Origin of the sequence: Kribbella sp. NBC_01510, assembly GCF_045040325.1 — a bacterium.
Lineage (GTDB): Bacteria > Actinomycetota > Actinomycetes > Propionibacteriales > Kribbellaceae > Kribbella.
Genome location: NZ_CP109418.1, coordinates 1,930,812 through 1,986,620, shown reverse-complemented (window position 1 = coordinate 1,986,620; position 55,809 = coordinate 1,930,812). Strand labels below are relative to the sequence as shown.

Below are 55,809 nucleotides of genomic sequence, written 5' to 3'. Positions count from 1 at the left end.
CGGCCCGGGCGGGTCAAGACGCACAGATAGTGCGGGGTCAGGCCGTCGACGAGGAGGATCTGTTCTTCGATCTGGGTGGGGAAGACGTTGACGCCGCGGACGATCATCATGTCGTCGGTGCGGCCGGTGATCTTCTCCATGCGGCGCATGCCGGGGCGGGCGGTGCCGGGGAGGAGGCGGGTCAGGTCGCGGGTGCGGTAGCGGATGACCGGGAAGGCTTCCTTGGTCAGCGTGGTGAAGACGAGCTCGCCCTCGGAGCCTTCGGGCAGGACCTCGCCGGTGACCGGGTCGATGATCTCCGGGTAGAAGTGGTCCTCCCAGATGTGCAGCCCGTCTTTCGTCTCGACGCATTCCTGCGCGACGCCCGGACCCATCACCTCGGACAGCCCGTAGATGTCGACCGCGTGGATGCCGGTCCGCTGCTCCACCTCGGTGCGCATCTGCTCGGTCCACGGCTCGGCGCCGAAGATGCCGATCCGCAACGACGTGTCCTGTGGATCGAGCCCACGCGCCTCCATCTCGTCCACGATGGCCAGGAAGTACGACGGGGTGACCATGATGATCCGGGCCCCGAAGTCCCGGATCAGGTCGACCTGCCGCTCGGTCATCCCGCCGGACACCGGTACGACGGTGCACCCGAGCCGCTCGGCTCCGTAATGCGCGCCGAGTCCGCCGGTGAACAGACCGTAGCCATAGGCAACATGACACACATCGCCCGCACGCCCGCCGGCCGCCCGGATCGACCGGGCCATCAGGTCGGCCCAGTTGTCCAGATCCCGCTTCGTGTACCCGACCACGGTCGGCCGTCCCGTCGTACCCGACGACGCATGCACCCGCGCCACCTCGGACTGCGGTACGGCGAACATCCCGAACGGATAGTTGTCCCGCAGATCATTCTTCGCGGTGAACGGCAACCGGCTCAGGTCCTCGAGCGATTTGAAGTCATCCGGCGCGAATCCCACGCCGTCCAACGCGGCCCGGTAGTGCGGGACCCGCGAGTACGCCGTCCTGATCGTTGACTGCAGCAACGACAGCTGACGGGACCGGAGCTCGTCGACGGACAGCCGCTCGCCGGCGTCACGCAGTTCCTCGGGCAACGCATCACCGAGCATTGGAACTCTCCTAGGGACGGGCGAGCAGGGTCGCGATGCCCTGGCCTACGCCGATGCACATGGTGGCGAGCGCGTACCCGGCGTCGCGGTGGCGAAGCTCCAGGGCGGCGGTGAGAGCGAGGCGGGCGCCGGACATCCCCAGTGGGTGGCCGAGGGCGATGGCGCCGCCGTTCGGGTTGACGTGGTCGGCGTCGTCGGGCAGCCCGAGCTCGCGCAGTACGGCGAGGGACTGCGAGGCGAACGCCTCGTTCAGTTCGATCACGCCGATGTCGGACAGTGCGACACCGGTGCGGTCGAGGAGCTTGCGGGTGGCGGGCGCCGGGCCGATGCCCATGATCCGCGGCGGCACACCGGCGGCCGCCGTACCGACGATCCGGGCCAGCGGTGTCATACCGTGCTGCTCGACCGCGTCGCCGCTCATCACGAGCAGCGCGGCCGCGCCGTCGTTCACCCCGGACGCGTTGCCGGCAGTGACTGTCCCGGGAGAGCGGAACGGAGTCTTCAACGCCGCCAGAGCCTCCAAGGACGTCTCGCGCGGATGCTCGTCGGTGTCGACGACGGTGATCGCGCCACGCTTGCCCGGCACGTCGACCGCCACGATCTCTTCGGACAGTCGCCCGTTCGCCTGCGCCTTGGCCGCCCGCTGCTGACTCCGCAGCGCGAACAGATCCTGGTCCGCACGGGAGATTCCAAAGTCCTCAGCGACGTTCTCAGCTGTCTCCGGCATCGAGTCGATCCCGTACTGCGCCTTGAGCGCCGGATTCACGAACCGCCAGCCGATCGTGGTGTCGAAGATCTCGGCCTGCCGCGAGAACGCGGTCGTTGCCTTCGGCATCACAAAAGGTGCCCTCGACATCGACTCGACCCCGCCCGCGATGACGATGTCGTTGTCCCCGGCAATGATCGACCGGGCCGCCGAGGCGACCGCGTCCAGACCCGATCCACACAGCCGGTTGATCGTCGTACCGGGCACCGAGACAGGCAATCCTGACAGCAGCACCGCCATCCGGCCCACGTTCCGGTTGTCTTCGCCGGCCTGGTTCGCGCAGCCGAGGATCACGTCGTCGATGAGGTCGGGGTCGACGGCCTGCCGGTTCAGCAACGACGAGACGACGTGCGCCGCCAGGTCGTCGGGGCGCACCGCGGACAGCGCACCGCCGTACCGGCCGATCGGCGTACGGACGCCGTCCACCAGAAACGCCTCACGGCTCATGATTCCTCCGGGGGGATGATCGTGCCGGACAACTGGCGGCTGCGGCCGCGGAACTCGGCGATCACGTCGTCGCCGCGGCGGACCGTCACGTCGTAGATCGCGTTCCGGCCGAACGACGTCCGCTCCTGAGCCTCGGCGACGAGCAGGTCCCCGCGCTGGGCCGGGGCGACGAAGACGATGTCGCAGGCCTGCGCGACGGTGACGTGGTTGCGCGAGTTGCAGGCGAACGCGAACGCCGAGTCGGCGAGACTGAACACGAACCCACCATGCGCGATCCCGTGGCCGTTGACCATGTCCTCGCGAACCGGCATCTCGACCCGCGCCGTACCCTCACCGACATCCACCAGCCGCATGCCCAGGCCGGCGCTGGCGGTGTCCTCCGCCCACATCGCCGCGGCCACCCGGCCGGCGAGCTCATCACCCATAGATCTGCCCGATCGTGAAGTTGGCTTGTGACACCCTACCGACGATTGCGTCAACGACTGTAACATCACTGGTGAGACCCCGAGGCTTGGAGCGCATCTCATGACCACGACCGGCACCGACCTGCTCGCCACCCACCGCGAGCGACTCGACGATGCCCTGAAAGCGATCCACGGGCGCGGCTACTTCTCCGCCTTCCCCGAGTCGCCCAGCCCCCGGGTGTACGGCGAGACCGCGGCCGCCGACGGCAAGACCGCGTTCGAGGCTCATCTGGGTACGACGTACGCGGTCGAGACACCGGGTTCGCGGGGCACGGTCGTCACCGAGCAGTCGCCGTACGGGATCACCATGGACGTCTCCTACCCGCGGACCGTCGAGGACGGGCTGGACGACCTGCTCGCGGCGGCCCAGCAGGGTCTGGCGGACTGGCGCCGGGCCGGCATCGACGCCCGCACCGGGGTCACGCTGGAGATCCTCGACCGGCTGCACAAGCGGGTCTTCGAGCTGGCCAACGCGGTCCAGCACACCAGTGGTCAAGCGTTTGTGATGGCGTTCCAGGCCGGCGGCGCGCACGCGCTGGACCGCGCCCTCGAGGCGGTCGCGTACGCGTACGAGGAGATGAACCGCTACCCGGCCGAGGCCGTCTGGGAGAAGCCGGCCAAGGGTGACCCGATCCGGATGGAGAAGACGTTCACGGTCACCGGCCGCGGCGTCGCGCTGGTCATCGGCTGCAACACCTTCCCGACCTGGAACTCCTGGCCCGGCCTGTTCGCCTCCCTCGTCACCGGCAACGCCGTGGTGGTCAAGCCGCATCCGCTCGCGGTCCTGCCGCTGGCGATCACGGTCGACGTCTGCCGCGAGGTGCTCGCCGAGGCCGGCTTCGACCCGAACCTGGCCACCCTGGCCGTCGAGCGGGCCGGCGACGGCCTGGCCAAGCCGCTGGCGACCCGGCCCGAGGTGAAGCTGATCGACTTCACCGGCGGGACCGAGTTCGGCGAGTGGCTGGAGCAGAACGCGACCCAGGCAACCGTGTTCACCGAGAAGGCTGGCGTCAACGCGGTCATCATCGACTCCACCGACGCCTTCAAAGCGTTGACAGGGAACCTGGCCTTCACTCTGTCCCTCTACTCGGGCCAGATGTGCACCACCACCCAGAACCTCTTCGTCCCGGCCGGCGGGATCGAGACCGACGAGGGACACAAGTCCTTCGAGGAGGTCGGCGCCGGGATCGCCACAGCGATGAGCAAGCTGCTCGGCGACGACGCGCGCGCGGTCGAGATCCTCGGCGGCATCGTGAACCAGGCAGTGATCAGCCGGCTCGAGCTCGCTCCCGAGTACGGCGATGTCGTCCTGGAGTCGCGGGCGATCCAGCACCCCGCCTTCCCGGACGCCGTGGTCCGTACGCCGCTGCTGGTCGCGATCGACGCCAAGGACGCGGAGGTGTACGGGCGCGAGTGCTTCGGGCCGGTCTCATTCCTGGTCAAGACGGCCGACACCAACGAGTCGATCGAGCTGTTCCGGACCACGGTCACCGAGGGCGGCGCGATGACGGCCGGGATCTACTCGACCGACGCGAAGGTGCTCGACGAGGCCCGCGAGGCCGCACTCGACGCCGGCGTAGCCCTGTCGGAGAACCTGACCGGTCAGGTGTTCGTCAATCAATCGGCTGCTTTCAGCGATTTCCACGGTACTGGCGCGAATCCGGCCGCCAATGCGACATACACCGACGGCGCTTACGTTGCGAGCCGCTTCCGCGTCATTCAATCTAGGCGTCATGTCTGAGGCCATGGATCCGGAGAACCTGCGCGAAGCGCTCACCTACTACGACAGCTGGCTGGCGTTCAACCAGCGCTATCAGCGGATCCCCGGGATCCAGGTCGCTGTGTACGCCGGAGAGGGCATCGCGTTCTCCGGCGCCTACGGTCTCGCCGACGTCGAGAACGCCGTGCCGCTGACCGAGCAGCACCTGTTCCGGATCGCGTCCCACTCGAAGACATTCACGGCGACGGCCGTGTTCCAACTGGTCGAGCGGGGCCGGTTGCGGCTGGACGACAAGGCGGAGCAGCACGTCACCGAGATCGTCGGTACGCCGCTCGGCGAGCGGACCATCCGTGAGCTGCTGGCCCACGCCGGCGGTGTCACCCGGGACGGCCTCGAAGCCGACTGGTGGCAGCTGGCGACGAGCTTCCCGGACCGGGACCAGTTGCTCGAGGTACTGCGGCACGAGACCTCGGCCGTGATCGCGGAGAACGACCGCTTCAAGTACTCGAACATCGGCTACGGCCTGCTCGGTCTCGTCGTCGAGGCGGCGGCCGGCACGTCGTACAACGCGTATGTCCAGACCGCGATCGTGGACAAGCTCGGGCTCTCGGGCCTCGGCCCGGAGCTGGATCCGGACCGGCTGGACGAGTACGCCGCCGGCTACAGCGCCCTGACGTACGCCGACACCCGCGTGCCGATCGAGCACGTCGACACGCACGCACTGGCCTCGGCGACCGGGTTCTTCGGCAACGCCCGTGACCTCGTGGCGTACTTCTCCGCGCATCTGCCGGGTGACGACCGACTGCTGTCGGACCGGTCGAAGCGGGAGATGCGGCACCCGCTGTGGACGACAAGCGAGGACGGCAAGGCGCGGTACGGGCTCGGTCTGTCCGTGACGAAGGTCGGCGACCGGGATGTGTTCGGTCACGGCGGCGGGTACCCGGGCCACGCGACCAGGACGCTCGTCGACGGTGAGCGCCGGCTGGTCGTGTCTGCGCTGACCAACGCGATCGACGGTCAGCCGAGCCAGCTGGCCGAGGCCGTGCTGAAGCTCATCGACCTGGCCGAGTCGAAGGACCGGGGTGAGTCCGAGGGTCTCGAGCGGTTCGCCGGCCGGTACGCGAACCTGTGGGGTGTCGCGGACATCGCGCTGCTCGGCGGCCGCCTGTACGTGCTCGACCCGGCCGGTGGGGACCCGGCGGCCGAGCCCACCCCGCTCGAGGCCGACGGCGACGAACTCCGCGTCGCGGGCGGCTCCGGCTACGGGTCGTACGGCGAGACCTACCGCTTCACGTTCGGCCCAGCCGGCCGGGTCGAGTCCGTCCGCGGCTCCAGCGGTCTCCTGTCCCACCCTCTCGACCGCTTCACCCTCCCGGATCGCGTCACGGTCACCTAAGTACGGTGCGGGTATGACGATCCACGGCGATCACCCGTTCTTGCCGCCCGAGTCCGAGCGGAGTCCGGTACGGCGGTTCCGCGGGCGACTGCCGTCACCGGTCAGCCTGTGGACGACGGCGTACGACGGGGAGCGCGCCGGGCTCACCGTGTCGTCGATGCTGGTCGCCGACGGCGAGCCGGGGTTCGTGATCGGGCTGATCGACGCGGAGTCGGACCTGTGGGAAACGTTGCGTCAGGCAAGGACCGCGGTCGTGTCCTTGCTCGGCGCGCCACATCAACGGCTCGCCGACGCGTTCGGGTACGTCGCTCCCGCGCCGGGTGGACCGTTCCGCCTGATCGACTGGACCGACACCGCGTGGGGTCCCGCGCCGGTCGGTGTCAGCACCTGGGCCGGCTGCACGCTGGTCACACCTGATCCGCCCGAAGTCGGCTGGGCGCTCCAGGTCCAACTGGAGATCGCCCACGTCGAACTCAGCCCCGACGAGATCCCACCCCTGGTCCACCGCCGAGGCCGCTACACCACCCTCTCCTGACCCGTTACGTCCGCAGTATCGAGGCCTGTAGCCCACGCTTCTTCGGACGCAACGGATGCGTATGGTTGGCGACATGCGTGCCACCACGATTCATGCGCCGTACGACATCCGGCTGGAAGACGTCCCGGATCCGAAGATCGACGGGCCGACCGACGCACTGGTGAAAGTCGTTGCCTCGTGCATCTGTGGGTCCGACCTGTGGCCGTACCGCGGGGAGAACAAGGTCACCCCGGGCCGGCGGATCGGGCACGAGTTCGTCGGCATCGTCGAGGAGATCGGCGCCGACGTGCGCACGGTCGAACCCGGCGACTTCGTCATCGCGCCGTTCGTGGTGAGCGACGGCACCTGCCCGCACTGCCTGGCCGGCTACCAGACCGCCTGCCAGAACATGGTCGGCTACGGCAGCGACCAGGCCGACGGCGGCCAGGGTGAGTACGTCAAGCTTCCGTGCGCCGATGGCACGCTGGTGGCAACGCCCGAGGTGCCGGACGATTCGCTCGTCCCGTCTTTGCTCACACTCTCCGACGTGATGGGCACCGGCTGGCACGCCGCCCGGGCTGCTCGCGTGAAGGCGGGCGACACGGTCGTCGTCGTCGGCGACGGTGCGGTCGGGCTGTGCGGCGTACTCGCGGCTGCGCGGATGGGTGCCGAGCGGGTCGTCGCGATGTCGCGGCACGAACCACGTCAGAAGCTTGCGGTGGAATTCGGTGCCACGGACATCATTTCCGAACGCGGCGACGCTGCGCGGGACGCCGTACTGGAACTGACCGGTGGGGTCGGGGCGGACGCCGTACTGGAGTGTGTCGGGACCGGACAGGCGATGACGACCGCGTTCGACGTCGCCCGGGCCGGGGCCACGGTCGGCTTCGTGGGAGTGCCGCACGGGGTCGAGGCGCCGATCCCGACGATGTTCCGGCGCAATGTCGGACTGGCCGGTGGAGCGGCGCCGGTACGGGCCTATCTGCCGGATCTGATGGCCGACGTGCTGGCCGGTGAGATCAACCCCGGACGGGTCTTCGACTCGGAGTTGCCGCTGGCAGAAGTGGCCGAGGGCTACAAAGCCATGCACGAACGGCGGGCCATCAAGGTTCTGCTGCGTCCCTGAATGAACAGCGCGACTGCGCGGTGTGCTCGATCGCGCGCGAATGTGCGCGCTCTCACACCATTGAAGGGCTCGGGGTCACGTCTGCGCAACGCGCCTGCGCGGAGCGTTGACACTCGGCGCGCGGCGTGCCCAGAGTTGCACCGTCAAGGGGGCATCGTTGTCACAGGCGGCTCCATCCAATGATCGGAGAGTGAATCATGCGTGGTGGTCTGAGTAAGACCTTGGCGCTGGTGGGTGCTGCGGGTCTTCTCGCGGTGAGCGCCTGCGGGAACAGCGACAACAGCGGCAGCGGCGGCGGGAACTCGTCGGCGAACAAGGACGTCACTGTCTTCACCTGGTGGGCCGACGGTGGTGAGAAGGCCGGTCTGGACGGCCTCGTGTCGGTGTTCGGCACCGACTGCAAGGACTTCAAGTTCGTCAACTCCGCGGTCGCCGGTGGCGCCGGCTCGAACGCGAAGCAGGTGCTGGCCAACGACCTGCAGGCGGGCAAGCCGCCGTCGACGTTCCAGGCGCACGCCGGTGCGGAGCTGAAGGACTACATCAACGCCGGGCAGGTCGACGACGTCAGTCAGCTGTACAAGGACTACGGGTTGGACAAAGCCTTCCCGCAGAACCTGGTCGACAACCTGACCGTCGACGGCAAGATCTACTCGATCCCGGCCAACATCCACCGGGCGAACGTGGTCTGGGCCAACCCCGCGGTGCTGAAGAAGGCCAACATCGACGGTGCCACCGCGCCGGCCAGCGTGGACGCGTGGATCGCGGACATGGAAAAGCTCAAGGCCGCCGGTGTGAAGGCGCCGCTGGCCATCTCCAAGGGCTTCGCCCAGGAGATGCTGGTCGAGGCCGTGCTGCTGGCCGACCTGGGCGCGGACAAGTTCAAGGGTCTGTGGGACGGCAAGACCGACTGGTCCGGTGCGGACGTGACTGCCGCGCTGAACAAGTACAAGACGCTGCTGACCTACACCAACGCCGACCGCGAGGCGATCGACTGGCCGGACGCGCTGGGGTACGTGAACAAGGGCCAGGCCGGCTACACGCTGATGGGTGACTGGGTCGCCGCGCAGCAGCTGGCCGACAAGGTGCCGGACTCGGCGTACACCTACTGGCCGGCGCCGGGTACCGCGGGCAACTTCCAGTTCCTGGCGGACTCGTTCACGCTGCCGACCAACGGCGCGGACCCCGACGGTGCGAAGTGCTGGCTGAAGACCGTCGGTTCGGCCGAGGGCCAGAAGGCGTTCAACACCAAGAAGGGCTCGATCCCGGCCCGTTCGGACGCCGACCCGGCGGACTACCCGAAGTACCAGCAGGGCGCGATGGCGGACTGGAAGAAGGACACGATTGTCCCGTCCTGCGCTCACGGTGCCGCGTGCACGCTGGGCCAGAACAACGACATCCTGTCCGCGATCAGCCAGTTCAGCGGTAGCCCGGATGTCGCGAAGCTGCAAACAGCGCTCGGTAACGCGATGAAGACGAGCTGATGCGCTGCGAGTTGAGGACCGGTCACGTGGTTGTCGTCGTGGTGGAGGGCTGAGCATGCACGGAAGAATCCGCACCTGGGGACCCGGTGCCCTGGTGCTGCTGCCGACGGTGCTGCTGCTCGGGTACTTCGTGTACGGGCTGATCGCCTGGACGTTCAGCACGTCTCTGACCGATCGGCACACCGCCCGCAGGGGCTCGGCGAACTACGTCGGGTTCGAGAACTACACGAACCTGTTCCATGAGGACCGGTTCCTCAACTCGCTGAAGAACCTCGGCGTGCTCACGGTGCTGTTCATCGTGGGCACGCTGATCTTCGGCTTGGTCTGGGCGCTGCTGCTGGAGAAGGGCGTCACCGGCGAGGGCGTGTTCCGGTCGATCTTCCTCTTCCCGATGGCGATCTCGATGATCGCCTCGGGTGTCGTCTGGGGCTGGTTGCTGAACCCGTCCCAGGGTGACGACGCGCGCGGGCTGAACCGGCTGTTCGAGATTACCCAACTGCACTTCCTGGAGAATCCGTGGTGGACCGCCGGGAGCAGATGGACGACGATGGCGGCCATCGCCCTGCCGGCGGTCTGGCAGCTGTCCGGGTACATCATGGCGCTGTTCCTGGCCGGTTTCCGGGGCATCCCGCCGGAGCTGCGCGAGGCGGCGCGGGTCGATGGTGCGTCGGAGTTCAAGCTGTACCGGCACGTGCTGTTCCCGCAGTTGTCGCCGATCGCGCTGTCGGCGCTGATCATCCTCGGCCACATGTCGCTGAAGCTGTTCGACCTGATCTACGCGATCACCGGGCCGAACCAGTTCCGCACCGAGGTGCCCTCGATCCTGATGTGGAACACCTTGCTGCGCGGCGACCAGGCCAAGGCGGCCGCGATCGCGATCGTGATGCTCGCGGTCGTCGCCGTACTCGTCATCCCGTACGTCGCGTACACCGTCCGGCAGGAGACCAACGAATGACCGCTGTCGAGGCCGCCACCGGCACCACCGCGGCAGCGATTCGCCGGAAGCCACGCACCGGCGCCGATGGGACGACCCGGCTGAGCCGGTCGATCAAGTATCTCCTGCTGCTGCTCTTCCTGCTGTTCGTCCTCATCCCGGTGTACGTCGTGGTGGTCGGCAGCTTCAAGACGTCCAGTGACACCACTGCCGCCGCGCAGTGGAACTTGCCGCAGGTCTGGACGGTGGAGCCGTGGCGCAAGGCCTGGGACGTGCTGCAGCCGTACCTCGTCCGGTCGCTGTCGCTGGCGATCCCGGCCGCGATCATCTCGTCGATGATCGGGTCCATCAACGGGTTCGTGCTGGCGCGCTGGCGGTTCCCGGGCGCGAACATCGTGTTCGCGTTCATCCTGTTCGGGATGTTCATCCCCTACCAGGCGGTGATGCTGCCGCTGCGGGTGACCTTCACCGACCTGAACGTCACCCGGGGTATTCCGACGCTGATCATCGCGCACTGCATCTACGGCATCCCGATCTGCACGCTGATCTTCCGGAACTACTACGCGACCATCGTGCCGAACGAGATCATCGAGTCGGCCCGGGTGGACGGCGCGGGGCTGGTCCAGACCTATGCCCGGATCATCCTGCCGATCTCGATCTCCGGGTTCGTGGTGACGCTGATCTGGCAGTTCACCTCGGTCTGGAACGACTTCCTGTTCGCCCTGTTCCTCACCACGCAGCAGAACGGCCCGGTCACGCTGGGCCTGGCCGCACTGGCAGGCGGGCAGAAGGTCGACTACGCGGCCAGCATGGCGGGTGCGCTGATCTCGTCGTTCCCGACCCTGCTGGTCTACATCCTGCTGGGCCGCTGGTTCATCGGCGGCCTGATGGCGGGCGCCCTCAAGGGCTGATGGTTCGTCGTGCGGCCCGTGCTACTCGACGCACGGGCCGCAGTCCGTCGGTGACGGCGTGTCGATCGACTTGTCCACAGGACGCGCGCAGGGGCCTGCGGGGGACTGTCGGCGGACGGTAACCTCACGAACGTGACCAAGTCTCCCCGCGGCCGGGACGGACGACGCAGCCATCTGCGGCTGGTCGGCTCGACGCCCGGCTCACCCCACGGACCGACGGCAGGTGTCGATGTCGACATCACGCCCAGCGTCGCCGTGCTGGAGACCCTGCAGGAAACGCTCTCCCTCGATCTCGCCGCCGCGCCCCGCGCGCTGCACCCGGTGATCGCCGAGGCCTCGGTCGCGCGTTCGGCCGCGATGCTCGCGGACCAGCTGTGGCCGGCCGGGCGTCCGGACGAGATCGGCGAGGTGGAGCGGTTCTTCTGGGCCGACGCCGCCCGGGTGCTCGGCGAGCGCCGCGATGTGGACTCCTTCGTGTTGTTGACGAGCCTGGCCCGCACGGTCGGTCCGGCCGGGCGGCTGCCGCTGCAGCGGGCCCATCTGTCCCGCCTGCGCACACAGGCCGAGGTGCCGGAGTGGGTGACCCGGATCGCCGGGTTCCGGCTGACCAGCGCGATCGTGTCGGAGGACATCACCGGCGACGGACTGAGCGTGGTGCTCGACTACGACGACGCGCAGCATCCGCACACCGTGGTGGTCTTCATCGACAACAACCTCGGCGCGATCGTGAAGGACGTGTTCGTCGGGCCGCCGGTGGATCGGGTGCTGGAGGCGTATCAGCGCGGCGGCCGGGTGACGATCCGGACCGTGCGCCCGTCGACCGCGGCCGGGATCATCCTGCAGGCGCTCGGCGAAACCGACGACTACGACGATCCGCCGGTGAGCGAGGACTTCGAGTTCTTCTCCGGACTGCTGGTGAACCGGCTGACCCAGCTGCCCGAGCGCCCGATCAGGCCGCCGATCCGGCCGTTGCTGTCACCTCGGCAGCGGGACCAGCTGGTCGACGAGTTCCTCGAGTCGCGGCACGCCATGGGGCTGTCGGAGGACGCCGCGGACATCATCCGGTTGTGGATCGACCACGCGGTGGATCACACCGTCGGCGGTCCGTTGCGGGTGAGCGCCGTACTGGTGGAGCTCTTCCTGGCGCACTGGTTGCCGCGCAAGGTGCTCGCCGATAGCACCTATTTCGAAGCGGTTCCGGTGGCGGTGAAGGCGTGGCTGGAGTTCGCCGGGGAGCGGACCCACCTGCCGCTGGACGCCATCGACGAGGCGGTCGACGCGGTGGACGTGTGGACGCCGGCGCTGGAGGCTGCCGCGATGATCGACCCGGTTGGCTCCAAGCCGGGCGAGCGGGTCTTCCTCGACGACACCACCAACGACCTGGAAGACGCCTACCGAGCACTCTCCGGCCTGGGTTCACCACCGCAGCCGGACCTGCACGGCCTGGACAAGTCCCAGGCCGCCACCCTCTCCGTCCTGGCCCCACACGCCTGGCTGATGGCCGGTGAGACGTTGGGCAACGCCTACGCCCCCGACGCCTTCGACATCGCCGAACGCCTGGTCCGCGACGCCCCCGACCTCCTCACCAAGGCCCGCCTCTCGACCTGGCCCCGCGCCATCGTCTGGCTCCTGGCCCACCGCCACCGCCTGGTCGGCCCCGGCGAGACCCTGACCCCCTACGCCCTGGCCGCCGACCTCTCCTCGTCCCCCGCCACCCTCCGCAAAACCGCCAAACTCCTCACCGACACCCTCATCCTCCCCCGCTAGCCCCACGCCCCCGCACGCCGGCCGCCCCCGCACGCCGGGCCGCCCCGCACTCCGGCCCGCCCCCTCGTACGCCGGCCGCCCGCACACTGGCCCGCACCCTCGTACGCGGGCCTCCCGCACGCTGGCCCTCCCTCCCGCAGCTGGGTCCCCGTACGCCCGCCCCCCGCAGTCCCACCGGCGGCTGTCGGTTGTGGGGAGGGCGGACACCCACTTGGGGGTGAGGACAGGGAATAGCCTGTTCAAGCCCACCGGTTCCTGTCCGAGGCCCCGGGATCAGGGTGGATGCGACCCGCGTCCTCCCGCGTGACCCGGCTGACGGCTGCCGGCTGCCGGGTTGCGGGGCTGCGGACACCCACTTGGGGGTGAGGACAGGACATAACCTGTTCAAGCCCACGGGTTCCTGTCCGAGGCGCCGGGATCAGGGTGGACGCGACCCGCGTCCTCCCGCGTGACTCGGCTGACGGCTGACGGCTGACGGCTGACGGCTGACGGCTGACGGCTGACGGCTGCCGGGTTGCGGGGCTGCGGACACACACTTGGGGGTGAGGACAGGACATAACCTGTTCAAGCCCACCGGTTCCTGTCCCAGGCCACGGGATCAGGGTGGACGCGATCCGTGTCCTCCCGCGTGACCCGGCCGACGGCTGCCGGCTGCCGGGTTGCGGAGCTGGGGACACCCACTTGGGGGTGAGGACAGGGAATAGCCTGTTCGAGGCCACCGGATGCTGTCCCGGGGCCCCGGGGGTTGGGTGGTTGGGGGGCTGCGGACAATGGGGGCATGCATGTGCGTGCGCCGGAGCTCAAGGGTCGTGGGTGGTTGAACACCGGGGGACGGGAGCTGAAGCTCTCGGACTTCCGGGGCCGCTTTCTGTTGCTGGATTTCTGGGCGTTCTGCTGCATCAACTGTCTGCATGTGCTGGACGAGTTGCGGCCGCTGGAGGAGAAGTACGGCGATGCGCTGGTGATCGTCGGCGTACATTCGCCGAAGTTCGCGCATGAGGGGGAGGAAGCCGCGGTCCGGGCTGCCGTGGAGCGGTACGAGGTGGGTCACCCGGTGCTGGACGATCCGGAGCTGATCACCTGGCAGAACTACACGGCCCGCGCCTGGCCGACGCTCGTACTGGTGGATCCGAACGGCTACATCGTCGCGCAGTACTCGGGCGAGGGCCACGCGCACGCCCTGGACGCACTGCTGACCGAGCTGATCGCCGAGCACGAGCGGGCCGGCACGCTGACCCGAGGCAACTCGCCGTACGTCGCGCCCACCCCGGAGCCCACGGATCTCCGCTTCCCGGCGAAGATCGTTGCGCTGGACAACGGATTCCTGGTCGCGGACGCCGGGAACCACAGCCTCGTCGAGCTGGCTGCTGACGCGGAGACCGTCGTACGGCGGATCGGCACCGGTGAGCGTGGGTTCGTCGACGGCGGCGCGTCCGAGGCGCGATTCTCCGAGCCGAATGGGTTGACCCTGCTGCCGGACGAGGTGGCGGCGAGGGTCGGGTACGACGTGGTGGTCGCGGACACGGTGAACCACGCGCTGCGCGGGATCACCTTGTACACCGGCGAGGTGACGACACTCGTTGGCACCGGCAAGCAATGGATGGACGGCGACGGCACGGACGTCCTGAGTTCACCGTGGGATGTCGCGTGGTGGCAGGACAGGGTGTGGATCGCGATGGCCGGCGTCCACCAGTTGTGGACGTACGATCCGTTCCGCAAGGTCACAGAAGTTGCCGCTGGCACGACGAACGAGGGGCTGAAGGACGGCCCGCTTGCCGATGCGTGGTTCGCGCAGACGAGTGGTCTCGCGGTGGACGGTGACCGGCTCTGGCTGGCCGACTCCGAGATCTCCGCGCTGCGCTGGATCGACACCGAGGTGCACACCGCGGTCGGCACCGGCCTGTTCGACTTCGGGCTGCGTGACGGCAAGGCGAGCGAGGCGCTGCTCCAGCATCCGCTCGGTGTGACCGTGCTCCGGGATGGTTCGATCGCGATCGCCGACACCTACAACGGCGCCGTACGTCGCTATGACCCGCGCACCGACGTGGTCGACACGATGGCGACCGGGCTGGCTGAGCCGAGCGGTGCTGTTGTCGTGGGCAACGAACTGCTGGTGGTCGAGTCGGCCGCGCATCGGCTGACCCGGATTCCGCTCGGCGCGTCGGCGAAGGCGGACGAGTTCAGCACCCGGACACAGCGGCCGCCGATGGACATCGCGGGTGGCGAGGTGACGTTGGAGGTCGTGTTCACGCCGCCGCCGGGGCAGAAGCTGGACACCCGATACGGCCCGTCGACGCGGTTGCTGGTGTCGTCCACGCCGGAGAGCCTGCTGCGTGAGGGCGCGGGCGACTCGACAGACCTGACTCGCCGGCTCGTCATCGACGAGCGGGTCGGGGACGGGGTACTGCACGTCGCCGTACAGGCTGCTTCCTGCGACGACTCGGCCGAGGTCGAGTTCCCGGCGTGTCACATGCACCGGCAGGACTGGGGCGTGCCGATCCGCGTCACGGCGGACGGCCCCGCCCGGCTGGAACTGGTGCTCTCAGGCGCGACCGCCTGAGAATCTACTCCTGAACGTCGCGGTGGTGCTCCTCGACGACGCGGTACTCCTCCTCGACCGCGGGGTCGATCGCGTCGGTCTCGACGCGACGGCGCCGGTTGGTGATGTAGAAGGACAGCGCGATGCCGGCCAGACCGGCCAGCATCAGGATGTAGCCGACGACTGTCAGGTTGACCGCATCCCACGAGTCCTGGACGGCGAACGCCAGTACGGCGCCGACGACCATCAAAAAGATCCCCACACCGATGCTCACGCGAGCCTCCTAGTGACATCCTCTGTGCCCCGACGCTACTCCGCCGCGACGGCGTAATCCATCAACACCGGTGTCTTGTGCACCACCCGGCACCCAATTAGTACCCGCGGTCAAACCTGCTTGATCAGTGGGTGCGGAGGTCGATGTCGCCGCTCACGGTGCTCGCCTCGATGGTGTGAGACCCGTTCGGGTCGTCGCCCAGCTCGTTGTCGACGTCCCCGCTGCGGGTGTCGGTGCTGACGTTGTAGCCGCCGGACGGAGCGGTCACCTCGATGTCGCTGCTGGTGCCCTTGGCGCGTACGTCGTTCGCCTCGGCCAGCCCGAGTTCGATGTCCCCGGAGCTGGTCTGGACGTTCACCGGACCGCCCTTCAGACCGGAGGCCGTGATGTCGCCGGAGTTCGCCGTCACGTCCAGCTTGCCGGTCAGGTCGCCGATCTCGACGTCGCCCGAGGTGAGGTCGAGCTTCACGTCGCCGCTGACATCGTCGAGCTCGATCTTGCCGGACCGCGACTTCGCGTCCACCCCGCTCACCCCGGAGATCGACAGGTCGCCGCTGCCGTTGTCGCCGGTCACCTTGGTGCCGCGCGGGACCGTCACCACGAAGTCGGACCTGCACTGCCAGCCGCAGTCGCCGTCGAGCTTGAGTACGCCGTCCTTCACGGAGTACGCGTCGCCGTGCTTCCAGAGCCAGTACGTGCGCTTCTCCTGGACCGTGGTCTTGTCGTCGTTGGACACCTTGATGGTGATGTCGGCGCTCTCGGCGGCCAGCTGGACCTTGGTGATCCGCTCGTCGACCTGGTGAGTGTCGTCGGAGTCCCGGTCCCCGAACTGCCAGAACGCCAGCCCCGCCGCAGCCACCAGAAGGATCGCCCCGAGCTGCTTGGTCTCCGCCATCATCCGCCTCTTCTCGTACCCCGCCCACCCTTGTCGGCTCGACAGTAGGCGCGGGCACGGTGGCGCAGGATCCGGCAGACCCCCGGAGGCTTCCCTGAGCGGATCCTCAGGGAAGCCTGAGTCGCCGGACGTGACGCGACCCTGGCTCGGACAGGGGAAGCCAAGCCAGGGTCGTGGTGTTGCCACCGGCAGAAACGTTGCTACACCAGCGACGTCCTCACCAGGGCAGATCGTGGGGCAGAGCAGGGCAGATCTATCTGCCCCGAGGGTTTTCGAGCCTCCGGCTCGACCCGCGCAAGTGGTCGAGCCGGAGGGGCTGGAAACTCAGAAGGCGGACTCGGGCAGGTCCATGATGTCGAGGTCGGTGAGCTCGGCCTTGATGCGCTCGGCCCGGACCGTCGGCATCGTGGAGCGGACGAACCACTGGGCCGCCGCGACCTTGCCGGAGTAGAAGTCCTGGTCGGCGGGGGAGAGCTCGCCGCCGAGAGCGTTCAGCGCGACCTCGGCCTGACGCAGCATCAGCCAGGAGCAGACCACGTCACCGAGGACGTACAGCAGCCGCGACGTGTTCAGGCCGACCTTGTAGATGTTGCGCGGGTCGCCGTTCTCCGCCTGCGGGTTGCTCGCCATCAGCGCCTGGCCCATCACGCCCAGGATCTTCTGGGTGTCCTCCAGGCCCTTCGCCAGCAGCGCCCGCTCCTCCTTCAGCCGGCCGTTGCCCGCCTCCGAGGCGACGAAGCCCTGGATCAGGTCGGCCAGGTGGCCCAGCGCCTTGCCCTGGTCCTTGATGATCTTGCGGAAGAACAGGTCCTGGCCCTGGATCGCGGTCGTGCCTTCGTAGAGCGTGTCGATCTTCGCGTCCCGCACGTACTGCTCGATCGGGTAGTCCTGCAGGAAGCCGGACCCACCGAAGGTCTGCAGCGACTCGGTCCCGAGCAGCGTCCACGACTTCTCCGAGCCGTAGCCCTTGACCAGCGGCAGCAGCAGGTCGTTCACACCTTCGGCGACCGTGTCGTGCTCACCGGCGTACCGGGCCTGCTCCGCGCGATCCTGGTACGTCGCGGTGAACAACACCAGCGCCCGCAGTGCCTCGGCGTACGCCTTCTGCGTCATCAGCGAACGGCGGACGTCCGGGTGGTGCGTGATCGTCACCCGCGGCGAGTCCTTGGCCGGCTGGGTCAGGTCGGCGCCCTGGACCCGCTCCTTCGCGTACTCGAGCGCGTTCAGGTAGCCGGTGGAGAGCGTGGCGATCGCCTTCGTGCCGACCATCATCCGCGCGTACTCGATCACCTGGAACATCTGCGCGATGCCGTCGTGCACCTCGCCGAGCAGCCAGCCCTTGGCCGGTACGCCGTCGCCGAAGGTGATCTCGCAGGTCGTGGAGACCTTGATGCCCATCTTCTTCTCGACGTTCGTGACGAAGGCGCCGTTGCGCTCCCCGGTCAGCTCGCCGGTCTCCAGGTCGAAGTCGTACTTCGGAACCACGAACAGACTCAGGCCCTTGGTCCCGGGACCGCCGACACCCTCGATGCCCTGTGGCCGGGCCAGCACCAGGTGGACGATGTTCTCGGTCAGGTCGTGCTCGCCCGAGGTGATGAACCGCTTGACGCCCTCGATGTGCCAGCTGCCGTCCTCCTGCAGGATGGCCTTGGTCCGCCCGGCGCCCACGTCCGAACCGGCGTCCGGCTCGGTCAGCACCATGGTGGCGCCCCAGCCGCGCTCGATGATGTGGTGCGCGATCTTCTGATCCCGCTCGGTGCCGTTGCGCCAGAGCACGTGCGCGAAGTTGGGGCCGGCGGCGTACATGTGCACCGGCGGGTTGGCGCCCAGCACCAGCTCGGCGGCGGCCCAGCGCAGCGACGGCGGGGTCGGCTGGCCGCCCAGCTCGGCGGGCAGCTCGAGCTTGAACCACTCGGCGTCCATGTATGCGTGGTAGCTCTTCTTGAACGCCTCGGGCATCCGGACCTCGTGCGTGTCCGGGTCGAAGACCGGCGGGTTGCGGTCGGCCTCGGCGAAGGACTCGGCCAGCTCGTGCTTGGCCAGGCGGTCGATCTCCGCCAGCACCTCACGCGCGGTGTCGACGTCCATGTCGGCGTACGGGCCCTGCCCGAGCACCTCGTCACGGCCCAGAACCTCGAGCAGGTTGAACTCGATGTCCCGCAGATTCGACTTGTAGTGGCTCACAGGGGCTCCCCTACCTCTTCGCAGCATTGTACTCACGAGTAACTTGAGTATATACCCGCCGGTAATGAAGGCAAAGTGCGATTGGGTGTGAGGTATGAAGCTGATTTACGAGACTCACGCCACCACTGTCGACAACGAGAACGGAGTAGCGACCGGCTGGCTGCCGGGAGAGTTGTCCGCGCGCGGGCGCGATGAGGCGCGCGAGCTGGGCCGGCGGCGCGGCGACGTCGATGTGGTCTTCAGCTCCGACCTGAGGCGTGCGGTCCAGACAGTCGAGCTGGCTGGGCTGGCGGCGCCGCACTTCCAGGACTGGCGATTGCGGGAGTGTGACTACGGCGAGTTCAACGGGGTCTCGCGGGACCTGCGCGTTCCGCCGGCCCAGCACGTCGAGCGCCCGTTCCCCGGCGGTCAGAGCTACAACGACGTGGTCGAGCTGACCCGCTCGTTCCTGGCCGACGTGAAGCGCTGGTACGACGACCAGGTGGTGCTCGTGGTCGCCCACTCGGCGAACCAGTGGGCCCTCGAACACCTGCTCGGCAGCCGGAAGCCGATGGGCGAACTGATCGTTGCCTCGTTCAACTGGCAGCCGGGCTGGGAGTACGAGTTGTAGCCCCGAACCTCGAGTCGAAGACCTTCTCGCGACCTAGGATCGGCGCGGAATGAGCACGAGGCCGCGCACGGCCTCACGAGTCGTACTGGAGATGACAATGGGCTGGGGCTTTGGCACCAACAGCGACAAGGTGAAGGACGATATGGCCGGCGAGGTAGTGGAGGAGAAGTCCAGGCTCTTCGGAAAGGTAGTCGGCAAGCTCGATGAGCAAGGCAAGAAAGCGGCGGCAGACAACATCACCAAGAATGCGGGCCGGGCAGACTCGCCAGAGGTACTGGCCGACAGGCGCAGTCGTGGCAAGGGCGGCGGTCAGAGTCGCTGACTGAAAGGATGGCCGGCCCTTGCGGCCGGCCATCCCGTTGCCACTAAGGGGTGTAGACCGGCGCGCTGCCGTAGAGCTTCTGGGTGAAGGCGGTCATGTACGACGAGGTGTCCGACTCGGTGAGGTTGTAGGTGAGGAAGACGCCGTACCCCTCGCTGACCGTCCGTTGGGCGAGGGTAGCCGCGGTGGACGAGCTCGTCGCGGTGTATGACACCGCGGCCGGCGAGAGGCGGGACTTCGAGGTCGGGCCGCTCGGGACGGCCCAGGTGCCGTAGTACGGGTTCCAGGCGTAGTCGAACGTGTTGGCGATGCTCTGGCCGTTGTAGGTGAGGCGGTCCGCGGCGGGGCCGATGTCGTACAGCGTGATCAGCTTGTTCGGGAGCTTGGCGCGGAGCGCCTGGACCAGGTAGACGAACGAGAAGTCGTTGGGCTGGCCGGTGCCGTTGTTGCCGTACTCGGCGTACTCGTCGTCGAAGTCGATGCCGTCCAGGCCGTACTGGTTGACCGCGTCGGCGAGCTGCTGGGCGAAGGCATCGGCCGCGGCCTGGGACGGGAAGTTCGCGAAGCCGGCGCCCTGGTGGTTGCCGAGGATCGACAGCAGGACCTTGATGCCCTTCTGCTGCAGCGGCCGGACCTGGGTCGCGACGTTGTCGAGCACGCTCTGCACCTGCTGGTTGAAGGACAGGTACGCGTTCGAGCCGTCGTAGTTGATGTTCGCCGCGAAGATCACCGCGACGTCGATCACCTGGGCGCCGCCGTTCGCAAGCGTGTACTTGCCGGCGCTCAGCATGCTGTGGTCGTTCACCTCGATGTACGCGACCGTAACCGGGCCGGTCTTCGCCGCGTTGCAGTGCTTCCCTCGTGCCTGGGCGGGCAGCGCGACACCGGTGGTGGCCGCGGCGGCGCCGGCAGCCAGGGCTGACAACAGGGTCCTTCTGCGCATGGGTTGTTGACTCATACGATCGACTCCTCCTCAAAGGCGGGCGGTGCGCTATATCGGTTAAGTACCCATCACTGGCCAGCCGGGAGTGCAGGCGGCAGCAGCAGATAAACCGGTATAGCGACACCGATCATCGATCGGGCCCTCACGCGGTGTCAAGGGCTCACTACGGCGGACTACCTGGTGCGGAGCAGCTTGAAGTCGACGTCGAGGGGTTGGGTGCGGGATGGGAGCTCGGTGATGCTGATGCCGTCCTTGAACGGCCGCAGCGGTATCGCCTCTCCGTCCATACTCCATTGACCGGACGAGGTGCCGGCGGTCAGGACGATCAGCACGCTGGTGCTGCCCTTCGTCAGGATGGCCCAGTAGATCCCGCGCACGCCGGGGCCGATCCCGCCGTGGATTTCCAGCCCGCCGCTGTCGCTCTCGCCGATGAAGGTGCCGCCGACCGGGTGACTCTTGGCGTCCGTCCGCGGATCGATGGACGTCGTCGGCTGCACGACGAGCGCGGCCTTGCCGGCTGGAGTGTTCCCTGCCCAGTAGACCTTGGGGGTGCCGGGGTACGGGTCGTCCCCGGTCGTCATGTGGGTCCTGTCCGTGAGGTCCTTCCAGGTGGCGAGGGCCTGCCCCAGAAAGACGCTGTCGCCGGCGAGGTCGCCCCGGGTCTTCCCTCTCAGCAGGGCCGCGAACGGATCCCCGGACTGCGCCCGCGACTGCGGCGAGGCCAGTGCCCTCGTCCGGTCGTCGGGTTGATGGCGGGTCCGGGGCCTGCGATGCTGGCGGAGATGTTCCCGACCCGGGCGCGCTACACCGGGCTCGGGCTGGCGTACTCGTTGTCCAACGCGGTGTTCTCGGGGTCGGCCGGGCTCATCATCACCGAGTTGATCAAGCGGACGAAGAACGTCGACATCCCGGCCTGGTATGTAGCGGTGACGTGTGCGGTGAGCGTGGCAGCGCTGCTCACGTTGCGCGGAGACGACTACCGACGGGAGTTGCGGGACTGACATGCGAGTCATCGGCCTGATGTCCGGGACGTCGTACGACGCCATCGACGCCGCCGCGGCGGATCTTCGGCTGGACGGCGATCAGTTGGTGCTGACGCCGCTCGGCCTGCTGAGCCACCCCTATTCGGACGAACTGCGGGCTGCTGTCGCCGGTTCGTTGCCGCCGGCAAGTACGACGATGGAGCAGGTGTGCCGGCTGGACACCGGGATCGGGCAGGCGTTCGCCGACGTCGCGCGGCAGGCGGTCGAGCAGTTGTGTGGCGGGTACGCCGATCTGATCGTGTCGCACGGGCAGACGATGTTCCACTGGGTCGACGGAGGGTCGGTGCGCGGGACGCTGCAGCTCGGGCAGCCGGCCTGGATCGCGGAGGCGACCGGGATCTCGGTCGTGTCGGATCTGCGGTCGCGTGATGTGGCGGCGGGCGGCCAGGGTGCGCCGCTGGTCAGCATCCTCGACGTGCTCTGGTTGCGCGGGCGCAGCGGCGTACCGATCGCGCTGAATCTCGGCGGGATCGCGAACATCACCGTGGTGCATGGTGAACCTGTTGCCTTCGACACCGGTCCGGCGAACGCGCTGATCGATGCGGTGGTGGCGGAGCTGACCGGTCGTGCGTTCGACGCGGACGGGGTGATGGCTGCGCGCGGGCGGGTGAACGAGGAGTTGCTCGGGCGGTTGCTGGCGGAGCCGCACTATGGCCGGCCGGCGCCGAAGTCGACGGGGAAGGAACTGTTCAACCTCGCGTATCTCGCGCGGGCACTGGAGGGGCTGCCGGACATCCCGGCCGACGATCTGGTCGCCACGGTGACGACGCTGACCGCCAGGACCGTCGGCGACGCGGTGCGACGGTACGGCGGGACCGAGGTGATCGCGTCCGGCGGTGGGATCCGGAATCCGGTGCTGATGCATCTGCTGGCGTCGGAGGTCGGCGTCCCGGTGCGGACGACGGACGAGCTCGGGCTCCCGTCGGCGGCCAAGGAGGCGTACGCGTTCGCCGTACTGGGCTTCCTGACGGCCCATGGGCTCGGCGGGACGGTGCCGAGTTGCACGGGCGCGGGGCATTCGAGCGTGCTCGGGTCGGTCACTCCCGGGCTGCGCGGCCTGCCGGTTGTTCCGGGCGACGTGCGGCCTCCCGTGCGGCTCGTGGTGCGGTGACCGCACTGAGTGTCGCGCGAGTGGTGGAGCTTGGCGCTGCTGACGCCCATGCACGCACCTCGGGGCACTTGAGCAGCGTCCACGATGCTCCGCATCGAGGACGCTCCTCAAGCACCCCGATGCACGCACCTGGACGCCACCATCGCTCAAGCTCCACCACTCGCGCGACACTAGGACTGTGACGAGGTTGTTCGTGGTGACCGGTGCGCCCGGTTCTGGGAAATCGACAGTGGTGCCTGAGTTGCTCCGGCTGAGTCCGGGGAACCTGGTCGTGATGGACATGGACGAGTTACTGGACGACCACGGCCGGTTGCTCGGGATCGACATCGCGAGTCCGACCGCGGTGCCGATCTGGCCGGCGTACAACGCCCTGTGGTTGCGGATCACCGAGCTGATCCGGCGGTCCGGGATCCCCGTGCTGTTGCTGTCGCCGCTGCTGCCCGCCGAGCTGCCCGAGGGGCGGTGGCTGCATCTGGACTGCCCCGACGCCGTCCGGCGGAAACGGCTGGCCGGGCGAGGCTGGCCGGCGGCGCAGATCGAGGAGGCCTTGGAGGACGCGGCCGAGCTCCGCAAGCACGTGCCGCGGTCGGTCCGGGGTGACGTCGCGCCGGAGCGGTGCGCGAAGAGCATCCTCGAGTGGCTCCGCGGCGAACGGTTCGGCGGCCCGCTGAACCTCTGGGAACGGCTGCGCGGCTGATCTGCGGAACATAACTGGCGCTCGGTGGCAGTGATGTTCCACAAAGGTGCCGTGTTGACCTTCAGGCTGGTGGAAGGGGGAGGGTCGGCGGCATGAGTTTGACGATCAGTGAGTTCGCCAGGTTGGTGGGGCTGGCGCCGAGTGCGCTGCGGTTCTACGACGACTGCGGTCTGCTACCGCCCGCGTCGGTGGACAGCTCGAACGGGTACCGCTACTACGCCGCGTCCCAGCAACCCCGCGCCCGCCTGCTCCGCGACCTCCGCGAAATCGACCTCCCGCTCGCCGAGGTCCGCCTTGCACTCGACGCCGACCCCGCCGTACTCGCGGACATCGTCCGAGCCCACCTCCGCACAGTCGAGGCAAAGACCGCAGCCGCTCGAGCCGCCGCCCACCACCTCCTCACCCAGCTACTCACCGAACGAACAACCGTGATCCTGGGCGGCCCAGAGTTCGCCAGCGCCACCCGCCAAGTAGCCCCTGCCGCCGCAGCCCCCGCTCCGATCATCGCGCCCACCGCCGGGACTTCCGCCACCTCCAGTGGGGTCGAGGCGGAGTTGGCTGTTGCGCTCGGGTGTGTGTTGGTCGAGCTCGCCGGGGACGAGGTGACGTTTGTGGCGACGGATCGGTATCGGCTGGCGGTGCGGACTGTGCGGGCGATGGAGTTCGCGGGACCGAGCGCGCGGGTGCTGGTGCGGGCGGATGAGTTGGCTGAGCTCGGCCGGTGGGCGGCGGCTGGGGAGACGGTGCGGGTGGAGGTCGGCGCTGGGGGTGCCGAGTTGGTGCGAGGGGACGAGGTCCGGCAGATCAGCGTGGTGGCGGCGGAGTATCCGGCGTACCAGGGGATTCTGGATGGGCTTGCGGCGCCGGTGTGTCGGGTGGTCGTGGACCGGGCCGCGTTGCGGGCGGCGCTGGAGGGGCGTGACGTTGTTGCCTTTGACATCGGTTCGGGGAGGCTGACGGTCGACGGTGAGCAGACGCTCGAGGTGATCGGGTCGGGGGCGGCGCGGATCGGGTTCACCGCGGAGTTGCTGGGCGCCGCGCTGGAGGCGAGTGTCGGACCGGACGTGCTCCTGGAGATCTGCGCCCAGGACCGGCCAGTCGTCGTACGCTCAGCCGATCAGGGCACGTTCACCACGCTGGTGATGCCTGTCCGGCTGGATGGGTGAACCGGGCGTACTGCGGCTGGCCAGCAGGTTCCACACTCTCGATCTTCGGCGACACCGCCGGGGAGATCGCGGTCGCCGGGTTCGCGCTGGTCCGCGAACCAGTTGGTGTTGTGGAGCGTCGTACCGTGACGTGACGATCATCTGGATCAACGGGACCTTCGGGGCCGGTAAGACGACCACGGCCGGGAAGTTGGTCGGGCTGGCCGAGGGGACGCGGCTGTTCGACCCCGAGCATGTCGGCTACATGCTGAGGGCCAATTTGAGCGACCAGGAGTTCACGGACTTCCAGCAGCTGCCACCGTGGCGGACGCTCGTCCCCGTCGTCGTGGACGAGATCGGCCGCCTCACGGGCGATCACTTGATCGCCGTACAAACCGTTCTCGTCGAGTCCTACTGGCGCGAGCTCGAGGAGGGCCTCCGTACCCGTGGCTATGACATCGTCCACGTCCTCCTGGACGCCGATCCCGAAACCCTCCACACCCGCATCGACGCCGACCCCGACGGCCACGACATCCGCCCGTGGCGCCACAACCACGTACCCGCCTACCAATCCGCCCGCCCGTGGCTCCTCCCGGCAGCCGACCTGGTCATAGACACCACCAAACACTCAGCCCAATCAGCCGCCGAACAAATCCGCGATCACCTCGGGAGCCTGGTGTCGTAAGACGTTATGTCTTACATTGGTTGCATGGCAGACACCATCACGATTCGCACCGACTCGGAGACCGAGCACGCGCTGGACGTGCTGACCCACGACGGCAGTTCGCGCTCCGCGGTGATCAGGCAAGCCGTGCTGGAAGCCGCCCTGCGCAAGGAGCGGGCTGCGGCGATGCGCCGCGCAGTTCTGCGGATGCCGCTCGGCGAACCGGACGGCGTCGATGTTGCCGCCGAGATCTCCCGCGATCGCGATGGGGAGCGCTGATGATCTACCTCGATTCGGCCGCCATCGTGAAGCTGGTGCACGCCGAATCCGAGTCACAGGCGCTGCGCGACTGGCTCGACGAACGAGCCGAGGTGGGGTGGATCAGCTCTGTCCTCGCTGAGATCGAGTCGTCTCGGGCGCTCGCGCGGCATGCGCCCGCTGCCGTGGCGCGACTGCACCTGGTCCTCGACCTCGTCGATCTGATCGACCTGGATGCCGGCACGAGGATCCTTGCGCAGACCGTGAAGCCGCCGACGGTGCGCAGCCTGGATGCGATTCACCTGGCCACGGCACTGCGCGTCGAGCCTCGGCTCACCTCGTTCGTCACTTACGACAAGCGACTTGCCGACGCCGCTCGCGTGGCCGGGCTGACTGTCGACGCACCCGCCTGACGGTCAGGCCGGGAACTCGATTTCGAAGGTGGGGTAGTCGGGTTGGGGGCAGGGGGCGCCTTGGTGGCCCAGGGCTTCGTAGAAGGGGGCGGAGCGTTCGTGGTGAGCTTGCCATTCGAGGTGGCGGACTCGGGTGGAGGCCCAGGTGGTGACCGCGGCCATCAGGGCGCGACCTACGCCGGTACGACGGTTGGCCGGGTCGACGTAGAGGTCGTGGAGGCGCGCGTGATGGACGCGGCCCGCGCGGAGGTGCGGTCCGTAGTCCTGCATCACCGCATAGCCCACCAGCCCACCAGCCCACCGTCGTCGTACCCGAAGGCGGCCCACCGGGGGTCGTCGGCCAGCTCCTCGTAGAGCGGGCGGGTTTCCGCCTCGGACATCGCCGTGCCGAACCCCTGAACCAGCGGCCACAGCTCATCCCAGTCGTCCCGAGTCAAGCGTCGTACGGGCATGACAGGCAGGATCGCAGGCTGGTCGATGTGGAGGCACCTGGTTTATGGGCTCAGTTGAAGGTCAGGGTGGTGAGGGTGGCCTCGGCGGTGGTGGCGTCGGGCGGGGACGCGTTGGGGAGCGTCACGAAGAGAAGAGCCTTGATGTCTCCGGCGGTGTGACTGAAGGCGTAGCGCAAGGTCGTGCCCTGCTGTGTGCAGGAGTACCAGGAGAAGTCAGGGAGGTCGGCCAGTGGAGCTGACGGGGCTGTCTTGCACCAGTGGGAGTCCAGCGTCTGCTGAAGCAGGGCTGCCTCCTGGCAGGCCTCGTCCGTACTCGCCGTACGGAGTGCCTGCTCGGGCGCGTTCGCGACGACGACGACGGTCTTGTGGTCGGACGAGTTGATGCTTGCGATCTCGGCGTCGGTGCGGTCGCATTGGCCCGGTGTCCAGCCGGACGGCACGCTGATCGTCACCTGATGACCCGGCGGCCGGGCGACAGCGTCCGGGACCCTCGCGATGCTGAGGATCGCCGAGGTCGCGATCACCACGGCCGCGACGGCGCCGGCTGCGAATCTGATCGGACCACCGGCGGGCACCACGGTGGCCGGGGTCCCACCTTTCCACCCTGGACCGACCGGGCGCACCACCGGCTCGGTCTGGCACAACAACGCGAACGTCAACGGAACGATCAGCAGGTTCCACTCGACCCGCGAGCCGTTGTCGAAGAGGCCGATCCCCGCGCCGGCCCCGATCGTGAAGGCCGCCAGGCTGATCAGGGTCGCCCACGTCGCCATCGCCAGCACCGACTTCCAGGCCGGCTTCTCCCGCTCCTCCCGGGTGTCGACGAGGAACCGCCACGCCACCGGCAGGATCACCAGCACTACGGCGGCGGCGGTGGCCGGCGATCCGGACAGCAACGCGTCGATGCCGAAGGCCGAGATCGTCGACCCGATCAGCGTCTGTACCAGTAGCGGCGAGACCGCGCCGATGTCGCGGACGCGGATCGCGACGATCAGTACGGCGATGCACACGCACACCACGAGGCGCTGCGGAGACGCAAGGAGCTGGTCGCTGGAGATCCTGTGCTTGCCGACGGCAACCTGCACGGCGCTCGGCAGGGCCCAGAAGACGAAGGCGAGTCCGAACGCCGTCCCCGTCGTCAGCCGGCGATCGGACCGCAGGTACACGCTGGTCACCCAGGCGACCACCGCGATCGCGGCGAGACCGTCGTACCGCTGGAACCACAGACCCCAGTCCAAGGCCGTCGGCGCCCAGTCTCCGCGGACGATCGGACCGACGACCAACTGAAGCAGAGATCCGGCCACCAGCAAGACCGAGGGCAGACCAAGTGCGGCGATCGCGACGGCCACGGTACTGCGCAATCGGCCGGGAACGATCGGGTTGCGAGACTCCCATCGCAGGGCCGCGACGCCGGCTGCCGCCACGAGGACGCAGTACGCCCACTGCCAGATCGAGCCGACCCGCCAGATACCTGTCGAGGTGGAGCCGAAGGCACCGAGGTAGCCGAGTGTCAGGACGGCCAGAATGAGTACGGCGGCCGCGATCACCACGCCGCGCCGGTGCAGGACCCGCAACCTGGCGAGACGGCCGGCCAGCGACACCTGCGCCCGGGCGAACTCCGAACCGGACAGCAGGATCAGGATGACCAGCCAGCCGGTGAGTCCGGCGGCAGCGACCCCACTGAAGAGCTTCAGCGCCGATGCGGATCGAGGCGCCCGCAGGGACGCGGCGACGTCGGGCGCCAGACCGCCGGCGAGATGGAACGGGATGACGTTCGTGACGTGGCTGGACCACGCCCAGACGGCGATGGTGATCCACAGCGGCACGCTGATGATGAAGCCGGTCGTCACCGGTGACCTGGTGAGTCGCCTGGCCGGCAAGAGGAGCCACACCGCTGGGACGAGACTGGACACGACCATGAGACCGAGCGTCCACCGCGGCACGGAACTCCACTCGACCCGGAAGGATGGGAGCTCCTTGGCGACCAGTGCGATGCTGCGCGCCAACCGGGTCGCACCGTCCAGGACGCTGAAGCTCACGCCACAGGTGAGCAATGCCGTTGCTCCGAGCAACGGGCGGGCGTTCGTCGCGACCGAGGCGACGGTCGCCACCGACCAGGCGGCGAGGGCCAGCGACACAAGCATCAGCACGACGGTCGCGTCGGCGATCGGCGTGCTGTAGAACCACACCTGCGGTTCCGTCGGCCCGATTTCGTAGACGCCCGCGACGATGGCCAGGCCGGCCGAGACCAGCGCGGCCGCGCCGAGCCGGATGCTGGTGTCGTACGGCGCCTCTGCGATCCCCGGGCGAATCAGGCGGTCGCCGAAGTGCTGCCGCAGCCGCCCGACTGGCCCACCGAGTGCGGCTGTCGTCATGGTGCCCCCTGACGTGAGTATGGCATCGCAGCAGCGACTATTGACAATATGTTGTCGAGATGACAAAGTGTTGTCTATGAAGACAGCGTATGCAGCGGTGTATGACACGTGGGCGGACTGGGAGATCGGGCACCTGCTGGTCGAGTTGCGGACCGGGCGGTTCACCGGGGTGCCCTGGCAGGTCGTGACAGTGGGGGAGTCGAGGGAGCCCGTGGTGACGATGGGCGGGCTGCGGGTCGTGCCGGACCTGGCGCTGGCGGATGTCGAGCCGGACGACGGGGATCTGCTGGTACTCGCGGGATCCGGGCTTTGGGACACCGGACAAGGGGACACGTTCGCGAAGCTGGCGCAGCGGTTCCTCGACAGCGGGATTCCGGTGGCGGCGATCTGTGGTGCGACGGCCGGGTTGGCGCGGGCCGGTGTGCTGGACGAGCGCAAGCACACCAGTGCGGCGAAGGAGTACCTGCAGGCCACCGGTTACCAGGGCAGTGACAACTACCTGGACGAGCGGGCGGTCGTCGATGGCGACCTGATCACGGCCGGGCCCGATGCGCCGGTGCAGTTCGCGCGGGCGACGTTGCAGCGGCTCGGGCTCGCGGACGAGCGGAAGCTGGACGCGTACGAGGGCGTGTTCCACCGGGCCGACCCGGCCGCCTACCCGATCCTGGTGGGATGACGGTTCCACCTCGCGAGGACTGGCCGAAGCCGACGCGGCAGACGGAAGGCGGCGCGCTGTTGACGGATGTCGTCCTCGCCACCTTCCGCCTGAACGCGCGGCTGATGGAGGCCGCCCAGGACCTGGCCGCTCGCGGCGGGATCACCGCAGCCTGGTGGCAGGTCCTCGGCGGCGTCCTCGACCAGCCGCGCTCGGTGGCCGACGCCGGGCGGATCATGGGCGTCAGCCGGCAGGCGGTCCAGCGGATCGCCGACCTGCTGGTCGAGCGCGGCCTCGCCGAGTACCGCCCGAACCCGGCCCACCGCCGCGCCAAACTGCTCGCCTGCACCGAGGCCGGCTACTGGGCGATCCGGCAGATCGCGCTCGTCCAGCACCCGTGGACGTCCGAACTCGCCAAGGCGGTCGAGTTCGAGGATCTGCGTACGACGCTCGCCACCATGCAGACCCTGATCACCAAGCTGGAAGAAGCCTGACCACCAGACTGCGACCGTTGGTATGGCGCGTGGTGAAGGTCAACCGCGTCCCGGCCACGGTCCGCACTACCTGTACGCCAGGGGCCGGGGATGCGGGCCGAAGATACTGAGCCCAGAGGTTGACCGTGATGGTGTCGCGGGCGGTCGTGGGATCGGACACGGCGATGGTGACCGAGCTCGACTGGCGTCGGAGCAGGACGGAAGCAGGTCCGTCGATCGTCAGTCCAGGCAGGGTGTGAGCGCCAGGCGTAAAGGTGTTGGCGCCGGTCAGCCGCAGACCGAGGTGCTGGATCGCCTGCATGCGTGGAGTGTTCGACAGCACCGCGATCCGTCCGTGCTGATACGAACGCAGCGCGGATTCCGTTGCGTTAGGCACCAATGCGTAGGCCATCGACCGCGTGACCCCGGCGGGCTGCGCGACCGTCAGACCGAAGACCTGCTTGGTCACCGCGGTGTCCGGGTTCGACGTCCGCACCACGCGCCGGCTCCGCGTCACCTGCTGCAGCTCCACCGATACCTCGCTCGGCTGCAGGAAGTAGTAGCCGAGTGACACGCCGCCGCCCGCATACCGCAGCCACCGCGGATCGACCGTCCCTGTCCCGGTCCACGTCCGACCATCCCGCCGTACGCCGGTGATCGCGACAGCGTCCCCGGTCGCCGCGATACGGGTGTCGAGTGTCGTGGTCACTGCACGATCCGCGTCGCCCACGCCGGCCGCGAGGACGACGATCTCGTCGTCGAGCATGAACCACGACTTGGTCGCCGACGCGTTGCGGTAGACCACGAAATCGTCCGGCAGGATGTCGCGCGACGCGTAGGCGAAGTCATCCGACTGCACCCAGCCGGCCGCGCCGTACGCATCGAGCGTCGCACCGCCGGAGTGGGCGTTGGTGCCGGTCGGGAAGTACACATAGGTGTTCTGCGACTCCGACGACGCGGTGAACGTCGGCGGGTTGTCGTAGTACTGCGTCCCGTACAGTTCCGGGGTCGTCTTGCGGGCCTCGACCGGCGCGGTGACGCCGCCCAGCGCGTACGGCGAAACAGTCGTGAAGTAGTCGACACCGTACGACGTGGTCTGGTCCTGGCCGGCCAGGTAGAGGTAGTGCGCGCCGTCGCCCTGGAACCACGGCATCAGGTTCTCGCCGCTCATGTACTCGTACTTGCTGATCCGCTCCGAGTTCCGCGCCAGCGCGAACGCGAACCCCGGCCGCCGATGGACAGTGCGGTCCATTGCGTTGAACGCCGTACTGCTCGCGGCCGGGTTGAGGTCGGCCGGAACGATTGCCGGGTCGGCCTTGATGTCGGCGAACCGCGCGACGCTGACCGGGGAGACGAAGCTCGTCGGGTTGATCGTCGGCCGCGCGGTGAACTTCGCGAACGACTTCAGCCGGGCCGCGTCCGCGCCGGTCGCGTAGTCGGCCAGGTCGACGATCGCCTCCACCACGACCGCGACGTCGTCGTACCCGGTCGCCGTCCGGGACACGGCGCGACCCTTGACGATCTCCATCATCCAGCCCTCGAAGATCAGCGGCGCGAACCCGTGCTCGATCCAGCCCTGGACCACGCCGACCAGGTCGTCGCTCTGCGCGTACTCGGTGCCGTCGAGCACCTTGATGGTCTGCAAGACCCGGCTGAGCAGGGCCTTCCCGTACGAGCCGGTGTACGCGACCGACGAATGCTGGATGAACGAGCCGTCCGCGTAGTACCCGTCGGTGACGCCGTGCTGCAGGTTGTACGGGTCGACGGTCGCGAATACGGTGAACTGGTCCTGCAGCGCCTTCCGGATCCGCGCGTCGTCCCCCATCAGCGCGCCCTGCAGGACCCGGTTCGCGGTGATGTCGACGAGGTTCGCGCCGGTGTGGAAGCGCGAGTCGAGGTCGACGTCGCCGTCCTTGCCGTTGCGCAGGTAGGCGTCCATCGAGGGCACGTACTGCGCGATCAGCGCGGCCGGCGCGTCGAGCAGGGCGAGCGTCTTCGTCACGTACGTCGAGATGCCGATCTCCCACGTGAACCAGTTGCCGTAATACCCCTTCGACTGGTCGCCGTAGTAGTTCTCGTGCAGCCAGACCAGGTTCTCCGCGACGCGGGCCCGGACCTGCTCGTTGCCCTGCAGGTCCGAGGCCGGGCCGGGGCGTTTGGTCGCGAGCGCGATCTCGTAGAGGTGCTGGTACGACGCGCTGAGGTTGGGATCGCTGGTCCCGAGGGGGAGCCCGGCGAAGAGCTCACCGGCGCCTGCGCGGTCGAGTGCCGCGAGCCAGGTCCGTGCGGTGCTGTCGAGGGCCGCGAGCTTGGCCGCGACTTCGGGGCGCGCGTTGGATTCCGCCGTACCGGCGTAGATCGCGATCGCGTTGGCGAGCAACTGGCTCGGATCGGCCATGGCCTTCAGGGTGGCAGCTCGGGCGGTCGGCGCGGGGTTGACCGCGGTCAGCAGGGCGGTGGCGGGTACGAACGACAGCAGGCGGCGGCGGGTGATGTCCACTGGTACTCCCGGGCGGATGGGAAAAACCTCACCTTCGGAGTCAACCAGTCGAAACTATCCTTCAGCAACCGTTTGCCGCCAACTTCTCAGCCGTCCTCGTGGCATCGTTCCGCCGTGACCACGCAGACGTCACCGGACAGCCGGCTCGCCTCGGCTCTCCGGTTCACCACCGAGCTGATCGCCTGGATCGCGACCCCGTGGGCGCTCGCCCCGTACTCGATCCCGCTGGCCGTCGCGTCCGTCGTCGTACTGATAGGTCTGCCGACGATCTTCCAGACCCCAGGGGACAAGCCGCGCGTGATCGTCGCGGTGCCCGGGGTGGTGACCATTCTGCTGGTGCTGCTCCAGTTGGTCGCCGCGGTTGTCGCCGCTTGGTTTGCGTGGCCGATGGCGGTCGCAGTCGTGGTAAGCGTGCTTGCGGTTGGGTGTGTCGTGACAGAGCAGCCGCGGTGGCGGTGGTTGTTACGAGCCTCCGGCGCCGACTAGCTGGCCGTCCATCGAGAGGATGCGGATCGGGCCGCCGGTCGCCTTGGTCGGGATGACGAGGGCGAGTTGGTGGAGGTAGTCCTGGTGCAGGGTCTGCGTGTACTTGACCATGCTGCTGAAGGCGGTCGCCTCGCCGCTGGTCCAGTACGCGTTCGAACCCGGCTCGACACGCTGCAGGTACTGCTCGGTGAGGGAGAGGAACACGAGCGCCTCGCCCGACGACGTGATGAAGGTGAGCGGGTCGCCGGACGGCTGGAAGGTGTCGGCGACGCTCGCGATGTACGTCTCGGCGGTATCCGCGACCTTGGACTTGGCGCGCAGCTCGAGGAGCTTCGATATCCCGGGGGAGGGTGTGAACAGCTTCGCCTGCGGGGCCTTCACGCCGCCGGTCAGGTACGCCGCGAGGCTCGCGCCGGCCGCGGCCGGCAGGCTGGCCAGCTTGTCCAGGTCGGCCTTGGCCGGAGTCCGCAGGCCCTCCAGCGGCGGCAGCTTCATCGTCTTCGAGGGGTAGACCGAGTTCGTCAGCAACCACGGCGCGCCCGCGCTTTGTCGCTGCCAGACGCCGAGCTGGCGGCTCCCCGGGGCGTTCGAGACGCCGGAGCTGACCACGAACCGCATCGGGTACGACCCGAACTCGGGGGCGCCGATCCGCGGGTCGGTGTAGGTGAACGGCTTGTCCTTGTCCTTGCCAGGCGCGTCGAGCTTCCGCCCGATCAGGAAGCCGGCCCGGGTCTGGGCGAGGGTCGGATCCGCCTCGATCGTCTCGGACAGGTTGGTGTCGCGGGCCCGGTTCGCCTGGTTGTTGATCTGGTTGTAGCGCTGGACGACGGCCTGCGCGTCGGCGAGCGTCACGGCCGGGCGGCGCTCCGGCGCGGCGTCGCTGTTCTGGGCCGGCAGCAGGCCGCAACTTGTTGTCGTGAGCAACAATGCGCCGCTGGCGAGCAGCGCCGCCGTCCGCCGCACCGCCTCATCACTCTTCTCGAACTCCGGCGACTCCACCAACGAAACAGTCTCCGCCCCAACGCCTCCCTGCTCCGCCGGCCGCCCGTTCGTCGCCCGCTCGCCCGCCGGCCGCTCGTCCGCGGGGCGCTCGTGTGCCGGCCGCTCCTTCGCCGGCTGCTCGTCGGCCGGCTGCTCGTATGACGGTCGGTCGTGCGCTGGCCGCCCGTTCGCCGGCTGCTCGTATGACGGTCGGTCGTACGCGGGTCCGTCGTACGCGGGTCTGTCGTATGTCGGCCCGTCGTAGGGCGGCTTGTTGGACGGTGACCGGTCGCCGCGCGATTCGCCGTACCCGCGTTTGTCGGAGTGTTCGGTGTACCTCGGCTCGCCGCAGGTGGTCGCGCCGAACCCGACCAGGAGTCTGGGCGACTTCGCCCTCGCGACCGCGGCCGCCGACATGAACATCGGAGCGGCTGGCACAGCGGGGGGCGGCGGCGTGGGCGCGAACGGGCTCGCCGTGACACGCGTCGGCGCGAAGGTGGTCGCCGCGGACGAGGTGGTCGCCGCGAACGAGGTGGATGCCGGGGTGGGGGTGGGTGCCTGGGAGGTCGGCGCCACAGTGGAGGAGGCTAGCGCGGGCTCGAGTGCCGTGGCGGGCTGGAGCGCGGCAGCAGGCTCGACGGTTGCCGCAGTCTGGACAGCCCCTGCCCCAGCCCCATAGCCAGCGCCAGCCCCATAGCCAGAGCCAGCCGCAGGGCCAGCGCCAGCCGCAGCGGCAGAACCGGCGGGAGTGTGTGCAGCCTGACGGGCTGCAGGGAGGGCGACCACCGGGAAGGCGGTGATTGGAGCTGCCGTAGCGGCCGGGCGGCGGCGGAGGATAAGGCTTAGGCCGAGGGCGAGGACCACGATGCCGGCGCCCAGGGTGATGAGGCTGATGCCGAAGGCGCGGTGGATCTCGACGCCGAAGCGGACCTGCGCGCCTACCGCCGGGCTCCCGTCCGCGTTCATCACGACTACGTCGTACCGGCCGTCCTGGATCGGCCAGGCGACCGACGACTGTCCCGTGCCAGACTTCGCGACCCACCAGTCGAGGTCGCCAGGAGACGTCAGCTTGGTGCTGCGGCCGCGCATGTCCTGGGTGCCGAACGTGGCCGGCGGGTCGAAGCGGATCAGCCGAGTGTGCGCGGCGCCGGCCAGGTAGTCGCGGACGTCGAGGTCCTGCCCGACCCCGACGAACAGCGGCTTGCCGCCGGTCGCGGTCACGTGCAGGGTCGGTCCGTGCCGGTCGAGCAGGTCGGGCGCGGTGATGACGGCCAGGCCCTCGCTGGTCAGCTCCCGGGCGGACGTGGAGATCGTGTTGTCCGGGCCGACCAGCCAGAAGGCCGCCACGGCTCCGGCGACGGTGACCACGAGACCGGCCAAGCTCAGCAGCAGGCCCAGGGCGGTGCGGGCGAAACGCATGAAAAGGCTCCCGTTGTACGACGAAAACCCAGCCCGCGGCGGGTGGACCGGGCAACGGGACCCCCGCCGGGACCCTCAGTGGCCCGACGATCACCCGTTGCCACTGAATAACTGACCGCACAAGAATCTGTTACTGTTCCATCAATTAACGAATGGCCATTCACAAACTCGGAGGTGGCCGGATGGCCCGGCCGAGGCTCGTGAGTGACGACGTGATCCTGGACGCGACCCGCCGGGTCCTCGCCGAGCTGGGGCCGGCGAAACTGACCCTGGCTGCGGTCGGTGCACGGGCCGGTCTCGCACCGCCGACGCTGCTGCAACGGTTCGGCTCCAAGCGCGGTCTGCTGCTTGCCTCGGCCGCCCGATCACCGTTCATGGTGCTCCGCGCGGCCGAGGAAGCGGAGGCGCGGAACACCTCCCCACTGGCCGCGCTGCGGGATTTCGCGCTGACGGCCGTTGCCCACATCAAGCACCGTGAAGAGCTCGGCAACGGGGTCGACGTCACCGACCCCGACTTCCGGCAGCACGCGCTCGCGCACTCGGCGGCAATCGTGGACACCTGCGCCCGGCTCTACCAAGCCGCTGTGCAAGCCGGTGAGCTGCGCCCCGACACCGACGTACCGGCGCTTGCTCGCCACACCCTTGTCTGTTTCACCGGTGCTCTCCAGGTCTGGGCAGTGACCGACTGGGGTTCTCTCCGTGACTTCCTGGCCGACCAGCTGGACCTGATGATCGCGCCTTACCTCGTCCAGCAGTGACGATCGCGACCCGGAGCTGCGCACGGTTGACCAAGGCAACGGTCTGGACCGCAGCTGGGTCAACCGTTTGATGCACAGGCGAGTACGCAACAAAGCCCAGGTCCCGAAACGGTGGGCCTGGGCTTTGACATCTGGAGCGGGTGACGGGAATCGAACCCGCACTGTCAGCTTGGGAAGCTGATGTTCTGCCATTGAACTACACCCGCGCAGCCGGCGGAACCGGCAGGCGCAGAAGAGCATAGCCGATCGGTGGGGGCGAAAGCACGACGGGTGCGGCGCGGCGCGAACGGACGGCCGACTGTGGCGCACCGCCCGGCCCGGCACCTCGGTCCGTCGTTCGGGACCGGCCGGTGGGGTGGTTGTTGCGGGGTCAGGAGATCAGGTGCCGAACGCATCGAAAAGGGGTCGCGGACGGTTTGCGATCGGGGTTCTTGGGGAGTTTTCCACAAAGGGCACGCTCAGGACTGGGCAGGTCCGTCATCTTCTGGCAGATTAGAACGCGTTGCCGGGGGCAACATTTGACGCAACGTGAGGATGCGGTCCTCGTCAGGACCGGACAAGATGGTTGCGGGGCAACTGGATGAAGGGGTGAACGGTGGCAACAGACACAAGTGACGCGCTGGAGAACCTGGAGACGGAGCTCGTCACGATGGCGCGCCGGCTGCGTGGTCTGCAGCGGAAGCTGTCCGACGAAGCGCATCCGGACCTGGAGCCGGCGCAGTACGCGTTGCTGAACCACGTCGAGGAGCTGGCGCCGGTGCGGATGGCCGACCTGGTCGCGGCGCTCGAGGTGGACAAGGGTCCGGTCAGCCGGGCCTGTGCGCGGCTGGAGGAGGAAGGTCTGCTGAAGCGTGCGGCCGACAAGTCGGACGCGCGGGCGACCCTGCTGACCCTGACGGCGGCCGGCAAGCGCAAGCTGGCGGCGGCCCGGAAGAAGCGGCACAAGGTGATCGAGGACCTGCTCAAGGACTGGTCGCCGGCGCAGGTGAAGACCTTCGCCACCCAGGTGTCGAGATTCAACAAAGTGGCCGGCTGAGTTAGTTGCCTCAGGCCCGGTTTCGGTACGCCGCAACGGTATCGGAACCGCCCGTGAAGGTCTGGTGGTGAGGTCTCGCCGGGGAGCTGAGGGCTCCGGACGATCCACCACCGGCCCACGGACAGATCCGCCGGACGACCGGCGGAGTGAGGCGGGAACTGGGCGGATGAGCAGCGCGCTGCTAACGTGCGACCGTGCTGCTCTCCGACCGTGACATCCTGGCCGAGCTCGACGCGAAGCGGGTCCAGCTGGATCCGTTCGACGCTGCGATGGTGCAGCCGTCGAGTGTCGACGTACGGCTGGACCGGTTCTTCCGGGTCTTCGAGAACCACAAGTACCCGCACATCGACCCGGCCGAGGAACAGCCCGACCTGACCCGGCTGGTCGAGCCGGACGGCGAGGAGCCGTTCATCCTGCATCCCGGTGAGTTCGTCCTGGGATCGACGTACGAGCTGGTGACGCTGCCCGACGACGTGGCGGCGCGGCTGGAGGGCAAGTCCTCGCTGGGCCGGCTCGGGCTGCTGACGCACTCCACCGCCGGGTTCATCGACCCCGGGTTCTCCGGGCACGTGACGCTGGAGCTGTCCAACGTGGCGACGCTGCCGATCAAGCTCTGGCCCGGTATGAAGATCGGCCAGCTCTGCTTCTTCCGGCTGTCGTCCCCGGCCGAGCACCCGTACGGCTCCACCAAGTACGGCTCCCGCTACCAGGGCCAACGCGGCCCCACCCCGTCGCGCTCCTACCAGAACTTCCACCGCACCGATATCTAGTACGCCGCAACGCGAAAGGGCTCCCGACCCCGGGAGCCCTTTCGCCGTGTGGTCCGATCAGGCGGTCGGCTTGAGCGCGATCAGCACGCTCTGGAAGCTGGAGCCGCCCGGTGCCTGCGAGTAGACGCCGCCGTACTTCGTCACCGCGGTCGGCGACTCTGGCTTGTCGTTGTACAGGGACATGTCCGAACCGTTCGCACTGCCCGGATCAGTCGGCTGCGAGCCCGGGTCCTGGCTCGGCGTCGACCCCTCGGTCGGCGTGCTGCTCTCCGACGGAGTGCCACCGTCCGACGGGCTCGTGCTGTCCGATGGTGTCGGCGCGCTGGTCGGAACGTCGTTCCCGGTGGCTGCATCGAGCATCACCGGCTGTGCCTCGGTCTGCCCGTAGACGACGCCGTGGAAGGCTGCGGTGAGGTCGGGGACGATCCGGTTCGCAGCCTTGTCGGTGTACCCCCAGGTCTTCTTGCCGGTGGTGTCATCGATACCGATGATCTCGCTGCTGTTGCCGGCGCCTTCGACGCAGACCACGGCGTTGGCCTCGTCGCCCAAGCACCTGAACTTCATCAGGTGATCGACAACCTGAGCCGGGATCGGCACGACCGCACCGGTGGCGATGTCGATCGAGTACACGACGTTGCTGAACTTGTCTCCGCCGCTGGTGCTGCCGGACACATAGGCGCGCTTCGAGCCGTGGCCCGCGCTCCACAGCGAGGCCTGCTTGGTCGGGAACTGCTTGGTGATCTTGCCTGTCGCCGCATCGGCGATCAGGATCGTCGTGGTGCCGCGGCCGGCCGCATCGCCGCCGTTCACTCCGGCGACCACTCCGTTGAGCACGCCGGCCGGTTCGAAGGACGGGATGAGGCCCGACTTCTGGGTCTTCGGGTCGGCGAAGACGGTGAAGATCCCGCCGGACTTCGCGGTCGCAGTGTCGGGATGGACGCCGATCACGATCTGACCGGTGGCGGCGTCGTATGCCTGGCTCACGATGTTGTCGCCGGTCTGGCCGGGGCCGAGGAGCGGAGTGAGGTCCGCGGCCACTTCGGCGACCTTCTTGCCGTCGGCGGCGTCGATCCACTGGAACAGCACTTGGCCCTTGGCCTTCTGGGTGCCGCTGCCGGCGACGGACTGGATGTACGCGATCGCGACCACGTCCTTGCCGTCAAGCTGCACGGGCATAGGCCCGGTGACTGCTGCGATGGTGGTGGTCTCCGCTTCCGCCGGTGGGACGGTCCACGGCTGGCCCTGGCCGGCGATGTTCCGTCCGGTGATGCCGAACTTGCCCGCGATCAGCGTGGTCTGGCCGACCATGCCGGAGGTGAGGCTGTACTGGTTGTCCTTGTCGCTCCGCGGGACGCCGAACGCCGACACGGCGGCGAATCCCTTGGGCGGGTCGAAGGAGGCTACGGGTGGCGCCGACGGGGTGGCCGGGGCCGCGGACTCTCCGCCTGCGGACTTCGCGTCGGACTTCTTGTCGTCTCCGCCGCAGCCGGCCAGCAGGACGACGGCGGCGGTGACGGCGGCTGTTGCGACCATCGGACGCAGCATCGTTGGTTACTCTCCCCAGGTCTCGACCGAGAATGATCGCCTGAACGCTAGCAGTGTTCGCGGGTCCCCGATCGCGGTTATCCACAGGGGTTGCACCAACCTGCAGACTCAGCTGTGACTCCGGGTCCCCACCGTCACCAGTCCCAGGCGGTGCAGCACGCTGCAGAGTGCGGCGGCTGCACCGCTCAGCGGTTGGCCGGTCATCGGTACGCCGGTCATCGGACGATCGACAGGCCGGTCCCGCGGTGGCGGGGCTGCGGTTCGGCCAGCCGGCGGGAGGCCGGCTCGAGGCGGTCGGCCAGGCGGCGGAGGGCGGTGGCGAGTCCGTGCCGCGGGCCGTTGCCCTCCGGCTTGCGGTCGCGGCGCTGGGCCCTGGCCTCGGCGGCCCGCAACTGCTCGGCGACCCGGTAGCGTGCGACCTCTTCGTATTCGGTGATCATGTCCTTGCTCCCCTCACGTTGTCCCCGTACTGATGTGATTTCGGCAATGCTTCGCCCAGGTCCCGCCAGACCTAAGACGTGCGGGACCTTCCTGGGTGGTGTGGTTCAGACCTTGACGACGGTGATGTCGCCGGAGACGGTGCGGGCCCGCAACATCAGCGCGTGCTCACCCTCGGCCGGCTTCTCGCCGGGCTCCAGCTCGCACCGGATCCGTCCGGTGACGGTCTTCAGGTCCAGGTACGCCGGGACGCCGTCGGGCACCCCGATCCGGACGTCACCGCGAGCAGTCTCGGCCTGGACGCTCGGCCCGTCGGCGATCTCGACCGTGACGTCGCCGGAGCCGGAGGTGGCGACCGAGTGGTCGCGGATCCGCTCGATGGTGATGTCACCCGAGCCGACCTTGACGGTGGTGGGACCGCCGGCGTCGCCGACCTTGACGTCGCCGGAGCCGGTGCTCAGGCCGAGCCCGTCGGCGGCCTCGCCGATGTCGATCGACCCGGAGCCGGTGCTGGCCCGGACCGTGCCGGCCGCGTGCTCGACCTTGACGTCGCCGCTGCCGGTGCTGACTCCGAGGTCACCCTCGACCCGGTCGAGCTGGACGTCGCCGGAGCCGGTCGACAACCGCGCCGTACCCAACGGCATCCGCGAGTCGATGTCGCCGGAGCCGGTCTTGATCCGCGCGTCCAGCGTCGCCGGGGTGGCGATCCTGACCTGGATCTGCGGGCCGCGGCCACGGACGTTGCGGGGACCCTCGACGATCAGTTCGCCGTCCTCGACGGTGAAGACCACGTCGTCCTCGGGACCGCTGTCGACGTCCAGACTGACGATGGTCTCGGTGCCGTCGTTAGGCACGATCTCGACCTTGCCGGAGCCGATCTCGATCCGGACCCGGTCGATCTTGCCCGCGTCCTCGACGATCTGGCTGCTGAAGCCGCTCACTGGACCCATCCCGTCATCCGTTGTCCCGGCCCGCGGCCCCCACGGCGCTCCTCGTGCCGCCGCTGGTGCTCCTCGCGGCGCTGATCCTTGTCTTCGCGACGGCGCTCCCGGTCGCGGTCGCGGCCACGCCGGCCGCGGTCGTTGCCGAACACGCCTTCCTCACCGAAGGGTCCACCGGGGCCGAACACTCCGTCCGGTCCGAAGACCCCGTCGGGTCCGAGCGGGCCGTTCGGGCCGAGCGGTCCGTCCGGTCCGAAGACCCCACCGCGCGGCGGGCGCGGCGGCCGGGGCGGGCGGGGGCCACCTCGGCGGCGGTCGCTCAGCTCGGTCATCACGGTGCGCATCAGCCACGCGTTCGAGGAGATGCCCTCGGCCGTGGCGGCTTCGTCCACCTTGTTCTTGATCGACATCGGCAGCCGCAGCGTGATCCGTGCGGTCGGCTCGTCGGCGTCCAGCGTGAGCTGGTCGGTGACGTCGGTGTCGTTCTCTTCGTCGATGTCGTCGTCGGTCTCGTCCGGACCGGTCAGCTGGCTCGGAGCCGGCGTGACCACGAACTCGGGACGGCCACCGGCCATCCGGAGCTCGACCGAACCGGGGGACAGCTCGCGGCTGATCTCCCCGGCGGCGTCGGACAGGGCTGAGATGAGGGCCAGGCGGCCCGCGTCATCCAGCGTGGCTCCGAGGCGCTGCGCCACGGAGCGAGTTTGGTCGTCGGCCAGGGCGGTTGCGTTCTCGACGCTCCGCCGGACCGACTCGAGGTAGTGATCAAGTTCCATGGCAGCAAGCATGACGTCATCGTGACGTCACTGTCAACCCCTTCTGATGTCATGGTGGTGGCACGGGCAGAATGAGGGCCAGTCGTCGACAGGAGGAACCGTGTCCAGAGGAGTACTCGTCACCGGCGCGTCCAGGGGCGTCGGAGCGGCCGCCGCGCGGGCGTTCGCGCGGGCCGGCGACCGGGTCGTGCTGCATTGCCGTGGCGCGGTCGACCGGGCCGAGGAGGTCCGGGCCGGGCTGCCCGGCGACGGTCACGCGGTGGTCGCCGCCGATCTCGGCGATCCGGCCGCAATCCCTGCCCTGGTTGAGGAATCGGCCACCGCGCTCGGCCGGATCGACGTGCTGGTGAACAACGCCGCGCTGTTCGTCGACGAGCCGGTCGCCGGGTCCCGCCGGATCGGGCATCCGCTGGCCGAGACGCCGTACGACGAGTGGGTCGCGGCCTGGCGTCGTACCCTCGCGGTGAATCTGGAAGGGGCGGCGCACGTGACCTGGTGCGTGGCCCGGCAGATGCTCGACAAGGAGCCTGCCGAGGGCGTACGGCGGGGTGCGATCGTCAACGTGGGGTCGCGCGGCGCCTACCGCGGCGAGCCGGACGTGCCCGCCTACGGCGCCGCGAAGGCCGGACTGCACTCCCTGGGCCAGTCGTTGGCAGTCTCGCTGGCGCCACATGACATCACCGTGACGTCAATCGCGCCGGGATTCATCACGACCGACATGACCGAGACCATCCTGTCCGGTCCCGGCGGCGATGCGATCCGCGCCCAGAGCCCCTTCAACCGCACCGCCACCGCCGAGGAGGTCGCCGACGCCATCGTCTGGCTCGCCTCCCCGCAGGCCACCTGGTCCAGTGGCGCCGTCCTCGACTTCAACGGCGCCTCCTACCTGCACTGACAACCGCTGACGTCCGAAGAAGCGTGGCCTATAGCGCTCACTTCTTCGGACGCAACGGATCGTCAGGGGCCGTAGACCTCGAGTTCGACGATGCGGGAGTAGGTGTGGTCGTTGCCGTCGAGGCAGAGGATGCGGACGGCCGTGGCTTGGACGGGGGCGAAGGTGGACGTGACGTGACCGGCGGTGTTGCCGCGGACCTGGGCGACGGTCTGCCACGTCCCGTTGGCCGAGACCTGGACGTCCCAGTCGCGCAGGCCATTGGTCGCGGCCGGGTACTTGGCCGAGTCGAGGGTGTAGAGCTCGACGCGGTTGATGGTGGTCGGCTGGGCGAGGGCGACGTCGTAGTTGTCGGGGAAGACCGCTCGGGTGCCGTCGTTCCAGCCGGTCAGGGTGTCCCAGTGCTCGGAGTCCTTGTCGCCGTCGACCGCGCCGCAGAGGAAGAAGTTGCCGTGCGTCGACGAGGCGGCGGCCTGCTCGCCGAGGGCGACGTTGCTGCCCGGGTCCTTCGACGGCAGCGGGTTCACCTGGACCGGGACGGTGAGCCTGGTCTTGTCGACCTCGAGGTCGATCTTGTACGAGCCGGGCTCGGTGTCACGCGGGACGCGGACCTCGACCGGTGCGGACACCGGCTGGTCGGGGTCGACGGCCGGCAGCCAGGACGAGAACAGCTCCCGGGACAGTTGCAACGGACCACTCGGGGCCAGCGTCAGGTCGGCGTACCGGTCCTGGCTGCCGGTGTTGGTCATGGTGAGCGTCAGGTTGCCCGGGAAGCACGGCAAGCCGACGACGCTGAGCTGCTGCGGTTCGACCGAGATCTGTACGTCGGTCTGCGGGTTACTGTTGGTTGCCTGGGGCACCGAACTGGACGCGACCAGGGTCGCCGCCACCGCGGCACCGAAGCCGACGGCCGACTGCCAGCGGATCTTCATCGCTGCACCTCCGAGATGCCCGGGCGCCCGTCCTCGACGAAGAGCTTGGCGCGGGTGCTGACAGTGCCGTTCTGGACCGTGACCTTGTCGACCACCCGGTAGTCGGAGATCCACTGCTGCGGCGTGATGCTGCAGCTCACGTAACCGCGCTGGAAGTTGCCGAACTTGATGTGCGGGTTCTCGTTCAGCAGAGTCTGGCCGCCGGGATCGATGTCCATGCCGTCCAGGCCGGACGTGATCGACGTACCGACGAACTCGGCGGCGACGGTCTGCGAGTCGGGGTTCGTGAAGTCGAGCTTGAGGTCCGAGGCGACGCTGCGGTGCAGGTCGCCGGCGATCGAGACCAGGTTGCGGACCTTGCGTTGCGCGGCGCCGCCGAGGATCCGGTCGCGGGACGCCTCGTACCCGTCCCAGGTGTCCATCGGGACCAGGACGTCGGGACCGTCCTTGGTGTCGAGCCGGGCGATCGCGGTCTGATGGGCCATCACGTTCCAGCGCGATCGCGAGGCGGTCCAGCCGTCGAGCAGCCACTTCTCCTGGGCGTCTCCGGTGATCGTACGGGCCGGGTCCTTCGTCTCCGGACCGGGCGCCTTGGTGCCGTCGCCGTACGCCTGGTCCGAGCGGTACTGCCGGGTGTCGAGCACACTGAACTCGGCTAGCCGCCCGAACTGGAATCGCCGGTAAAGCTGCATGTCCGGACCCTTCGGCAACTGCGCGAGCCGCAGCGGCATGTGTTCCCAGTACGCGCGGAACGCGTTGGCGCGCCGGACCAGGAACTGCGCGGGTGGCGCGCTCGGATGCGCCTCGTCGGCCCAGTTGTCCACCACCTCGTGGTCGTCGAGCGTTACGATCCACGGCGCCACCGCATGAGCTCGCTGAAGGTCCGGATCCAGCTTGTACGCCGCGTACCGGAGGCGGTACTCGTCCAGCGTGACGGTCTGCTGGGTGATGTAGGGCTCGTTCGAGTCCGGCCGGATACCGCGGTCGATGCCGAACTCGTAGATGTAGTCGCCGAGGAAGAACACCACATCGTGGTCTCGCTCGGCCATGTCGGCGTACGCCGTGTACCAGCCCTCCCACGAGGCCTGGCAGGAGGCGAAGGCCAACGACAGTTGGGACAGGTTCGCGTCGGCCGGCGGCGCGGTCTTGGTCCGGCCGACCGGGCTGAGCCTGCCGTTCGCGCGGAAGCGGTACCAGTACTGCCGCCACGGGCGCAGTCCTCGTACGTCGACGTGCACCGAGTGGCTCGCCTCCGGCCGGGCCTGGGTCACGCCGTCGCGGACGATCCGGCGGAAGTGCTCGTCCTCCGCGACCTGCCACTGGACCTCGACCGGACGCCGGTCCATCCCGCCGAACGGCGTGAGCGGCTCCGGCGCGAGCCTGGTCCAGATCACCACCGCGTCCGGCAACGGATCGCCGGACGCGACTCCCAAAGTAAACGGATCCCGCCGATCGGGCCGGCCGGTCGAGCCGGCCGTCGCACTCCCGATCTCGGGCAGCTTGCCGGTCAGCGCCAGCGCGGCCGCCGTCCCGGACACGGTCAGAAAGGTTCGTCGACTACTGCGCATCGGCACAGGCCCACCCGATCATCCATAGGTGATCACTTCCGTAACGGGAGATTACGAGAAGTTCTCAGGATCGGGTGGGATCTGTCCGGATCCGGTCTCAGCGGCTGACGACTTTGCTCGCGGGAGGTGCGGTGATGCTGACGGGCTTGTTGTACTCGGACATCGACATCACCATCGACACGCCACTGAGGTCGAACGACAGGCGGCGGACCAGGTGGGACTTGTCCATCCACATCGAGTAGGTCAGGGTCTTCGGCAGGCCCGCGGGGACCTTCTTGCCTTGTGCGGCCAGGGCTTTCGCGGTGTTGACGGTGACGGCGTACCGGTCCAGCTTCTCGCCGCCGATGGTCTCCGTGCGGACGAACTTGACGCTGGCCAGGCTCGAGTCGAAGGACTTGAAGATCTTGGTCGGGTCGCCGCCCTCGAGGAGTTCGCCGAGCTGGTCGGACTGGCCGGTATTGATCTTCAGATACTTGCCGGCAGGCGTGACGCCTGGTATCGACAGGTAGCCGGTGCCCTTGATCATGACCATCTTCGCCGTCTTGCCCTGGAAGGCAGCACCGGTCATCTCCATCGACAGGGCCAATGGCTTGGCGGTCTGAAAGCCGTCCATCGTCAGCACGGTGGTGCCGTTGGCGGTCATCTTGCCGGTGACGCGCCAGGACTTCTGCTTGGTCATCGCGGCGTTCATCGACGGGACGAAGGTGACGCGGTTCAGGTGTGCCACGGGTGCGGGCTTGACCGGCGCGGCGGTGTTGGTGGCGGCCGGAGTCGAGGCCGGAGCGGACGGCTTGTAGCCGGTGGCTTCGGGTTTGGCGTCGTTACCGCAGGCGGCCAGGCCGAGAGCAAGCGGAACGGTGGCGACGGCGGCGATCGCCGTGCGGAGCTTCATGGTGTGGATTCCTCCCCAGGTGTGCAAACCGTCGGATCTTATGGTCTGGACCGCCTGGAGAGGAAGTCTTTTACAGCTTGTTGCAAGCAGGCTTAACGCAGCATTGATCAGTTCGCGCCGCGCTTGACCGATGCGAGCAGGAGCTGGGCCACGTCCTGGACCTCGACCGATTCCCGGGCCGAACCGTCCGCCTGCTTGGCGGTGAGGCCGTCGGACAGCATCACCCGGCAGAACGGGCAGCCGGTGGCGATCTTGTCCGCGCCGGTCTCGACCGCCTCCGTGGTCCGGTTCAGGTTGATCCGGCTGCCGAGCTTCTCCTCCATCCACATCCGCGCACCACCGGCACCGCAGCAGAACGACTTGGTCTGGTTCCGCGGCATCTCGGCGTACTCCGCGCCCGGGATGATGTCGAGCAGTTCGCGCGGAGCGTCGTACACCTGGTTGTGGCGGCCGAGGTAGCACGGGTCGTGGTAGGTGATCTTCTGGCCGTTGAGTGAGCTGTCGGCCGGCGCGACCGGAGTCAGCTTGCCCTCGCGGACGAGGCGGTTGAGCAGCTGGGTGTGGTGGACCACGTCGAGCTCGACACCGAGCTGGGAGTACTCGTTCTTCAGCGTGTTGAAGCAGTGCGCGCAGGTGGAGACGACCTTCTTCGCGCCGGTCTCCTTGAAGACCTCCGCGTTCTGCATCGCGAGCTGCTGGAAGACGAACTCGTTGCCGGACCGCCGGGCCGGGTCACCGGTGCAGGTCTCGCCATCACCCAGTACGGCGAAGCTGACGCCGGCGATGTCGAGTAGTTCGGCGACCGCCTGCGTGGTCTTCTTCGCGCGATCCTCGTAGGCACCGGCGCAGCCGACCCAGAACAGGTACTCGACCTCGGCCAGCGTCTCCACGTCCGCACCGACCTGCTTGACCTCGAACGGTAGGTCCTTGGCCCAGTCCATCCGGCCGGACGGGTTCATGTTCCACGGATTGCCCTTGTTCTCCAGGCCTTTGAAGAGTCCGTTGAGCTCGGACGGGAACGACGACTCGATCAGTACCTGGTAGCGGCGCATGTCCATGATCGCGTCGACGTGCTCGATGTCGACCGGGCACTGCTGCACGCACGCACCACACGAGGTGCACGCCCACAGCGCGTCCTCGTCGATGACCGCGACGTCCGCGGGACCCACGAGCGGCTTGTCCTGTTCCGCGAGTACCAGCTCGGGCAGCGACTTCCGCTCGTCGTCGGACGACGCCAGCAGGTACGGCGCCTTGGCGTACGCGTGCTCGCGCAGGTTCATCATCACCAGCTTGGGTGACAACGGCTTGTCGGTGTTCCACGCCGGGCACTGCGATTGGCAGCGGCCGCACTCGGTGCAGGTGGTGAAGTCGAGCAGGCCCTTCCAGGTGAAGTCCTCGACCTTGCCGACGCCGAGCGCCGCGTCCTCGTCCAGTTCCTCGATGTTCTCGAAGTCGATCGGCTCGCCCTTGACCATGATCGGCTGCAGGGCGCCGAGCGCCGTACCGCCGTCGGCCTTGCGCTTGAACCAGATGTTCGGCCAGGCGGTGAACCGGTGCCAGGCCACGCCCATCGTGGCGTTCAGCGAGATCGTGATCATCCAGGCGAACGAGATCAGGATCTTGATCATCGCGACCAGGTAGACGGTGTTCTCCAGGGCCTGCTCGGACATGCCGCCGAAGAGCGCCTCCCCGATGAAGAACGTGGTCGGGAAGTGGAACTTCGTGCCGCCGCCGAGCTCGTACTCCAGTCCGCGCAGCAACAGGATGCAGATCAGGACGCCGAGGATCGTGTACTCGACGTAGTACGCCTGCCAGGCGGTGGAACCGAAGAACCGGCTGTAGCGGCCCTTCTCGCCCCGCGGCAGATTGCGCAGCCGGATCGCCATCAGCCCGATGATCGAGACCAGGCCGGTCCAGGTGAGGAACTCGCTGACCCACTCGAACACGAACCAGTGGCCGATCACCGGCAGCACCCAGTGCGGGTCGAACAACTGGCCGAACGCCGTCACCAGGGTGAGGAACAGCCCGATGAATCCGAACGCGACGAACCAGTGCAGGACGCCGACGTGGCTCCACTGCAGCATCCGGGTGTGGCCGAGGGTCTCCTTGGCCAGCGTGGCGGAGCGCCGCCCCGGGTTATCGGTGCGGCCGGCCGGCTGGCCCAGCTTGATGACGGACACCATGTGCCCGATCGTCTTGCCGAACAGCGCGATACCGACGGCGGTGACCGCGAGCGAGACGACGATGGCGAGGATCTGCATACCAGCGATGTTATTGGTCGGTTACCCATGAGTCATGTCGATGCGGCCCTCGTCACGCCCGAGATGTGGTCGTGAGCGAATCGACACAGAGCGTTACCTGGATCTCGTTGTGACCGCGCTAGACCACTCGTAAGTTTCCTTCCAGTGCGACCGCAGTAGAAGTGAATCTTCTTCAAAGGAGAGTGTGATGCGTCTTCGTCAGGGAATCGCGGCGGGATTGCTGCTGGTGACCTGCTTGGTGGTGCCGAGCGTGCCGGCGAGTGCGACCCCGGCCCCCGCCACCGCTCCGGCCGCGGGAAAGAAGTGCAACACCAGAACGATCAACTGGTACACCCGCTATGGGAAAGAGGTGTACGTCGGGACCAATCTGCACAGCGACTGGTTCGAAGGACCCGGCCGGATCACCTACTCGCGGACGGCGACCTCGGAGTCGAACTCGGCGTGGACCGGTGACCTCGGCGTCAGCGTCTCGGCGGTGATCGCGGAGATCCAGAGCAAGTACTCCAAGACTGTCGGTAAGTCCTATTCGGTCTCGCAGAACTGGTCGTACACGGCGGAGGTCAAGGCGGGCCAGGTGCGGCGGTTGCAGCAGCTCAAGCAGTCCTGGATGGTGCAGGTGGTCCGCTGGCGCTACACCACCAGCAACTGCAAGAAGACCAAGGAGATCAGCAAGAAGACCGCGACCTTCCCGGTGAAGAACCACGACTACATGTGGATCCTGGTCGGACAGAATTCCTGAGCGACCGGGGCTGGTCGCTCAACTGATCAGACGGTCGACCCGGGCGGCGACCGCCGGACGGCGCGGCGGACGGTGGCGTCCAGCTCGTCACGTTCCGCGCGCAGAGCCGGCGCGTCGGAGCGCGCCAGCAGCGGGCCGGCGTACAGGCCGAGGGCGGCGTCGAGGTCGCCGTAGCGGAGGGCCGGTCCGCCGCAGCCGGCCGTCACTCCGGCTGATGCTGCTCAGTGCCGGTCAATCGGTCGCGGTCGTCAGCGGCCGCGAGATCGCACTCACCCTGAGGCGGGCCGAAGTACTCGCACTGCTTCTCCTGCATCCGTCCGGGCTCACCGCCGAGCAGCTGATGCTCCAGTTTGTACGGCGACGAGGGCAACCCGACCACCGTGCGCGCGGAGATGCACCGGCTGCGGACTCTGCTCGGTGGGTGGAGTCCTCGACACCAGGCCGTACTGGATCATCGCCGATGTCACCGGCGACGTGACCGACGTCCAGGCCAAGTACGAGTATTGGAAGCACACACAGCTCACCGTCGATGTGGTGAAGGGCCGTGGCAGCGGATTCTCGGTGGAGGCACCGGAGGGCCTCCGCTTCCTGATCCGGTCCCGCGTCTTCACCGACCAAGAGTCCGCAGCGCTGGGACTCCTCTGAGCGAGTGCCGACCGTCCGGTGGCGTTGCCGGACGGCCGGCGCTCTTCATTCCCCGAGCACGGCGCTCGACTTGGTGCCCCGAACGACAAAAACGGCCTCCCGAAGGAGGCCGTTGGACCAAAGCCGCGAGGCCTTGGCGTGGTGAACCCACCTTAGTCATCCACAGGCCGCCACGTCCAACCTGCGAGGATTGGTTGTGGACGACTACGGTCCTGCAATGCCGTCGCGCCCCACACCCCAGTCGCCCGAGCGTCTCACCGTCTACGTCGATGGCTTCAACCTGTACCACGGCCTGAAAGAACGGTCCGGGCGGCGGCTGCTCTGGCTGGATCTTGTCGAACTCTCCCGGCTCCTGCGCCCACGGAGCTCGCTCATCCGTGTCTGCTATTTCACTGCGCCCGTCCTCGACGACCCTGCGGCCGCCTCACGCCAGGGGCGATACCAGGCCGCCCTGCTTGCGCAGAGTCCGGGGCTGATCGAGATCACTCAGGGCCGGTACCAGAAGAAGCTGAGGAGCTGCCGGTCCTGCGGCGCGACCTGGACGCAGTACGAAGAGAAGGAGACCGACGTGAACATTGCGACCACGTTGGTCGCTGACGCCGCAACCGGGACAACGGATTCCGCTCTGATCATCAGCGCGGACAGCGACCTCGCGCCGGCGATCCGGACGGCACGTTCTCTGAACACGACTATGTTCCTCGCTGCCGCCTTCCCGCCGTTGCGGTATTCGGCCGAGCTGAGCAACCTCATGCCTGCCTCGTTCAGCATCGGGATGTCGAAGCTCACCCGTTCGCAACTCCCGCGGACCGTCGTCGATTCAGTGAGTGGCAGGACCTACAACCGGCCGGCGAAGTGGAATTGACGACGGCCTAGCCGTAGGCGGCTCAATGCGGTGCCTGGAGGTAGGTGTCGAGTTCGGTTGGTGTGCGGACGCAGTTGTGCAGTACGGCGTTGTAGATGTCCGTGCTGTGGACACCGCGACAGGCGTCCTTGAGTTGCAGGATCGTCAATCGCTGCTCCTCGGGGGCTTCGCGTAGCCGTTGGGCGTCTCGGAGGAATGGGCGGTCGACGACGTGCAGCCAGAAGGTGAGGTCGACTTTCCAGCGGCCGTTGACCTGCAGTACGGCGTAGAAGCGCTCGTCGGTGATCACAGGGGTCGGACGGCGGGCGCCGCGCTCGTCGCGGAAGTCCACGTCGAGCGTGTCCACCCGCCGCGCGAGCACGGCCAGCCCTTCGAGGACGTCAGCGGCGGTAGCGCCGGGTGCGTCGAATACGACGTCGAGGTCGCGGACAACCATCAGCCCGGACAACGCACTCCCAATCACCTGCCCCGGCCAGGGAAAGGCGGTCTGCAGGTCCAGCTGGTCGGCCAGCTGGTGAGCCTCGGTCTGCAGGGCTTGTGCACGTTCGAGGAGCGTCATGTGGTGACGGTAGGCCTCAGGTTGTGCTGATCACCAAAGGTTTGCTGGTACGACCGTCTCGTCGACAGGGTCGGGGAACTCAGGGGGAAACCTTCGTCGGCGGACCGGGGGGCGACGACGCCGTCAGCCCGGGGAAAATCCGGCTCGATCGGGTCGGCTGTCATGGGTTCACCCATGACATTTGTCAGGGGCCCGATCGCTGGCTTCGGGTCGCGCCGTCGACGGACGATGCGAGAACCCATCCATGCCGGTCTCCGCCCCACCGCAAAGGAACTGGGGCGAAGGCCTGCCCAGCTCGAGGAGTTCTGTTGAGGCAACGGATTCTCGTGTCCGCCCTGGGCGCCGGCGCACTAGCCGTCGCGGGACTGACCGCCCAGGGGGCCATCGCCGCCCCCACCCCGTACACCGCCGGGAAGCACGCCGCCAAGGTCTGCTCGGCCCCGAAGGCCGCGCACACCGCGGCCTGCAACGCGATCAAACTGGTGAACGACAAAGGTGTCGCACCGGCCTCCACCACGCCGCCGTCGACCGGGCTCACCCCAGCGGGCCTGCGCGACGCCTACAAGCTGAACGGTCTCAGCGCCGGCGGCCGCACGGTCGCGATCGTCGACGCGTACGGCTACCCGAACCTGGAGCGCGACCTCGGCGTCTACCGCTCCCAGTTCGGCCTGTCCGCGTGTACGACGGCCAACGGCTGCCTGCGGGTCATCAACCAGACCGGCGGGACCTCGCTGCCGAGGTTCAACGCGGGTTGGGCCGGTGAGCAGGCGCTCGACGTCGACGCGGTCTCGGCCGCGGCGCCCGACGCGAAGATCGTCGTCGTACAGGCCAACTCGGCCAGCTTCGCCGACCTCGGCACGGCCGTGGTGACCGCGTCCAAGCAGGCCGGTGTGGTCGCGATCTCGAACAGCTACGGCGGTGGTGACGCGTCCGACGCGACGTACGGCACCTACTACAACCACCCCGGCATCGCAGTCACCGCGTCGACCGGTGACAACGGCTACCAGGGTGGCAGCTACCCGGCGTCCTCGTCGTACACGACGGCCGTCGGCGGTACGTCGCTTGTTGCCGCCAGCAACTCACGCGGCTGGAGCGAGACCGTGTGGAGCGGTGCCGGTTCGGGCTGCTCGACGTACAACACCGCACTGAGCGCCGCGTCGTCGTTCAACACCGGCTGCTCGAAGCGGGCGATGGCGGACGTGTCCGCGGCTGCCGACCCGGGCAAGGGCGGGATGGCGATCTACTACCCGACCAGCAAGACGAACTCGACCTGGGCGCAGTTCGGTGGCACCAGTGAGGCCGCCCCGATCATCGCCGCGGTCTACGCGCTGTCCGGCAACACCAGCGGCTACGCGAACGCGCTGCCGTACGCGCACGCGGGCTCGCTGTTCGACGTGACCAGCGGGAGCAACGGCTCCTGCCCGACGACCCAGTGGTGCAACGCCCGCACCGGCTGGGACGGCCCGACCGGCCTCGGCACCCCGAACGGCGCAGGCGCCTTCTGATCGAACGGGCGGACCCCTACCGCGATTGGGGTCCGCCCGTTCCCCAGTAAGTCCACCACCACCGCGGCGACACACGCCGCGGTGCGTTGGTGGCTGGGTGCGACTGTTGGCCTGTCGCTCCTAGTACTCTGCCGGGCACGAAGGACAACCCTCGTCTCCACGTCATTCCGGTGATTTCCCTTCCCAGCGAGCGCTTGCCCGCCTAAGGTCGCCCCCGGACGGGTCGTGGAGGGCGACCCGCAAACACGAACTCCATGGAGATTTGCTGTGACAACATCACGCAGAGGGCGGGGGCTCCTGGCAGTCACCACCGCCGTCTCCGCCGCCACTGTGCTGGCCGTGACGGCCGCCGGTGGCGCCACCGCCGCCCAGACCGCCGGACCGGGTGAGGGCAAGGGCAAGGCGGCCCAGGCCGAGAACCTGTCGGGCAAGGAGCGGAAGGGCAACTACGACGCCCGGACCCCGAGTGCCAAGATCACCCACGCCCGCGCCGCCAAGGTGGCCGGCAAGGAGACCGCGGCCTCGGAGAAGTTCCGCAACTCGCTCGGCACCCAGGGCGTCGTCGAGCTCGACCCGAACACCGGCACCCCGGCCCAGGTCACCAAGCTGAACGGCTTCCTGACCGGCAAGAGCGCGAAGAAGGCGCCGGACGTCGCGCTCGCCTACGTGAAGGCGCACCCGGAGGTCTTCAAGCTCTCCGACGCCGACCTCTCCACCCTGAAGCTGCGCAAGGACTACGTCGACGACCTGGGCACCCACCACGTGTCCTGGTCGCAGGTGGTCGACGGCGTCGAGGTGTTCGGCAACGGCCTCAAGGCCAACGTCACCAAGAACGGCCAGCTGATCTCGCTGATGGGCTCGCCGGTCTCCGGTCTGACCGCCCAGGCCGAGGCCGCCGCGGCCGCTCCGAAGGTGACCGCCGCCGCGGCCCGCACCGCGGCTGCCGAGGACGTCGGCGGTACGCCGAAGTCCGCCACCGCGAAGGCGGCCGGCGTCAGCACCCGGTGGAGCAACGGCGACACCGCCCAGCAGGTGTGGTTCCACACCGCCGACGGGCTGCGCAAGGGCTGGCTGACCTACGTCAACGCCGGCGGCATGAAGATCTACAACCACGTGATCGACGCCCAGACCGGCAGCCTGCTCTACCGCAAGGACCTGGTCAGCGAGGGCAACGGCGACGCGCTGGTCCAGGACAACTACCCGGGCGCGGCCAAGGGTGGCACCCAGCGGGTCGAGAACCTGATCTACAACAAGTGGCTGCCGAAGAACGCCAAGACCCTCCTCGACGGCACGTCGGTCGCGGCCTGGGCGGACGTGAACGACGACAACCAGCCGAACGCCGGTGAGACGGTCAAGGTGCCGGGCACCAAGACCGGCGCCGAGTACAAGCTGACCACCTTCCAGAGCGCGTCGTCGTTCTGCTCGGCGGCGTTCGTCTGCACCTGGGACCCGGCCAAGCCGGACTCCTGGAAGACGAACATGAACCAGGACGTCACCAACGCGTTCTACCTGGCCAGCAACTTCCACGACTGGCTGGCCAAGCCGCCGATCAGCTTCACCCCGGCGGCCGGCTCGTTCGACGCCGCGGGCGGCGACCCGGTCCTGCTGAACGCGCTCGACGGCGCGGCCACCGGCGCCGACGGGGGCCCGGACGCCAACCACATCGACAACGCCAACATGTCCACCCCGCCGGACGGCACTCCGCCGACCATGCAGATGTACCTGTGGCACCAGCCCGGCGCGACCGACGCGCAGGATCCGTTCGTCCCGGCCAGCGGCGCGAACGACGCGAGCGTGCTGTACCACGAGTACACCCACGGTCTGTCCAACCGCCTGGTCGTCGACGCCACCGGCAACAGCACGCTGAACAGCATCCAGGCCGGCTCGATGGGCGAGGCGTGGAGCGACTTCTACGCGATGGACTACCTGGTCTCGCACGGCCTGGAGAAGGACAGCACCGCACCGGGCGAGGTACTCGAGGGCAAGTACGTCGCCCACGGTGAACTGTTCCGCACCCAGGCGATCGACTGCCGGGTGAAGGCGGTCAGCCCGAACTGCATCCAGCCCGACGGTTCGAAGGGCGGCTACACCTACGCCGACTTCCCGACCATCGGCGGCACACCTGAGGTCCACGCCTCCGGTGAGGTCTGGGCGCAGACGCTGTGGGACCTGCGGGAGCGCTTCGGCCGCAGCTACGCGATGAGCATCATCACCCGCGCGATGGAGCTGTCGCCGGCCGACCCGACCATGCTCGACATGCGCAACGCGATCGTGCAGGCCGACCTGGTCGCCAGCGGCGGCAAGAACGCCGACATCATCTGGACCGTCTTCGCCAACCGCGGCATGGGCTGGTACGCCGGTGTCATCGACGGCGGCGACGCGTTCCCGGCCGAGGACTTCCACAAGCCGCCGACAGGTGCGACCACGACCCTCAGCGGCACCGTGAAGGACAAGGACACCGGTGCTCCGGTGGCCGGTGCGCTGGTCTACATCGGCGGTCACTCGTCCGGTTACGCCGGTGACTACGCCGCCTCGACCGACGCGAACGGCAACTACGCCATCACCGGTGTTGCCCCGGGCACCTACCCGAAGGTCGTCATGTCGGCTCCGGGCTACGAGCTGCTGGTCCAGTCGGCCACGGTCAAGCCGGGTGCGAAGGTGGCCTTCACACCGCGTCGCAACTGGGCGGCCAGCTCCGGCGGTGGCTCGGTGGTCGGCTTCAACGGACCGGACTTCACCCCGCAGTGCGGCCCGGCGTACGCGATCGACAACGCGCAGGGCACCGGCTGGGGCAGCACCACCGGTGACGACGCCGGCACGCCGACCAACAAGATGATCGACAAGCACGTCGACATCAAGCTGCCGGCGAAGGTGAACATCAGCGCCTTCAACGTCGACCCGTCGAACACCTGTGGTGACCCGGGCAGCTCGTCGACCGGCAAGTACCGGATCGAGACCTCGGTCGACGGCACCACCTGGCTGCCCGCTCAGACGGGCGAGTTCACCGCCGCCAACCGGGGCAAGTACACGCTGCTCACCCCGAGCGGCAACGTGACCGGAGTTCAGTACGTGCGGTTCTGGATGCTCAGCCCGCAGGTTCCGGACTTCGAGACCAACTGCCCGGCCGGCGCGTTCGGTGGCTGCACGTTCACCGACATGACCGAGATCCAGGTCTTCGGTACCAAGTAACAACCCCTCCCGCGAAGGCCGGCCGAGCACCCGCTCGGCCGGCCTTCCGACGTTTCAGGACGGGCTGAGCGACGCCGGCCCGGCCAGGCGCAAGTGACTCGTTACTTGGCGGGTTTGGCCGGTGGGACGGTCTGGGCCCAGTCGGCCCAGTCGGCGAGGGAGGTGTAGAGGCGGATGGCAGCCTCGACGGTTACGCGCAGGGATTGGGTCTGCGGGCTGTAGCCGAACTCGCCCCGGTCCTTGCGGGCCGCGTACTCCCGGTACTGCTGGGCCAGGTCCCGGTAGTACCGCGCCTCCGCCTGGAGGTGACGCTGCAGGTCGTCGGTGTCCATCAGCCAGAAGAACAGTGATCGCAGCAGCGGCTGCAGGCGCATGGTGTGGTCGACGTCGACCTCGGTCAGCCAGCGCCTGACCTCCGCCACCC

General features: G+C 68.3%; 56 protein-coding genes and 1 tRNA gene (2 of these 57 running past the window's edge). 31 read left to right on the top strand and 26 right to left on the bottom strand.

The features are described 5' to 3' along the window. The 3 genes in view from paaK to paaI are tightly spaced (at most 10 nt apart) and all read right to left on the bottom strand, a layout consistent with a single transcriptional unit that may run on beyond the window. Nucleotides 1–1,112, bottom strand: partial view of a phenylacetate--CoA ligase PaaK gene (gene paaK, locus OG558_RS09830; protein WP_405069935.1) — the 5' portion only. The gene continues 190 nt to the left of window position 1, outside the view; 1,112 of the gene's 1,302 nt are visible here — the first part of the coding sequence; the start codon lies at nt 1,110–1,112; the stop codon falls past the left edge of the window. Between the two features lie 10 nt (nt 1,113–1,122). Beyond that, a complete protein-coding gene (gene pcaF, locus OG558_RS09825; protein WP_405069934.1) occupies nt 1,123–2,325 on the bottom strand; it encodes a 3-oxoadipyl-CoA thiolase in 1,203 nt (400 codons plus the stop codon). Beyond that, entirely contained in the window at nt 2,322–2,750 is a 429-nt protein-coding gene (gene paaI, locus OG558_RS09820) for a hydroxyphenylacetyl-CoA thioesterase PaaI (RefSeq protein WP_405069933.1), read from the bottom strand. The genes pcaF and paaI overlap by 4 nt, the downstream gene beginning before the upstream one ends. 100 nt (nt 2,751–2,850) lie before the next feature. Here paaI and paaN point away from each other — a divergent pair, with 100 nt between their 5' ends. The 9 genes from paaN to OG558_RS09775 all read left to right on the top strand — a co-directional run bounded on the left by paaN (nt 2,851) and on the right by OG558_RS09775 (nt 15,198). Then, entirely contained in the window at nt 2,851–4,530 is a 1,680-nt protein-coding gene (gene paaN, locus OG558_RS09815) for a phenylacetic acid degradation protein PaaN (RefSeq protein WP_405069931.1), read from the top strand. Further along, complete coding sequence (locus OG558_RS09810) at nt 4,523–5,905, top strand: serine hydrolase domain-containing protein (RefSeq protein ID WP_405069929.1); 1,383 nt, start codon at nt 4,523–4,525, stop codon at nt 5,903–5,905. The genes paaN and OG558_RS09810 overlap by 8 nt, the downstream gene beginning before the upstream one ends. Nucleotides 5,906–5,918: 13 nt before the next feature. Next, nucleotides 5,919–6,440 carry a flavin reductase family protein gene (locus tag OG558_RS09805; RefSeq protein ID WP_405069928.1) on the top strand — a complete coding sequence of 174 codons (522 nt, stop codon included), beginning with the start codon at nt 5,919–5,921 and terminating at the stop codon, nt 6,438–6,440. A 73-nt stretch (nt 6,441–6,513) separates the two neighbouring features. Then, a complete protein-coding gene (locus tag OG558_RS09800) occupies nt 6,514–7,545 on the top strand; it encodes a zinc-dependent alcohol dehydrogenase family protein (protein ID WP_405069927.1) in 1,032 nt (343 codons plus the stop codon). A 197-nt stretch (nt 7,546–7,742) separates the two neighbouring features. Continuing rightward, a complete protein-coding gene (locus OG558_RS09795; RefSeq protein WP_405069926.1) occupies nt 7,743–9,026 on the top strand; it encodes an ABC transporter substrate-binding protein in 1,284 nt (427 codons plus the stop codon). 55 nt (nt 9,027–9,081) lie between these two features. Further along, complete coding sequence (locus OG558_RS09790; protein WP_405069925.1) at nt 9,082–9,981, top strand: carbohydrate ABC transporter permease; 900 nt, start codon at nt 9,082–9,084, stop codon at nt 9,979–9,981. Continuing rightward, nucleotides 9,978–10,871 (top strand): carbohydrate ABC transporter permease, encoded by an 894-nt coding sequence (locus OG558_RS09785; protein WP_329482855.1) that lies wholly within the window; start codon nt 9,978–9,980, stop codon nt 10,869–10,871. Before OG558_RS09790 ends, OG558_RS09785 begins: the two co-directional genes overlap by 4 nt. Nucleotides 10,872–11,003: 132 nt before the next feature. Beyond that, nucleotides 11,004–12,638, top strand: coding sequence for a hypothetical protein (locus OG558_RS09780; protein ID WP_405069924.1), 1,635 nt, complete (start codon nt 11,004–11,006; stop codon nt 12,636–12,638). Between the two features lie 778 nt (nt 12,639–13,416). Next, nucleotides 13,417–15,198: an NHL domain-containing thioredoxin family protein gene (locus OG558_RS09775; RefSeq protein ID WP_405069923.1), complete on the top strand. Its 1,782-nt coding sequence runs from the start codon at nt 13,417–13,419 to the stop codon at nt 15,196–15,198. Between the two features lie 4 nt (nt 15,199–15,202). On the opposite strand, the gene OG558_RS09770 is transcribed toward OG558_RS09775, so the two are convergent. The 3 genes from OG558_RS09770 to OG558_RS09760 all read right to left on the bottom strand — a co-directional run bounded on the left by OG558_RS09770 (nt 15,203) and on the right by OG558_RS09760 (nt 18,530). Next, nucleotides 15,203–15,451, bottom strand: a complete 249-nt coding sequence (locus OG558_RS09770; protein WP_329482849.1) for a DUF6458 family protein — start codon at nt 15,449–15,451, stop codon at nt 15,203–15,205. A 124-nt stretch (nt 15,452–15,575) separates the two neighbouring features. After that, on the bottom strand, nt 15,576–16,349 hold the full coding sequence (locus tag OG558_RS09765; RefSeq protein WP_405069922.1) for a DUF4097 family beta strand repeat-containing protein: 774 nt from the start codon (nt 16,347–16,349) through the stop codon (nt 15,576–15,578). Nucleotides 16,350–16,670: 321 nt separating this feature from the next. Continuing rightward, a complete protein-coding gene (locus OG558_RS09760) occupies nt 16,671–18,530 on the bottom strand; it encodes an acyl-CoA dehydrogenase (RefSeq protein ID WP_405069920.1) in 1,860 nt (619 codons plus the stop codon). Between the two features lie 94 nt (nt 18,531–18,624). Here OG558_RS09760 and OG558_RS09755 point away from each other — a divergent pair, with 94 nt between their 5' ends. Together OG558_RS09755 and OG558_RS09750 are read left to right on the top strand one after the other, a co-directional pair. After that, nucleotides 18,625–19,140 (top strand): histidine phosphatase family protein, encoded by a 516-nt coding sequence (locus OG558_RS09755; protein WP_405069919.1) that lies wholly within the window; start codon nt 18,625–18,627, stop codon nt 19,138–19,140. A 97-nt stretch (nt 19,141–19,237) separates the two neighbouring features. Then, entirely contained in the window at nt 19,238–19,462 is a 225-nt protein-coding gene (locus tag OG558_RS09750) for a hypothetical protein (RefSeq protein ID WP_405069918.1), read from the top strand. A gap of 43 nt (nt 19,463–19,505) precedes the next feature. Here OG558_RS09750 and OG558_RS09745 read toward each other — a convergent pair whose 3' ends face one another. Both OG558_RS09745 and OG558_RS09740 read right to left on the bottom strand, forming a co-directional pair. Further along, a complete protein-coding gene (locus OG558_RS09745) occupies nt 19,506–20,420 on the bottom strand; it encodes an endo-beta-N-acetylglucosaminidase H (RefSeq protein WP_405069917.1) in 915 nt (304 codons plus the stop codon). 158 nt (nt 20,421–20,578) lie between these two features. Then, on the bottom strand, nt 20,579–20,986 hold the full coding sequence (locus tag OG558_RS09740) for a hypothetical protein (protein WP_405069916.1): 408 nt from the start codon (nt 20,984–20,986) through the stop codon (nt 20,579–20,581). Nucleotides 20,987–21,187: 201 nt separating this feature from the next. Here OG558_RS09740 and OG558_RS09735 point away from each other — a divergent pair, with 201 nt between their 5' ends. The 8 genes from OG558_RS09735 to OG558_RS09700 all read left to right on the top strand — a co-directional run bounded on the left by OG558_RS09735 (nt 21,188) and on the right by OG558_RS09700 (nt 25,736). Next, nucleotides 21,188–21,406 (top strand): hypothetical protein, encoded by a 219-nt coding sequence (locus tag OG558_RS09735; RefSeq protein WP_405069915.1) that lies wholly within the window; start codon nt 21,188–21,190, stop codon nt 21,404–21,406. 1 nt (nt 21,407) lies between these two features. Further along, complete coding sequence (locus tag OG558_RS09730; RefSeq protein ID WP_405069914.1) at nt 21,408–22,559, top strand: anhydro-N-acetylmuramic acid kinase; 1,152 nt, start codon at nt 21,408–21,410, stop codon at nt 22,557–22,559. 178 nt (nt 22,560–22,737) lie between these two features. Then, entirely contained in the window at nt 22,738–23,256 is a 519-nt protein-coding gene (locus OG558_RS09725) for an AAA family ATPase (protein WP_329482840.1), read from the top strand. 92 nt (nt 23,257–23,348) lie between these two features. Then, nucleotides 23,349–24,422 (top strand): MerR family transcriptional regulator, encoded by a 1,074-nt coding sequence (locus tag OG558_RS09720; RefSeq protein ID WP_405069913.1) that lies wholly within the window; start codon nt 23,349–23,351, stop codon nt 24,420–24,422. Beyond that, the gene (locus OG558_RS09715) at nt 24,419–24,556 is read left to right on the top strand and encodes a hypothetical protein (protein ID WP_405069912.1); all 138 of its coding nucleotides are present in this window, start codon (nt 24,419–24,421) and stop codon (nt 24,554–24,556) included. The genes OG558_RS09720 and OG558_RS09715 overlap by 4 nt, the downstream gene beginning before the upstream one ends. Beyond that, nucleotides 24,553–25,086, top strand: coding sequence for an AAA family ATPase (locus OG558_RS09710; RefSeq protein WP_405069911.1), 534 nt, complete (start codon nt 24,553–24,555; stop codon nt 25,084–25,086). Before OG558_RS09715 ends, OG558_RS09710 begins: the two co-directional genes overlap by 4 nt. A 24-nt stretch (nt 25,087–25,110) precedes the next feature. Then, nucleotides 25,111–25,344: a hypothetical protein gene (locus OG558_RS09705; protein ID WP_405069910.1), complete on the top strand. Its 234-nt coding sequence runs from the start codon at nt 25,111–25,113 to the stop codon at nt 25,342–25,344. After that, nucleotides 25,344–25,736, top strand: a complete 393-nt coding sequence (locus OG558_RS09700) for a type II toxin-antitoxin system VapC family toxin (protein WP_405069909.1) — start codon at nt 25,344–25,346, stop codon at nt 25,734–25,736. The genes OG558_RS09705 and OG558_RS09700 overlap by 1 nt, the downstream gene beginning before the upstream one ends. 3 nt (nt 25,737–25,739) lie before the next feature. Here OG558_RS09700 and OG558_RS09695 read toward each other — a convergent pair whose 3' ends face one another. Genes OG558_RS09695 through OG558_RS09685 form a run of 3 tightly spaced genes read right to left on the bottom strand, consistent with a single transcriptional unit; the run spans nt 25,740 to nt 28,563 of the window. Next, complete coding sequence (locus tag OG558_RS09695; protein ID WP_405069908.1) at nt 25,740–26,021, bottom strand: GNAT family N-acetyltransferase; 282 nt, start codon at nt 26,019–26,021, stop codon at nt 25,740–25,742. After that, nucleotides 26,006–26,188, bottom strand: a complete 183-nt coding sequence (locus tag OG558_RS09690; protein ID WP_405069907.1) for a hypothetical protein — start codon at nt 26,186–26,188, stop codon at nt 26,006–26,008. The genes OG558_RS09695 and OG558_RS09690 overlap by 16 nt, the downstream gene beginning before the upstream one ends. A gap of 50 nt (nt 26,189–26,238) precedes the next feature. Beyond that, nucleotides 26,239–28,563, bottom strand: a complete 2,325-nt coding sequence (locus OG558_RS09685; protein ID WP_405069906.1) for a hypothetical protein — start codon at nt 28,561–28,563, stop codon at nt 26,239–26,241. Between the two features lie 76 nt (nt 28,564–28,639). Between OG558_RS09685 and OG558_RS09680 the strand changes: the two genes are divergently transcribed. After that, nucleotides 28,640–29,239, top strand: coding sequence for a DJ-1/PfpI family protein (locus OG558_RS09680; RefSeq protein WP_405069905.1), 600 nt, complete (start codon nt 28,640–28,642; stop codon nt 29,237–29,239). Then, nucleotides 29,236–29,712, top strand: a complete 477-nt coding sequence (locus OG558_RS09675) for a MarR family winged helix-turn-helix transcriptional regulator (RefSeq protein ID WP_405069904.1) — start codon at nt 29,236–29,238, stop codon at nt 29,710–29,712. Before OG558_RS09680 ends, OG558_RS09675 begins: the two co-directional genes overlap by 4 nt. Here the strand turns inward: OG558_RS09675 and OG558_RS09670 are convergent. Then, entirely contained in the window at nt 29,690–32,191 is a 2,502-nt protein-coding gene (locus tag OG558_RS09670) for a polysaccharide lyase family 8 super-sandwich domain-containing protein (RefSeq protein WP_405069903.1), read from the bottom strand. The genes OG558_RS09675 and OG558_RS09670 overlap by 23 nt on opposite strands. Before the next feature lie 114 nt (nt 32,192–32,305). Here OG558_RS09670 and OG558_RS09665 point away from each other — a divergent pair, with 114 nt between their 5' ends. Then, nucleotides 32,306–32,677, top strand: coding sequence for a hypothetical protein (locus OG558_RS09665; protein ID WP_405069902.1), 372 nt, complete (start codon nt 32,306–32,308; stop codon nt 32,675–32,677). On the opposite strand, the gene OG558_RS09660 is transcribed toward OG558_RS09665, so the two are convergent. Next, a complete protein-coding gene (locus OG558_RS09660) occupies nt 32,654–35,077 on the bottom strand; it encodes a hypothetical protein (RefSeq protein WP_405069901.1) in 2,424 nt (807 codons plus the stop codon). The genes OG558_RS09665 and OG558_RS09660 overlap by 24 nt on opposite strands. A gap of 182 nt (nt 35,078–35,259) precedes the next feature. On the opposite strand from OG558_RS09660, the gene OG558_RS09655 reads away from it, so the two are divergent. Continuing rightward, nucleotides 35,260–35,835: a TetR/AcrR family transcriptional regulator gene (locus OG558_RS09655; RefSeq protein WP_405069900.1), complete on the top strand. Its 576-nt coding sequence runs from the start codon at nt 35,260–35,262 to the stop codon at nt 35,833–35,835. A gap of 132 nt (nt 35,836–35,967) precedes the next feature. On the opposite strand, the gene OG558_RS09650 is transcribed toward OG558_RS09655, so the two are convergent. Continuing rightward, nucleotides 35,968–36,041, bottom strand: a tRNA-Gly gene (locus OG558_RS09650). A 389-nt stretch (nt 36,042–36,430) separates the two neighbouring features. On the opposite strand from OG558_RS09650, the gene OG558_RS09645 reads away from it, so the two are divergent. Together OG558_RS09645 and dcd are read left to right on the top strand one after the other, a co-directional pair. Beyond that, nucleotides 36,431–36,871, top strand: coding sequence for a MarR family transcriptional regulator (locus OG558_RS09645; protein WP_329482823.1), 441 nt, complete (start codon nt 36,431–36,433; stop codon nt 36,869–36,871). A gap of 194 nt (nt 36,872–37,065) precedes the next feature. Further along, nucleotides 37,066–37,641, top strand: coding sequence for a dCTP deaminase (gene dcd, locus OG558_RS09640; protein WP_329482822.1), 576 nt, complete (start codon nt 37,066–37,068; stop codon nt 37,639–37,641). A gap of 57 nt (nt 37,642–37,698) precedes the next feature. Here dcd and OG558_RS09635 read toward each other — a convergent pair whose 3' ends face one another. From OG558_RS09635 to OG558_RS09620, 4 genes are all read right to left on the bottom strand, one after another. After that, a complete protein-coding gene (locus OG558_RS09635; RefSeq protein ID WP_329482820.1) occupies nt 37,699–39,174 on the bottom strand; it encodes a hypothetical protein in 1,476 nt (491 codons plus the stop codon). Between the two features lie 227 nt (nt 39,175–39,401). Continuing rightward, the gene (locus tag OG558_RS09630; protein WP_329482819.1) at nt 39,402–39,626 is read right to left on the bottom strand and encodes a hypothetical protein; all 225 of its coding nucleotides are present in this window, start codon (nt 39,624–39,626) and stop codon (nt 39,402–39,404) included. 105 nt (nt 39,627–39,731) lie between these two features. Then, complete coding sequence (locus OG558_RS09625; RefSeq protein ID WP_405069899.1) at nt 39,732–40,574, bottom strand: DUF4097 family beta strand repeat-containing protein; 843 nt, start codon at nt 40,572–40,574, stop codon at nt 39,732–39,734. Further along, a complete protein-coding gene (locus OG558_RS09620; RefSeq protein WP_405069898.1) occupies nt 40,562–41,341 on the bottom strand; it encodes a hypothetical protein in 780 nt (259 codons plus the stop codon). Before OG558_RS09620 ends, OG558_RS09625 begins: the two co-directional genes overlap by 13 nt. A 100-nt stretch (nt 41,342–41,441) precedes the next feature. Here OG558_RS09620 and OG558_RS09615 point away from each other — a divergent pair, with 100 nt between their 5' ends. After that, nucleotides 41,442–42,236 (top strand): SDR family NAD(P)-dependent oxidoreductase, encoded by a 795-nt coding sequence (locus tag OG558_RS09615; RefSeq protein ID WP_405069896.1) that lies wholly within the window; start codon nt 41,442–41,444, stop codon nt 42,234–42,236. 62 nt (nt 42,237–42,298) lie between these two features. Here OG558_RS09615 and OG558_RS09610 read toward each other — a convergent pair whose 3' ends face one another. The 4 genes from OG558_RS09610 to OG558_RS09595 form a co-directional block, all read right to left on the bottom strand. Continuing rightward, complete coding sequence (locus tag OG558_RS09610) at nt 42,299–43,165, bottom strand: hypothetical protein (RefSeq protein ID WP_405069894.1); 867 nt, start codon at nt 43,163–43,165, stop codon at nt 42,299–42,301. After that, nucleotides 43,162–44,703 (bottom strand): alkaline phosphatase D family protein, encoded by a 1,542-nt coding sequence (locus tag OG558_RS09605; protein WP_405069893.1) that lies wholly within the window; start codon nt 44,701–44,703, stop codon nt 43,162–43,164. The genes OG558_RS09610 and OG558_RS09605 overlap by 4 nt, the downstream gene beginning before the upstream one ends. Nucleotides 44,704–44,830: 127 nt before the next feature. Beyond that, nucleotides 44,831–45,625: a hypothetical protein gene (locus OG558_RS09600; protein ID WP_405069891.1), complete on the bottom strand. Its 795-nt coding sequence runs from the start codon at nt 45,623–45,625 to the stop codon at nt 44,831–44,833. A 107-nt stretch (nt 45,626–45,732) separates the two neighbouring features. Then, nucleotides 45,733–47,886 carry a (Fe-S)-binding protein gene (locus tag OG558_RS09595; protein ID WP_405069890.1) on the bottom strand — a complete coding sequence of 718 codons (2,154 nt, stop codon included), beginning with the start codon at nt 47,884–47,886 and terminating at the stop codon, nt 45,733–45,735. Between the two features lie 187 nt (nt 47,887–48,073). Here OG558_RS09595 and OG558_RS09590 point away from each other — a divergent pair, with 187 nt between their 5' ends. Then, the gene (locus OG558_RS09590; RefSeq protein ID WP_405069889.1) at nt 48,074–48,625 is read left to right on the top strand and encodes a hypothetical protein; all 552 of its coding nucleotides are present in this window, start codon (nt 48,074–48,076) and stop codon (nt 48,623–48,625) included. Nucleotides 48,626–48,651: 26 nt separating this feature from the next. Here the strand turns inward: OG558_RS09590 and OG558_RS09585 are convergent, their stop codons facing one another. Together OG558_RS09585 and OG558_RS09580 are read right to left on the bottom strand one after the other, a co-directional pair. Continuing rightward, a complete protein-coding gene (locus OG558_RS09585; RefSeq protein WP_405069888.1) occupies nt 48,652–48,831 on the bottom strand; it encodes a hypothetical protein in 180 nt (59 codons plus the stop codon). Next, nucleotides 48,828–48,995: a hypothetical protein gene (locus tag OG558_RS09580; RefSeq protein WP_405069887.1), complete on the bottom strand. Its 168-nt coding sequence runs from the start codon at nt 48,993–48,995 to the stop codon at nt 48,828–48,830. Before OG558_RS09580 ends, OG558_RS09585 begins: the two co-directional genes overlap by 4 nt. Nucleotides 48,996–49,042: 47 nt before the next feature. On the opposite strand from OG558_RS09580, the gene OG558_RS09575 reads away from it, so the two are divergent. Next, nucleotides 49,043–49,270, top strand: coding sequence for a DUF779 domain-containing protein (locus OG558_RS09575; RefSeq protein WP_405069886.1), 228 nt, complete (start codon nt 49,043–49,045; stop codon nt 49,268–49,270). A gap of 217 nt (nt 49,271–49,487) precedes the next feature. Beyond that, nucleotides 49,488–50,132 carry an NYN domain-containing protein gene (locus tag OG558_RS09570; RefSeq protein ID WP_405069885.1) on the top strand — a complete coding sequence of 215 codons (645 nt, stop codon included), beginning with the start codon at nt 49,488–49,490 and terminating at the stop codon, nt 50,130–50,132. A 22-nt stretch (nt 50,133–50,154) separates the two neighbouring features. Here OG558_RS09570 and OG558_RS09565 read toward each other — a convergent pair whose 3' ends face one another. Then, entirely contained in the window at nt 50,155–50,691 is a 537-nt protein-coding gene (locus tag OG558_RS09565) for a hypothetical protein (RefSeq protein WP_405069884.1), read from the bottom strand. 308 nt (nt 50,692–50,999) lie between these two features. On the opposite strand from OG558_RS09565, the gene OG558_RS09560 reads away from it, so the two are divergent. Both OG558_RS09560 and OG558_RS09555 read left to right on the top strand, forming a co-directional pair. Beyond that, complete coding sequence (locus OG558_RS09560) at nt 51,000–52,196, top strand: hypothetical protein (RefSeq protein ID WP_405069883.1); 1,197 nt, start codon at nt 51,000–51,002, stop codon at nt 52,194–52,196. Nucleotides 52,197–52,463: 267 nt separating this feature from the next. Then, a complete protein-coding gene (locus OG558_RS09555; RefSeq protein ID WP_405069882.1) occupies nt 52,464–55,385 on the top strand; it encodes a M36 family metallopeptidase in 2,922 nt (973 codons plus the stop codon). 101 nt (nt 55,386–55,486) lie between these two features. Here the strand turns inward: OG558_RS09555 and OG558_RS09550 are convergent, their stop codons facing one another. Then, on the bottom strand, nt 55,487–55,809 hold the 3' portion of the coding sequence (locus OG558_RS09550) for a helix-turn-helix transcriptional regulator (RefSeq protein WP_405069880.1). Its footprint extends 214 nt past the window's final position; the window shows 323 of its 537 coding nt (coding positions 215–537); its start codon lies beyond the right edge, outside the window; the stop codon is at nt 55,487–55,489.

Bases quoted from the DNA above. Each gene is read 5' to 3' on its own strand.
- pcaF (WP_405069934.1), bottom strand. From the start codon at position 2,325: ATGAGCCGTGAGGCGTTTCTGGTGGACGGCGTCCGTACGCCGATCGGC.
- paaI (WP_405069933.1), bottom strand. From the start codon at position 2,750: ATGGGTGATGAGCTCGCCGGCCGGGTGGCCGCGGCGATGTGGGCGGAG.
- paaN (WP_405069931.1), top strand. From the start codon at position 2,851: ATGACCACGACCGGCACCGACCTGCTCGCCACCCACCGCGAGCGACTC.
- OG558_RS09810 (WP_405069929.1), top strand. From the start codon at position 4,523: ATGTCTGAGGCCATGGATCCGGAGAACCTGCGCGAAGCGCTCACCTAC.
- OG558_RS09805 (WP_405069928.1), top strand. From the start codon at position 5,919: ATGACGATCCACGGCGATCACCCGTTCTTGCCGCCCGAGTCCGAGCGG.
- OG558_RS09800 (WP_405069927.1), top strand. From the start codon at position 6,514: ATGCGTGCCACCACGATTCATGCGCCGTACGACATCCGGCTGGAAGAC.
- OG558_RS09795 (WP_405069926.1), top strand. From the start codon at position 7,743: ATGCGTGGTGGTCTGAGTAAGACCTTGGCGCTGGTGGGTGCTGCGGGT.
- OG558_RS09790 (WP_405069925.1), top strand. From the start codon at position 9,082: ATGCACGGAAGAATCCGCACCTGGGGACCCGGTGCCCTGGTGCTGCTG.
- OG558_RS09785 (WP_329482855.1), top strand. From the start codon at position 9,978: ATGACCGCTGTCGAGGCCGCCACCGGCACCACCGCGGCAGCGATTCGC.
- OG558_RS09775 (WP_405069923.1), top strand. From the start codon at position 13,417: ATGCATGTGCGTGCGCCGGAGCTCAAGGGTCGTGGGTGGTTGAACACC.
- OG558_RS09765 (WP_405069922.1), bottom strand. From the start codon at position 16,349: ATGATGGCGGAGACCAAGCAGCTCGGGGCGATCCTTCTGGTGGCTGCG.
- OG558_RS09755 (WP_405069919.1), top strand. From the start codon at position 18,625: ATGAAGCTGATTTACGAGACTCACGCCACCACTGTCGACAACGAGAAC.
- OG558_RS09750 (WP_405069918.1), top strand. From the start codon at position 19,238: ATGGGCTGGGGCTTTGGCACCAACAGCGACAAGGTGAAGGACGATATG.
- OG558_RS09745 (WP_405069917.1), bottom strand. From the start codon at position 20,420: ATGAGTCAACAACCCATGCGCAGAAGGACCCTGTTGTCAGCCCTGGCT.
- OG558_RS09740 (WP_405069916.1), bottom strand. From the start codon at position 20,986: ATGACGACCGGGGACGACCCGTACCCCGGCACCCCCAAGGTCTACTGG.
- OG558_RS09735 (WP_405069915.1), top strand. From the start codon at position 21,188: ATGTTCCCGACCCGGGCGCGCTACACCGGGCTCGGGCTGGCGTACTCG.
- OG558_RS09730 (WP_405069914.1), top strand. From the start codon at position 21,408: ATGCGAGTCATCGGCCTGATGTCCGGGACGTCGTACGACGCCATCGAC.
- OG558_RS09720 (WP_405069913.1), top strand. From the start codon at position 23,349: ATGAGTTTGACGATCAGTGAGTTCGCCAGGTTGGTGGGGCTGGCGCCG.
- OG558_RS09705 (WP_405069910.1), top strand. From the start codon at position 25,111: ATGGCAGACACCATCACGATTCGCACCGACTCGGAGACCGAGCACGCG.
- OG558_RS09700 (WP_405069909.1), top strand. From the start codon at position 25,344: ATGATCTACCTCGATTCGGCCGCCATCGTGAAGCTGGTGCACGCCGAA.
- OG558_RS09690 (WP_405069907.1), bottom strand. From the start codon at position 26,188: ATGCCCGTACGACGCTTGACTCGGGACGACTGGGATGAGCTGTGGCCG.
- OG558_RS09685 (WP_405069906.1), bottom strand. From the start codon at position 28,563: ATGACGACAGCCGCACTCGGTGGGCCAGTCGGGCGGCTGCGGCAGCAC.
- OG558_RS09680 (WP_405069905.1), top strand. From the start codon at position 28,640: ATGAAGACAGCGTATGCAGCGGTGTATGACACGTGGGCGGACTGGGAG.
- OG558_RS09675 (WP_405069904.1), top strand. From the start codon at position 29,236: ATGACGGTTCCACCTCGCGAGGACTGGCCGAAGCCGACGCGGCAGACG.
- OG558_RS09660 (WP_405069901.1), bottom strand. From the start codon at position 35,077: ATGCGTTTCGCCCGCACCGCCCTGGGCCTGCTGCTGAGCTTGGCCGGT.
- OG558_RS09655 (WP_405069900.1), top strand. From the start codon at position 35,260: ATGGCCCGGCCGAGGCTCGTGAGTGACGACGTGATCCTGGACGCGACC.
- OG558_RS09635 (WP_329482820.1), bottom strand. From the start codon at position 39,174: ATGGTCGCAACAGCCGCCGTCACCGCCGCCGTCGTCCTGCTGGCCGGC.
- OG558_RS09630 (WP_329482819.1), bottom strand. From the start codon at position 39,626: ATGATCACCGAATACGAAGAGGTCGCACGCTACCGGGTCGCCGAGCAG.
- OG558_RS09625 (WP_405069899.1), bottom strand. From the start codon at position 40,574: ATGGGTCCAGTGAGCGGCTTCAGCAGCCAGATCGTCGAGGACGCGGGC.
- OG558_RS09620 (WP_405069898.1), bottom strand. From the start codon at position 41,341: ATGGAACTTGATCACTACCTCGAGTCGGTCCGGCGGAGCGTCGAGAAC.
- OG558_RS09610 (WP_405069894.1), bottom strand. From the start codon at position 43,165: ATGAAGATCCGCTGGCAGTCGGCCGTCGGCTTCGGTGCCGCGGTGGCG.
- OG558_RS09600 (WP_405069891.1), bottom strand. From the start codon at position 45,625: ATGAAGCTCCGCACGGCGATCGCCGCCGTCGCCACCGTTCCGCTTGCT.
- OG558_RS09595 (WP_405069890.1), bottom strand. From the start codon at position 47,886: ATGCAGATCCTCGCCATCGTCGTCTCGCTCGCGGTCACCGCCGTCGGT.
- OG558_RS09590 (WP_405069889.1), top strand. From the start codon at position 48,074: ATGCGTCTTCGTCAGGGAATCGCGGCGGGATTGCTGCTGGTGACCTGC.
- OG558_RS09570 (WP_405069885.1), top strand. From the start codon at position 49,488: ATGCCGTCGCGCCCCACACCCCAGTCGCCCGAGCGTCTCACCGTCTAC.
- OG558_RS09565 (WP_405069884.1), bottom strand. From the start codon at position 50,691: ATGACGCTCCTCGAACGTGCACAAGCCCTGCAGACCGAGGCTCACCAG.